Source organism: Paenibacillus sp. J31R30, assembly GCF_059692115.1.
Genome location: NZ_JCAUAV010000003.1, coordinates 1,093,273 through 1,150,943 on the forward strand (window position 1 = coordinate 1,093,273; position 57,671 = coordinate 1,150,943).

The window sequence follows — 57,671 nt, forward strand, 5'->3', positions numbered from 1 at the left end:
TCATTCTTATCTCAATACTTGCCCGCATTGACGAAGTTACTTCGTGAGAGAGGGCTGGAGCATCGGTGCTATTTCCATATTTCGGATGAGCCTCTCCTAGAGCATATGCCTTGGTATCGTAGCGCGAGCGAGCTGATGCAGACGCATTTGGGGAATTTCCCGATCATCGATGCATTGACCAATTATGAGTATTATGAACAAGGACTCGTGAAGAGGCCAATACCGGCAAACGACCACATCGAACCGTTCCTTGAGCGTCAAGTTCCAGAGCTGTGGACGTATTACTGCTGCGTGCAATATCGGCAAGTATCGAATCGTTTCTTCAACATGCCATCCGCCCGCAATCGCGTGATCGGCGTTCAGCTGTATAAGTTCCAGATTGCCGGCTTCTTGCATTGGGGCTACAACTTCTGGAATACGCAGTTTTCGCTTAAAGCGATCGATCCGTATCGCGTGACGGACGCTGGCCGCAGCTTCCCATCTGGCGATGCCTTTCTAGTCTATCCAGGGGAGGAAGGGCCGATAGAGTCCATCCGCATGGAAGTGTTCTATGAGGGCTTGCAGGACCTTCGAGCGCTGCAGCTGCTGGAAAGCTTGGTCGGGCGCGACCAGGTGCTAGCGTTAATTGAAGAGGGACTTACGGAGCCTTTGAGCTTTAGCCGTTATCCTTCAGATGCGGAATGGCTGCTCGGTCTTAGGGAAAGAGTCAACCAGGCGATAAGTGCTGCATCAGAGTCAAACCAAAAGGGGAGAGCGCTATGAAAGCTGAAAATAAACCGATAGAGGTCATCATTGTTGGAGCAGGCAGCCGCAGTATGAACTACGCGAGCTATGCACTGAAGCATCCAGATCAGATGCGGGTGGTCGGGGTGGTGGACCCAAATCCACTTCGGCGCGCGCATACAGCAGAGCGTTATGGATTAGCGGAGGACATGGTGTTCGCAGATGTGGCAGCGCTTGTGGCAAGACCGAAGCTGGCAGATGCGGCGATTAACGGGACGTTAGACGCGCAGCATGTGTCAACGAGTCTGCCTCTGCTTCAGAAAGGCTACGACCTGCTGCTGGAGAAGCCAATCGGGATTGCCGAGGATGAGGTGCTGGAGCTACATCGAACCGCCAAAGCGTACGATCGCAAGGTCATGATCTGCCATGTGCTGCGGTATGCCCCGTTCTACGTTGAGCTGAAGCGTGAGTTGGAGGCAGGCACAATCGGGGACATTCTCCATATTCAGACGGAGGAAAATGTGGACTTTCACCACATGGCCACTGCGTTCGTGCGTGGCAAGTTCGCCAATAAGGAGCGCGGAGGCTCGTCATTCCTCATGCAAAAATGCTGCCATGACCTCGATCTCATCACCTGGTTCCAATCAAAGGTGCGGCCGGTCAAGGTAAGCAGCTATGGCGGCCGCTCGTATTTTCGCGAGTCGCGGGCACCTGAAGGTTCAGGCAGCCGCTGCCTAACCAACTGCGCAATCGAAGAGCGCTGCGTATACTCGGCGAAAAAGCTGTATGTAGAGCAGCCGCTGTGGCCGGTATATGTGTGGCCACGTTATCTGGACGGCGTTCGGCTCAGCGACGAGGAGAAGCTTGAGAGCCTGCGCAAGGATAACCCATTCGGCCGCTGCGTATGGAGGTGCGATAATGACATTGTCGATCACCAGGCGGTAATCATGGAATTTGAGAACGGAAGCACAGCCGTTCACAATCTGGTAGGCGGGGCTGCAAAGGCTTGTCGCACCGTACATATTACGGGAACGAAAGGCGAGATCTACGGAGAGCTTGAAGAAGGTTCCTTCGTGGTACGTCACCCGCATCTGCGGGAAGGCGGCGTTTATAGCGAGCACCGCGTAGAAATTCCGGTTAGCCGGGATATGCATGGCGGCGGTGATCACAGACTCGTCGAAGATTTCGTTCGAGTGGTACGTGGAGACACTTCCGCCCAATTCTCGACGTCTTTGGAGCATAGCATCGTCGGTCACCTTGTCGGTTTTCGAGCAGATGCTTCCATGGAATCCGGGCATTCCTTGCAAATAGATTGGAACAGCTTGCTGCAAAAGTAAGACTGGATGAAAGCAAACACCCTCGTTCCGAAATCCGAAACGAGGGTGTTTCTTTGCCAATTTATTTCCCAACGGTGACAACGTTTGAAACTACAGTTTTATTTCCTGCGTTATCGGTAGCCGTATACGTAATCGTATAAATACGATCCTTTTCGGCACGCAGGCTGAATGATGTAGCGGGAGAACCGATTTCCGCTTGGATGTCGCTTACACTGCTAGTTGGATCATTGCTAGTAATAGAGCTCAAGATGACAGATGCAACGCCCGAATCTGAATCGCTTGCGTTCACGGTAGCCTGGATAGCAACCATCTTATGATTCGCTGGCCAAATCGAAGTTTTGCTTAGCGCCACGTTTAGTACCGGAGCTGTTCGGTCCATTAAGCCAACGACAATGGTTTTGGCTGCTTCTGTATTGCCCGCTTTGTCGACAGAACGATATTGAACCATGTGTGTGCCGATTTGGTCGAATAAAATTAGACCCGTATAAGTGCTCCATGTTCCGCTGTTATCGATTTGATATTCGGTTCTTGCGACACCTGATAAATTGTCGGTTGCCGAGAGGGCTACCACCATCGTCTGTGTCCCATATACAGCTTCAGCTACTGAAACTGGAGCTCTTAGATCAGATAAGAAGCCAATGCTCGCTTCCTTCGTTACAGGCCCTAAGGTAACAGATGTATGAATGGAAGTAATGCCTTCGCCAGTTGCTGATACAACACCATTGCTATCTACTGTTGCAACTGCGTTATTGTCGCTTCTGTACGTGATTGATGCCTGGCTTAAATCTGCAAGAGATCCATCGGATACATAGCCAGTCACCGCTATTGCGGCTGGGCTTGCAGCTCCTACAAACATTTTATCCGCTGACAGAGAAACGGAAGCAAGCACATCTTCAACTTGTATGTCTAACTGAGAAATGACAGCCTTCACAGGTGGCTTGCCGCTACCCGAGAACATCCCGATACCCGCGAGGAAGTCCGTTCCTTCAAACTCCACGGTAGTGGAACCGATAGAAAGCCATTGCGATTCTTTATAATAATAACCAGTTACTTTATTGCCTTCTTTGACCAATCTCATCTGGAACGGCGTATTGATGCTCTTGCCCGCATAGTCTAGCAGCAGGCCTGTCTGCGAACCCCAATATTTCTGCTGTGCAGGTGGATTTTGCGAGTCCAGTATACTCTCACTATTGCGGAATACATATCGGAGTACCTTACCGGTACCGTCCGTACGGAACTGAACATGCTTGGAATCCGCCGTGTCTTTGGCGCGGAACATCAAGCCCACTGTTGCCGGATCCGGGTAGTCGAAGGAGTCAATCGTTGCTGTAAACGTAACTTTTGCACTAGGGTCGGAGAGATGAACGTTTTTGCTTAGGTATACGAAATCATCCGTGGAACCCCATACATTGTCTCCAACACCTACAAGTGAATAGTTGTTATTGGAGTCTGTCGTTACAAAGCCTTTGCTGTGAGTGCCGTACGTCTTCAAATCCCAGCCTGCTGGCCCCGTATTTGATCCAGCTGTAGGGAAGATCGTCGAGATTTGAGTTGTTGCTTTCGTAATGCCGTCTTTGGTGACGGTTGCCGATACAGTGACTTGACCCGGTGCAAGAGCTGTCACAGAAGCAACGCCATTACTGACACTATTAATACGTAGTACTTGCGGGTCACTAGAAACCAACTGGATATCTGCAGTAGACAGATCTGCCGGCAAGCCATTTTGTTGAGTACCCGTCACATTTAAGATTCCTTGCTCTCCAGCAGTAAAGAGATTTACCGGTGTCGTGAATTGGACGTCTTTCAAGAAGGTTTGGGCTACACCTGCATTAAAAGGTGTGTTTTCAATCAAACCTGTATCATCCGCATAGGAGAGACCTACAGATGATCCTGGCTTATAGATACGCACTCGTGCATCTGTATTTGTTGGACCTGTTCGGAAAGTAATTTCTTTGCGAACAAATTGGTTATCTTTTATAACCGTATCGATAGCATTTCCGCCATAATTAAAAACGCCGAGAACGATGGATTCCCCAGGCTCGTTGTATACCCAAGATACAAATTTATATTCGGTGTCCGGTTTAAGACCCGTGATTTTTTGTTCTACACCAGCTCCGCCAGGCCCCAATTTCAAGCGGTATTGTCTACCACGTACTTGCCAGTCTGGAGTGGCCGGTACGGATTGAACATCCGTGGTGCCATTCGTCGTCCATTTTAGCCAGTTATCCGTAGTCCCGTTAAAGCCACTATTCTTAATCAAGTTCATATAAGGCGTATTGATCTCAGTGTAGGTTACGCTTGGAGGATTGGTGAAGTTCGGACCTGCTTTCCAATCAGTTCCACCGTACTCATAAGCACCTGCATCCGGGGTAATACCAACGAAACCGTCCGTGATTCCCTTAATCTCTGCACCTGTGTTAATGGCCGTAGAACCGGCATTTAAACGGTAATCGTTCGCAGCTGGATTCACAAAATTCAAGCCGACGCTCGAAGTCGTGTTATAGCCATTTGCAGTATCCGCCGTTAAGGAGACACCATTTGTAAAAATGTTGTTATACACCCTTGACCCAAATAACTCCTGGTTATACGGTGGAGATCCCCAGTAAGCTATGCTGTTGGTTCTAGAATTCACAACCGTGTTGTTATAAATGAGTCGGTAGTTGCCTGGCGTATTCATCTGGATTCCTACATCGTTGTTGTAGATGACGTTATGATGCGCCACCACATTGTTCGCGTAGTTGTCGAAGTAGAGGCCGACGCTCATATCGGTTCCTTTACTGTCGTGGATCAAATTGTGGTGGATATCGGAGTTGCCCATATCAAGTCCCCAGCTATAGATCAGGGCTCCGTCACGGGAAAGCCACATCCCATTAGAAATATCGTTGTATGAAATCTCCCCGCTGCCAGATCTCCAATAAAGGTTGAATCTTCCAGAGTCTCTGATTTCGTTGTAGCTGATCAAGTTGGCGGTCCCGCTAGTAAGCTTAACCAACGGATCGTAGGAGGCCATATAGCTACCGTTATGAATAACGTTATTCACAATACGGTTGCTGCTTCCATCAATATTGATCAGCGTTCCTGAGGAGTAACCAATCTTACTGTTTTTAATTTCGTTATTGTTTCCGACGATGTTAATTCCACCATTAAGTTGATCAGCATTCGTTGTATTCTGTGAATAGTTCGAGAAATATACGTAATCCGCCTGGATGCCGTCCAAAATGTTATTGTTCGAAGTGTTCATCGTGATGTTGGCGGCGAAAGTACGAATTCCTCTCAAATTAATGAAGTTTTTTCCATTCAAATTGAAAGCGGTGTTACGTTTTTTAACCTCAACATTGGAAGGAGTCCCACCATCAGGTGCCCACAAGTATACTTTTTGAGCAGTTTCATCTACATACCACTCGTTTGGAGCGTCTAATGCGCCTAACACCCCGCTAAGGAAGTATGTACTGCCTAGTCGAGGATACAGTTCCTGATAGTCACCAGCTATTGGTTCATAGGTCAAGGTGTGGGTCGCACTATTGTAGCCTGTTACCTTAGAGGTCATGCCTTGGTACGCATTCCCGCCTCGTTCCCAGACTAGAGCGCCCTTCCAAAAATCCGTAGGCTGCGTAATGCTGGAATCCACAATCGTTGTGGCCGATCCTGCATCTGCGGTTGCTGTACCTGCTTTTAAGCCAGGGAGCGAGTATTCGCTAATATTTGGCCAGCGCGCTTCCCAGAGCGGGGAGACGGCTGCGCCGTTATTCACGAATAACTGGTTTTCTTTGCCCAAGCTCCATGGCAGATCGGCTTTGTAGATGTTTCCTGCGTGTGGAGTCCAGCCGCTGATCGGCTCGGTACCGCTTACAATAACATTAGCACCTGAAGCTGGCTTGAAGGTGATCGGCAATCCGCTCGAGCCAGACGCTGCTGGAGTAACCGTCTCGCGGTACGTACCTGATGCGATGATGCAGGTGTCCCCGGCCAGCATAACTTGGGCGCATTTATTGATCGTTTTGAATGGTGTTGCCTCTGAATTCACTGCTACGGCGTCATTTCCGTTCGGAGCCACATAGTAGGTCGTTGCAGCAGCAAATGCGCTTGGTGCGGGCAGCAGCCCACCGATAAAGCCTAGCGTCAACGTTAACGCCAAGCCATACCCAAGCTTCGATTTTTTCCGCATTATACATTCCTCCTTGATAAATTGTTATGGATAATATCCATATAACTAACTTACCAATTGGCTAAATAATAAAAAGTCAAATATCCGTACTTTACTCTTGAATCACGCTGAAACATTTATATTTTAGTGAACCTCCGCTTTTAACAATAAGAAATTAAAACATACAGTTCCATAAGAGAGTAAAGTGCAGATCTTGCACTTTTCTTTTGTTTGCATTCCAGTTTATGTTGGATAGGTGCATGAATGGGGGGAAGGATTTGCAACAACTTAATCTATTTCAATTTAATCGAATTTCTGTGAGGGTCGTATGTTCCGATCGAACATTTACATGTGGCGACGCTCTTATTGAGGAAGATGTGGACAGTGGCCAACAGACTTGGCGATGGGATGTTTTGGCTGTCACTATGAGTTGTTGTCAAGATCAGGAAGTCAGAAGTATTACGGTTCAAAATATTGGCGTTCATGACATTCACTTGCGTTATATCAGTTTGGAGTGGAAACCCATGGATATCTCTCCATATTTGGATGCCAGAAGATATGTTCAACTCCATCATTCCCAATGTTTCGAAAAGATAGCGGGAGTTCGTCCAGTACATCGTCCCAACGATTGGTCGGATCCTAACGAAGCCTCTGCCATGGTAACGGTGATATCCAGCAGATTGCCTGGCGATGCATTGCTGCTAGGGGCTTTGCCTCCATTTGAAGATTGCTTCGTTAGCTTCCCGATTCTGCACGAAAGCGCGCATCGAGACGGAGCTTTCGGTATTAGCGTTCAATTAACAGCTCCTCGCCGAATTATTTCGAACGATGAGGTGGCGTTGGCTCACTTGATCATGCTTCACGGCAAGGACGGGAATAACTTGTTGGAACAGTATGCGGAGCTCATGCGAGATCGACTTCCTCAATCCCTGTTGAGTAAACAGCGGGTCACAGGCTGGAATTCATGGGATTATTACGCTGGCGCTGTTACACAACGAGATATCATTGAGAATACTAGTACCGCACAAGAACAATTTGCAGACTCCATTCGCTATATCGTCATCGACGAAGGATACGAATGCCAGTGGGGGATATGGGACGAGGGCTGGAAATTTCCTGACGGGCTGAAGAGTCTATGTGAAAAAATTCGTGAGTCCGGGTTCGAACCAGGGATTTGGACGGCTCCGCTCATGGTGAATGTATATACCCCCATATATCGGGAGCATCCGAATTGGTTTGTCGGTGACAAAGAAGGTAACCCCTATCTGGTAAGTTTGGGATATGGTTCCATGGCACAGCTAGACATCACACTGTCTGAGGTGCGAGAGCATTTAGGTGCTATATTTACCAATTTGCGGCAAGCAGGCTTTACTTACTTCAAATGCGATTTTACACAGCTGCTGCTAGGCGCTTCCCGCTTCTCGCGTGATGACATTACGCCTGCTGGCATGCTTCGCGAACTATTCCGTCTTATCCGCCAATCGATTGGGGAGGATGCCTACCTTCTTGCTTGCGGCGCCCCATTCGAGGCGGTTATCGGCATTGCCGATTCCCACAGAACGACTGGAGACATTCACCATTACTGGAGTCATATCCGGCAAAATATAAGGTCAATGTTTGCGCGTTGGTGGATGCAGGGAACGGTAGGGAACACTGATCCTGATTTCGCCATTGTCAGGTGCGATCGCACCACGGACGATGTACTTCTAAGTCGGCGCTTAGCCAAAAAGCCTTGGAATTCAGGTGCCAATTGGTATGCCGGGCGAGAGATGAATTTAGAGGAAGCGCAGACACTGCTGCTTGCTTGCTATTTGACTGGCGGGGATATGGTTCTCGGAGACGCGCTGAACCATTTAAATGAAGCAGGTTTGGCTCTTCTTTCCACGGTTCTTCAGGAACCGGTCAAAGGCGGAGTACCGATCAATCTTTTCGAATACGATGGAGATGATTTTCCAATCGTGGTTGCACAGGGGGACGGCCGCAAACTTCTGGCCATATTCAATCTTAGCGATGATTATGTACCAAGGAAGCTACCTCAGCCGTTTGCCGGAATGAAAGGATCGCATGAAGAATTTTGGAGCAGACAACCACTTGATGTTTTAGAAGCAGAAGAAATCATCATGGAACCTCATACGGCGAAGGCTTGGTGGGTATCCGAGACATAAATCGGCGAAAGTAAATTATCATGTTAGGAGGAGAGTTTCCTTGGCTAATTATGTAACGATCAGTTGTTTGGGTCCTAGACCTTTGGTTATTGAAGCAGATACTCCTGCCCGAGAGGCAGTGGAACTGATGATCCAACATTGGCAGAGTCAGCTAGACCAGGTGCTCCCGGATCGTCCGGATTTGATTATCCTGCATGAAGCTTGTGACAGGCCAGATCAAAGGAAGTACCCGCAGGATCAAAAATTAACTTATTATCGGTTTCGAAAAAATCAAATCCGCGATTTTCTGGCGGGCGTTGCCAAGCAGCATCGTTGTTATATTACGTATCCAGCACATATAGAAGCTGAGGACGGCAGTTGGCGCAATGCGATGCAATTGATTGATCGCGAGGGTCAAGTAATGGGAGCCTACCATAAAAACTATCTGGTTCCTGATGAATATAACAAGCATCATATTCTTTATGGGAAGGATGCCCCCATCTTTGAATGTGATTTTGGGAGAGTTGCAGCAGCGATCTGCTTTGATTTGAACTTTGACGAGCTTCGGCAGCAGTATGCGAAAGCAAAGCCAGATTTGATCGTGTTTCCTTCCATGTATCATGGTGGGCTCATGCAAAACTATTGGGCTTATTCCTGCAGATCTTATTTCGCTGGCTCGATATCGGGCTTGCCTTGCACCGTTATTACGCCATTGGGAGAGGTGGCGGCTCAGAGCACGAATTACTACTCATTTATTACAACCAAGGTTAACTTGGATTACGCTGTCATTCATATTGATGAGAATGGTGCACATTTTCTTAAGATCAAACAGAAATATGGGTCGAAAGTCAAGATTCATGATCCCGGATTTCTTGGCTGTGTTCTTTTAACTAGCGAATCTGAGGACTTGAATGTGAAAGATATTATTGCAGAGTTTGGGCTGGAGCTGATGGATGATTATTTCCGACGATCCGTAGATTCCCGTTGCATGCCTGGACGAATAGAGTTTTGAATTGATTTGGGAAGGAGTGGGGCAAATGATCGACTATCGAAGAACAATTCTGGATGGTGCTCATCAAGCGATAGGAAACACACCAATGGTTAGATTGAGCCGGTTAACCAAGGACTTAGACGGAGAAATTTATGCCAAGCTCGAATACCTCAATCCTGGTTTTAGCAAGAAAGATCGTATTGCGCTTCAAATCATAGAAGAAGCAGAGCTGGATGGCACGCTTACGCCAGGTCAGACCGTTGTGGAGCTGACTAGCGGCAATACCGGAACGGGGCTTGCTATCGTTTGCGCAGTGAAAGGGTACCCGTTTGTTGCTGTTATGTCGAAAGGGAATTCGATGGAGAGAGCGCGGATGATGCGTGCGCTAGGAGCTGAGGTTGTATTGGTTGAACAAGCTGCTGGCTCAGTGCCAGGACAAGTGTCTGGCGAGGATCTTGCGCTTGTAGATGCAGAAACGCTTCATATCGTTCAAAAACGTGGCGCATTTCGTGCGGATCAATTCCATCATCGAGGGAGTTTACTCGCTCATGAGTTACATACAGCAGAAGAGATATGGGAGCAAACGAGAGGCGAATTCGATGTGTTTCTTGACTTTGCAGGAAGCGGAGGAACGTTTGCTGGCTGTGCCAAAAGGTTGCATGCCTATAATCCTAACATTCGTAGTTACTTAGTAGAACCGGAAGGGGCACCATATCTGGCGGGTGGAACGCAAACCAATCCAAATCACAAACTGCAAGGCGGCGGTTATAGTATGGAGTTGCCATTGGTTGATCGCAACTTGATCTCTGATTTCTTGACGGTCACCGATGAGGAGGCGATTGAAGCTTGTCGGAGATTAGCGCGCGAAGAGGGAATTTTTGCGGGTTTTTCTTCCGGGGCCAACGTGGCTGCAGCACTGCAACTGCTGAAGTCGCGAGAGAAGGGCGCACGGATCGTATTGACCATTAACGATTCAGGTTTGAAATATTTAAGCACCGATCTATACCTGTAAAGGAATAACGCCGACACAAACACGGAGGAAACAATGAAAAAAATCACGGCAGCACTTATAGGGGCAGGTGGAAGAGGGCAGTATGCTTATGCGCCATATGCACTACAATACCCGAACGAATTGGAATTTGTTGCAGTTGCAGAAACCCGAGGGTTTTTAAGAGATGAATTTGAAAAAACGTATCACATAAAGCCTGAATATTCATTTCAGTCGTGGGAGGATCTGTTAAAACTTGACCCGATTGCAGATTGCGTAATCATCTGTACGCAAGACACCCAGCATGTTGAACCGGCTATTTTGGCAATAGAGAAAGGTTACAAACATATTTTGCTCGAAAAGCCAATTGATCCGAATATCGAGAATAGCTATAGACTTTTAAAAGCGGCCAAAGAAAATAATGTTAACATACAAGTATGCCATAGTTTACGATATACACCTTATTTCAGAAAGATGAAAGAACACTTGGATAATAAAATAATTGGGGATATTATCAACATTATTCATGTAGAAGGTGTGGGTTTTTATCATCATGCACACAGTTTTGTAAGAGGCGACTGGAGTGATACATCCGTTTCGAGTCCAATGATATTGGCTAAATGCTGTCATGACATGGACTTGATGGTCTATTTAACGGGCAAAACATGTAAAAGTATATCCTCTTATGGGGCGTTGACCCATTTTAGGCCTGAAAATGCGCCGGAAGGCAGTACGGATAGATGTACCGATGGTTGCAAGGTTCAGGATTCCTGTCCTTATAACGCAATTAAAATTTACAGCGAAATGGAAGATTTTCGTAAATTGGCTTGTGAAAAAGAAGGTTTCACTGATTTGACCGAAGCTTTGCAAAAGGGGCGTTATGGGAGATGTGTCTATCGTTGCGGAAATGACGCAGTTGACCATCAATCCGTAAATATTTTATTGGAAGACGATATCACCGTTATGTTAACCATGTCTGCCTTTTCACATAGAACCGGAAGAGATATTCGCATCATGGGAACCAGGGGGGAGATAACTGGAAGTATGGAAGATAATACGATTAAAATTCATCATTTTGCAAGCGGCGCTATCGACATGTATGAGGTGAGTCATCCGGAATCCGGGCATAGCGGGGCGGATGAGATTCTGATGAGGGATTTTGTAGGGATGGTTGCAGGCGGTAAACAAGGAAGTAGTGATATTGACCTCTCTATTCAAAGCCATTTGATGTGCCATCTCGCTGAAAAGTCAAGATTAGAGAACAAAAACTACGAAGTATCAAGTGTTGGATAAATCCCTTTGGAGAATCAACTGGAGCAGGTGCTGCCAGAGCTTTGAATAGGAGGCAATAGAATGCAAACGCTACGAATTGGAATTATAGATTTGGATACATCTCATCCCGACAATTGGGTGCCGATCATCAAGGAATTAGGCCATCAGGTGGTTGCCGTATTCGATGGAGGAACCGTTCATGAGAAAGGGTATGCCTCACAATTTGCCATGAAGCACGAAATAAATATTGTTTGTGAGTCGTTGGAAGAAATGGTGCAACACGTAGATGCGGTAATTATCCATAGTGTGAATTGGGACTTGCATGTTGAGCGTGCACGTCCTTTTGTCAATGCGGGTAAAGCTATATTGATTGATAAGCCCATGGCTGGGAACTTGCGCGACATCCAGCAGCTCCTGGACTGGGAACGCAGTGGTGTTCGTATTACAGGCGGTTCTTCGTTAAGCGTTTGTGCAGAGGCTAAAGATTGGCATCAGCAGCATGATCCAAACGACCAGATCGTGACTGTGCTGGCAGGCTGTTCTGTTGATGATTTTAATTACGGCATACATGCTTTCTATTTATTGCAAGCGATCATGGGACCGGGAATCGAAAGCGTTCGATCCACAGGTGTATCTATACAGCATCAAATTGAATTCATATGGCAGGATGGGCGCAAGGGATTCCTCAGCGTCGGGAATACAAAGGGATATTTGCCCTTCTATGCAACGATTGTCACCGAGCATACAGTTAAGCATCTGCAGGTGGATAGCAGCCGATTATATCGTTCTTTTTTGGAAGCAAGCTTGCCATATTTGGCTGGAGATGCGGAACCTTTCCTATCATTAAGTCAACTGCTAGAGGTGGAACTCGCTGCGATAGCCGTGAGAAGATCTCTCTTGTCGGGAGGGCAACAGGTAGCCTTAAAGCAATTATCAGAAGAAGATCAAGGTTATGAAGGGGCCGCTTTCGCTGTACAGTATCGAATGAAAGTGAAAGGACAATAGGATGATAACGATTAAGAAAACGAATCTGATTGTTGAACGTGAACCGTTACTTGCTCCATTTGGCTTCAAAGGCGGCTATGTAAGTGAGCTCTGGCAATCCCTCGTTTCCTTGGAGGATTCAGAGGGGGATATCGGTGTGGGGCTAGGAGTCCAAAGCATACTTTGGTCTGATCCACAGGTTTATACCGGGTGGGGCAATGAACGAGGTAATTTATTCATGAATGAGATTACCAAAAATGCGTTGTTAGCCGCTCAGAATACTTCATTCAAAACCCCTATGGACATTCTGGATCCTCTGGTGGTGCAGGCTTATGAATATGCCTCCCGCACTTGGGGTGGGAACCCGCTCAGGGTTACCTTTGCGCTCAACGCACTAGTTCCTATTGATCATGCAGCTTGGATGCTCCTGAGTCGTAAAACACCTGGCGCCCGCTTTACAGAACTGATCCCGGAAGAGTATAGAACCATACTGGTGGCTCGGCATGAACGGCTTGCCTGTACGCCGGTCGTTTCGTATGGGATGACAGAGGCGGATGTAGTGGCGTTGCTGGATGAGGGTTATTTTGTACTGAAAATTAAATTGGGCTCCGATCCGAATCAAGATGGAGATCCCGAGAAAATGCTGGAATGGGATATTCAAAGGTTGAAAGAGATTCACCGTATCGCAGGGAACCGGGACTGCCCTCATACCGCAAATGGAAAAATCGCCTATTATCTAGACATCAACGGGCGCTATGGCTCCAAAGAGCTTCTTTGGAGGCTTGTGGACGCTGCAGAGCGAATAGGAGCCATTGCGCACATTATATTGGTGGAAGAGCCGTTTCTGGAGCATGTCCACGTGGATGTTTCAGATATTCCGGTAAGGGTGACAGGTGATGAAAGTGTGCATAATGAAAAAGATGCATTGGAGCGAATCCAAATGGGGTACGGAGCCTTTGCCTTAAAGCCGGTTGCCAAGACGATGAGCATGAGCTTGCGAGTTGCGAAGCTAGCTAGTGAACATGGAATTCCTTGCTTCTGCGCTGACTTGACCGCAAATCCGATCATGGTTGATTGGAATAAGAATCTTGCAGCGCATTTACTACCTGTCCCCGGACTCTCTATGGGCTTGATCGAATCCAACGGCAGTCAAAACTATACCAACTGGGAAATAATGAAAGCAAATCATCCAATGCCCAATGGGAGCTGGATCCAGACAATTGATGGGCAATTCCAATTGTTTCCTGAATTTTACAAGCATAATGGAGGTGTATTCGGTCGGAGTGGTTATCATGAATCGTTATTACGTGCACATAAAATAGTATAGTTCCATAAAAGAGAAAAGTGCGAATCGTGCACGTTTTCAACCCGTAATTCGCGACATTTAGCACTGTACTTTTCATGAAGGGATGAAGATCCAAAATGGAATATACGATTTTAGGAAAAACAGGATTTCGAGTTTCAAAAATTGGTTTGGGCGGTGCACCGCTTGGTGGTGATTTTGGCGGGACAACGGATGAAGTTGTGACGAGTGTTATTAATGCTGCCTTGGAGTTGGGCATTAATTTTATCGATACAGCGCCGTTATATGGCAAGGGAGAAAGCGAACGAAGAATCGGACAGGCGCTGAAAGGGAAGCGCGATCAAGTCATTTTGGCCACGAAGGCCGTGATGAGAGGTACGCCATATTCGTATGAGAACACCATTCAATCGATAGATGAAAGCTTACAAAGATTGCAGACGGATTATCTCGATCTCATTCAATTGCATGAGTTGGAGCATACAAACTACGAGCAAGCTGTCAATGAGGTTTTGCCTGCATTTTTGAAGATGAAGGAACAAGGTAAGGTCAGAGCTATCGGCGTGAACGCTGGAAAACTTGAACTTCTAATGCCATTTCTCCAGGAGGATTTGGTCGATACGATTCAGACCTATGCGAAGTATACGTTGGTTGATTATACAGCCAAAGCTGAACTGCTTCCGCTAGCTAAGGCCAAAAATATAGGCGTCATTCATGGCAGTCCGTTATGCATGGGCATATTAGCGGAACAACCTGCACCTTTTTTAGAGCAAAATTATGTGTTGCTTGAAGAATCGAACAGAAGGATGGAGCAGCTTCAATTTCTGCGTAAAAGCGAACCGAAAGGCCTTGTAGAACCAGCGATGCGCTTTAGCTTAACTTGTCCGGATATTGCGATTACGTTAACGGGAACGACTTCGATTCGTTCGTTGCAGGCAAATGCAAATTATTGTGACGGTGTAGGATTATCGGATCAGGAACTTGAGAAGGTTTTTGCGTTGTTCCCTGGACAGCGATTGTTATAGCAGATTATGTGGGGGGAATGAACATGACAACAGGCGTCTCCACCAACCGATTCGGCTGACGGAACGCTCGGTCAAGGGATAAGGAAATAAGGAGGCAACGAATTGTTTGGGTATTTGGCCGTGCTTGGCGCGGTATTGATCTGGGGGTTGTCCTATATCGTTATGAAACACACGACCGCGGATTACCCCCAGCTTCTGTTTCAATTTTGGCGGTATGGTGCCGTGTCGTTGCTGTACATGGCTCTCTTTCACCGATCACTCCGGGCAATGCCGGGCCGGATCTGGATAATGGGCTTGGTCTGCCTCGGATCGGCCAATTTCGTGTTGGGTTTCTTCTCTATTTACGCGGTGCAGTATACGACCCCGACGCGAGTCGTGGTAATCAACAGCTTTATCATCGGCGTTGTACCGCTGCTGCGCTGGGTACATGACCAATGCAAGCCGACGAGGCAAGAAATAGGGGCTATCGCGATATCGATCGTCGCCATTGCTCTGTTGATCGGCCCACAGGACCAAGGCGTGAATCTTGGCGACGGCTTGGCCTTTGTCGGCATGGTTGGGTATGCCTACTCGATCGTCTTAACCGATCGATTGCTTGCGAAAGAGCGGGCGACGGTTTCGCAAGTTTCCTTTTTGGGCATCGCGGGCTGCGCTTTGTTCTTCGCAGCGGCGGCGGCCGTCTATGCTTCCATCAACAAGGAGGCGGCAACGCTATCGGTTTTGACATCCCAACCGGAGACACTCGCAGGCATCGCCTATATGGTCGTGTTTGTGTCGCTCGCGGCCAATCTCCTGCAGGTGCACGGTCAACGCCGGCTGCCGCCGGTCACCGTCTCGCTTCTGTTCTGCCTAGAGCCCGCCGTAACGGCGGTGCTCGATTATGCGCTGCTCGGCAACAAGCCGTCGATCCGCGTTCTGCTCTGCGGCATGCTGCTGATCGTGGCGACTGTGACTGCCGTTAGACCAACTAAATCCGGAAGACGCCCAAGAGAAGCCACTCTCAATCGTTAAATGTGGAGGAACCTGTATGCCGAGAATAGTTACGTATTGTCCTGGAGGACATCACAAAGCGCTAACTTAAGCTACGATGATGGTAAAATTACGGATAATCGGATTGTGGATATTTTCAATCGCCCGATGTCCGAACGATGATATAACGCCTCTTCCAACTGGGAGAGGTTAATTGTTTTTGTAGAATAAAAATGTAATTTGTATTTTCAAAAATAATTAAGATATTTACCAAAAACATCTTGACCGATAACATATAGAATGTTAATTTAAAGTTGTTTATTGGTATATCAAAATTATTTTTGTTATTACGAAATTATGTATAATTTGACTGTAGACAAGGAGGTGACGCGCCTCGGTGGGGCATACCATGATTCTGGACATTACTGGACCAATTCTGAACCGGATGTGGACATACGGCGACCCGCTTCCTTCGGTGGAGATCGAACAAGTGGCAACGCTCGATGGCGAAGGTTGGAAAGGCCATCGCTTACAGCTGCACACATTGGCCGGCACATACATCGAGTCGGCCGATCACCTGCTGCCGGGGAGGAAGACAATCGGCGAGCTTCCGATCGAGAGTTTCGTCCGCCGTGCGTGGATCGCGCAACTCTCGGATAAGCGGGAGCTGGAGCCGATTACGGTGATGGAGCTTGCGGCAGCTTGCGAGGGGCATGCCCACCGACCGGGGGATGCGCTCTTGATCGCGACCGGTTGGGATAGGCGATGGCAGGAGCCTGATTTCGTCACACATTGCCCGTTCTTTACGGAGGAAACGATGAAATGGGTGATTGAACGGGATGTAGGACTGCTGGGGGTGGATGTTCCTTGCATGCAGGATCCCCGCGCAGACGACGGGACGCTGGGCCGGCAGTTTTTCCAGCAGGAGAGGCTGCTGCTTGCGCCTCTAGTCGGCCTGCGGCAGGCGGCATCGGGGCCGTGGACACTGGCGGCGCTGCCGCTGTCCATCCCCGGCGTCTGCGGCGCGCCTTGCCGGGCGATCCTTATGCCAATCGCGGTAGGACGATGACCGGGCTCTATGAAGATGCAGGCAACTACAGAAGAGCTTGCGCAAAGGAAAGCGGCCTTGCTCGAAGCGATGGCCGAGCACGGATGGGATACAATTTGTCTCGCCGATCGGGCGAATCGGGATTATCTTATCGATACGATCGAGCCGGACGGACATCCGGCATATCTGCTGCTGGACCGATCTGGTGAGTACGTACTGATCGCCGGCGAAGGCGACGGGCTAACGGGTTGGCAGCGGGATGACGTGACCGTCCGACCCTATCCGGTCTATGACCCGAACGATGGACGGTTCCCGCTGACAATGCAGGATCAAGAGGCGACTTATTTGGTGCGAGAGGGCGAAGGCGTTCTCGAGGAAGGCATGGTCGTTTGCATCGAACCAGGCATTTATCTAGAAGGAGCCGGGGTGCGAATAGAAAATATGTACGTCGTTCGCGCCGACGGACCCGAGAATCTTACTCCGTTTGACGAAGGTTGGTAAACAAATATTTGGAGGGACGCGTCATGACATTGACAGGCAACATTCCTGTAATCCCAACTCCATTCCTGAATGGTGAAATTGAATACGCCGGATTGGATCGGCTAATGGAACGAACGATTGACCAGCTTGAAGGCTATGTCGTCTGCGGAAGCACGGGAGAAGCGCCGGCTTTGTCGATGCAGGAGCGGATCGACATCGTAAACTATATGGCCCCGAAGATGCCGGCGGGCAAAGAGCTCGTCATCGGTCTTGGCCACACGAATATGCAAGAAGCGATTCGAATCGGCTGTGCAGCCAAGGAGAGCGGGGTACGAGCTGCGCTTGTACCAAGTCCGTATTATTTTCCAAATTCGCCCGCCATGGTGACCGATTATATAGGGCGGCTAGCGGAAGGCACGCAGCTTGACCTCGTTTTCTACGACAATCCGGTGACGACGAAGACGCACTTTACGGCTGATGAGCTCCTCCAATTAGCGAGCGACATTCCCCAGATCAAAGCGATCAAAATGACCGACCACCACTTCGAAAAAATTCGTCAGCTCAAAGCCCGATCGAGCTTGACCGTGTTCGGCGGAGACGACATTATCTGCTTCCGTTCCTTCGAGGCGGGGGTGGACGGCAGCATGATCATTGCGCCGATCATTTATCCGGAAGAGTTCCGCGCATGCTGGCAAGCGTTCCAGGCTGGAAGACGCGAAGAGAGCTATCGCCTCTTCTCCGAAGTGATACTACCATTCATTCATATGTTCGGGCCAGGGGATGAAATTCCAACGACGAAGGCACTGTTCCACCAGCTGGGCATATTCTCCAGCAACGAGACAAGGTCTCCGCTGCTCCCGGTTACGGAGCACCGGCTGCAGGAAGTCATGCTCGGCTTTAAAGCGCGGCTTGGACATAAGGCTGTTTAGAGGGGATGGAGAAACCGATGAAAGCATTAGTGTATGAAGGGCCGCGAGAGATGCACCTCCGGCAGCTGGAAGCCCCTGAACCGCTGGAAGACGAGGTGCTGATTCGGGTCGCGTACTCTGGGATATGCGGCTCTGAGCTGAGCGGATTTTTGGGCCACAATGCGCTCCGTAAGCCGCCGATGGTATTCGGTCACGAGTTTTCGGGTACAATCGAAGCGCTGGGCGGGCGTGTGGTCCGTAACGGGCTGCACGTCGGCGCCCGCGTGACAGCGAACCCGCTCGTGACATGCGGAGAGTGCCGCTTCTGTTTGAGCGGCCGGCAGCAGCTGTGTCCCTCGCGACGATTGCTCAGCGCCGCGCTTCCCGGAAGCAACGCCGAGCTGGTCAAAATCTCGGCGCGCTTCGTCTACCCGCTGCCTAACGGGATGCCTCTAAGGCGCGGGGCACTCGTCGAACCGGTCGCCTGCGGCGTGCGGGTAGCGGAGCTGGCCGCTCCGAAGCCCGGCGAACGGGCGGTTGTGGCCGGCATGGGACCGATCGGCCTATTCGCGTTGCAGGCGCTAAAGCTGTATGGCGTCACGGATCTCTACGCGATCGACCTAAGTCCGGAGCGGCTCGAAATCGCCGAGTCGATTGGCGCGATACCCATCATGCCGAACCGCACCTCCGACGTGGCGGCTGAAGTGCGGCGCCTCACCGACGGCGGGGCAGACATTGCCGTGGACGCCGTCGGCGCAAGTGTTACGCGCCGGCAATGCATCGACTTTACCGCTCCTGGCGGCCGGGTCATCGTAACGGGGCTGCACGAAGCAGAATCGTCACTGCAGGTTAACATGATGATCCGCAGCGAAATCTCGTTGCTCGGCTCGTTCGCCTACTCAGCCGTTACCTTCGAGAAGGCGCTGGCTTACCTCGCAAACGGTTCGTTCAGACTGGACGAGTGGGTAGAGGAAGCTCCTCTGGAGACAGGTGCGGCTTGGTTCGACCGGCTCATCACGAAACCCGGGAAAACCGCGAAGGTGCTGCTCGTGCCTTAAACCGAGCACGGATCCGCCGGAATGCGCTCATTCCGGCTCTTTGCGATTGGACAGAACTGGAAGAAATAGTCTTGTCTCCGGAAAGAAGGCAGGTTATTATATTGGGATAAGAAGTCCGAGGGGAATCAACCCGGCTTTAAAAGTCAGACAATTCTGAATAGTCGTTAAATTAGTCGAAGAAAGTTTGTTCTCCTCGAAATATAACGAAATAGGGAGGGTGGCTTCGGTTGAATGGACTGCGAAAATCGAATCGAAGAAAAAGTATCCTGATTACGATACTGATCTCGTATATCGCCATCCTACTCTTTCCCGTCACGGCCGGTGTATATCTATACCAGCGGGTAGAGCGCATTATGGTGGACAATGCGAACCGAACAAATCTTGGCCTGCTCGAGCAGATCACGCTCGTCGCGGAGGATCGGTTTAAAGAGGTCGAGGGCATGGCCGTGCAGCTCGCCTTTAATCCGAAGCTTCAGTGGTCCCTCAGCAACCTGGAAACCGATTATACGAAGAACGAGTTCGATTTGGCCGACATCATGAAGGATTTCCGCAATGTCAATAAGGCCAGCAGCTTCATCTATGATTTTATGGTCTACTTCAAAAATTCGGATACGATTCTCACCTCATCCGGAAAAGCCAATTCCTCCTTCTATTTTGATAAAATCCTCAACTTTAACGAAAAAGGCGCTGGTTGGGTAAGGGATACGCTGTTAACTGGAGCTCATTACAAAACGTATTTGCCGGTCACTTCGATCAAAGAAGGCGAGCGGGTCACCAACGTCTTGACGTATGTCCAGTCCCTACCGATTGGAGAGACTGTGAATGTAAAGGGAAATCTGGTCATTCTCATCAATGAAGCCGAGTTCGACCGACTGATCAAGCAGATTGAAAAGGTGAACCAAAGCTCGATTTATATTCTCGACGAACACGGGCAGGTCATCATGACGACTGCAAAGCAGCCCCAATTAGAAAGCGGGTTGTTTGCACAGCTTGGAAACGACTCTGGGTACCAAACCTTTCAGCAAAACAGTCAATCGATGATGCTTTCCTACACGACAGGGCAGAACGGTTGGAAATTCGTCTCGGTCGTCCCGATGCATGTGGTGTTGAAGCAGGTGAACGCGGTGAAGGAAATCGCGATGCTACTGCTCTTACTGATTGTCGTTGCCGGGATTATGGCGTCTTATATCATGGCCTACCGTAATTACTCTCCGATTCGCGATGTCGTCCAAACCATTATGAAGGAGAACACCACGCATAAGCAGGATATTGACGAGAATGAGCTCGAGTACATTAAACATTCCTTCGTCCGCACGTTTAGCGAGAATAAGGAAATGGGCCAAACATTAAAGCGGCATGCACCCGTCATCCAGGCCAATTTCCTGTCCCGACTAATTAAGGGACACATTGACGAATCGTCGCTAAGCGACGACTCCCTTGCCTTCATGGACGTTCAATTTGAATACGATTATTTCGGTGTAATCGTGCTGGATATCGAGGATTGCCGCGACTTCATTAAGGATAATACGGAGCAGGAATGGGCGCACGTGCGATTTATACTGACCAATATAAGCAATGAGCTGTTAGGCAGCAGAGGTTTTATCGTAGAGATGGATCGCAGCCGAATGGCCATCCTATTTAATGTCAGCACCAATGCCGGACCGATGAAGCAGGAGGTGGCGGCGCTCATCAACCAGCTGCAGAAAACCGCGGCTAATCGGTTTCATTTGAAAATATCGATCGCCATCAGCCAGTTCCACAAGGGGCTTGAGGAAATCGGCCGATGCTACCGCGAGGCGTTGATCGCACTCGATTATCGAATGATAAAGGGCTCAAATGCGGTCATCTATCATGAAGAAATAGCGGGTTTCGAGCCTCGCTTTTACCATTATCAGCTGGAGGACGAAGTCCAGCTGATGAACTTTGCCAAGAGCGGCGATTACACGAGCGCGGAACGACTCCTCAATCAGATTTATACCGCAAATTTCCAATCGAACGTCCTGACTCCGGAGATGGGGAAGTTTCTTTTGATCGATCTGCTCAGCACGGTTGTGAAGGTAATGAACGGTCTGCAATTCGCCGACAAGCCGCCGTTCGAGGGCTCCTTCGATCCTGCGAAGGTCTTGGTTGAATGTACGACCGCCGAGGAAGCGATTCAGAGAACCAAAGACATTTACCAAACGATTTGCACGTTTACCCGGGAAGAAAAAACCGACCATGGAGATCGGTTGTATCGCCGTATATGTCAATACATCGATGAGCATTATTCGGAAAACGGCTTAAGCCTAGCTTCCATGGCTGATCATTTCCACATCAGCCTTCAATATTTGTCGACGTTCTTCAAGCGGCACAGCGGAGAAAATATTACAGACTATATCGCAACCGTACGAATTCGGCAGGCGAAAAGCATGTTATCCGATCCGAGTATCACCATTGCGGAAATCGCGATCAAGGTCGGCTATGCTAATGCGGTCGGCTTTGTCCGGTTTTTTAAGAAAGTGGAAGGCGTGCCGCCCGGCAAGTATCGCGAAATGCTTAGTCGATAGAGCGGAAGAGAGGGGATGAGCGCATGCTTCGATATCGAGGGAAGGAGTTTGCCTCGTTGCTAAAATCGGCATTGCTGGCTTGTGTGATGCTCAGCCTGGTCGCGGCCTGTAAAGATAGCGCTGAGCCGTCGGCCGGGCATTCCCCGCTTGAAGCGTCGAGTCCCTACCCGTCTACCCTTACATACTGGGTGACGATGGATACGGATGCGGCGGTGACGCTTAAAAACTATGGTGAAATGGGACTATACAAGCAGTTGACGAAGATCACGGGAACCCGGGTCAACTTCCTGCATCCGCCGGCCGGGGAAGAGCAGGCGCAGGATCAATTCCATTTGATGATGGCGTCTGGCGAGCTACCCGATGTCATCTATACGGACTGGTCAAAGAATAGCCCGGATAAAGCGATTCAAGACGGAAAGATACTACGGTTAAACGAGACAATTGAACGATACGCGCCGAACTTATCCAGACTTCTGGACGAGAAGCCATATCTTCGGAAAGAATTGACGAGCGACGAAGGGAATATTTACATGTTCCCCTTGATTGGCGACGATCCTCCGGTATTTGCGTACCACGGGTTAATGCTTCGCAAGGATTGGCTTGATAAACTGCATTTGAAGACGCCGGTTACGATCGACGACTGGGAAAAGGTGTTGACGGCTTTTCGCGATGGGGATCCGAACGGGAACGGACGGAAGGACGAAATTCCGTTTTTCTATCGTCAGACGGATATGGAGACGAGCTATCCCTTCATTGGAGCATTCGGCATTACAACCGGCTTCTATCAGGAATACGGAGTGGTCAAGTACGGTCCCGCCCAGCCTGCCTTCAAGACATTTCTGACCCTGATGAACAAATGGTATGCAGAGGGACTGATCGATCGCAATTATTTGACCTCCGACATCAAAATTCGGGATGGGCGGATGCTGGATAACCAGCTCGGCGCGGTGGCCGGTTGGGCTGGCAGCGGACTCGGTGCATATATGCAGGCCATGAAGGAGAAGTTGCCCGATTTTAACCTGATCGGAGTCCCATTCCCTGTGCTCAAAGCAGGAGGAACGGCCGTATCGATGGCAAGACCGCTCATCATTGGACACGGTGCAGCCATCTCGGCAAAAGCGAACCATCCGGAACGCATTGCGGCATGGCTCGATTACGGCTACGGTAAAGAGGGGGCGATCTTGTACAATTTCGGTGTGGAGGATCAAAGCTACACAATTGCGAACGGAAAGCCGCAGTATACCGATCTGATTCTTCACAATCCCATGGGATTGACTGTTTCTCAGGCTCTGTCGATCTACTCGCTACAATCGGGCAGCGGTCCGTTCGCTTCGGATCGCGATGCAGACAAACAATGGCATGCCGATCCCGAGCAGGCAGACGCGATGGTCAAGTGGACACAGGCTGATCATTCGAAAGCGCTGCCGAATGGGCTGCTGAACGCAGGAGAGCAGGAGCAATTTGCGTCGATCATGGCCGACCTACTAACCTATAAAGATGAAATGGTCAATAAATTCATTATGGGTGCGGAACCTTTATCAGGGTACGACGATTATGTCCGTAAGTTAACTAAACTCGGGTTGCATGAAGTTATTAGAATAAATCAGACCGCATACGACCGATATTCGAAGAAGTGAGGAAGAAGACGCTCTCAGGCGTCTTTTTTTTTGTTTTCGGAAGAAGTAAATTGGATAACTGATGTTTAATATGGACTATTTGGAGGGAAACGCCTCCGTTATATAGTCGTAGAGATGACCCGATCTCGATCAAGCCTTTAACCAAATTAGTGAGGAGTCGATGAGAGTATGGAAATGATGGAGCTTCTGCTGGGTACAGCGAAGGTGGATATTACGCCGCAGAGCCCGATGCCATTGGCCGGGTTCGGTCACCGGCACGGCGATTTCGAAGGCATTGCTCATCCGTTATATATGAAGGCTTGGTTTTTTGAACAAACGGAAGCCTCCGGCCTGACAAGAAAAGCACTGCTGGTGCAGGCGGATATTCTAGCGTGGAGCACGGAACGTACAGAAGCGGCCCAGCGCCTGTTATCCGAACAATATGGTCTGGAGCCTGCGGCGATTATCCTGCATGCGACCCATACACACTGCGGTCCGAGAACAATCGATATTCTCGATCCTATGAACACCGGCTATGTGGAGGCTTTGGAGTGCTGCCTGTTGGAAGCGGTCGAAGAGGCCTCCCGGAAGCGGGAGCCCGTCGTCGTCGAACGGGGAGCCGGCGAATGCCGGCTTGGCATTCACCGCCGTAGGCTCGTAGGCGGTGTGATGACCATGGCTCCGAACGAGGCGGGGCCGATCGATCCGGAGGTCAGCGTGATCCGATTCAGGAGCCGGCGAACGAACGAAACGACGGGCGTGTTGTTCCATTACGCCTGCCACCCGACACTACCGATCATAATCTCATAAGCTCGGAATTTCCAGGCATTGCAATGGAGCGCGTGGAGCATGCCATCGGAGGTGGGGCGATTGCCTCTTTCCTGCAGGGCTGCTGCGGCGACATCCGTCCCGCCTTGATCAATGGGGATGCCTTCTACCGTGGGGACGATGAGGACGTGCGGCGGCTCGGCACGCAGCTATCCGACGTTGTGTTGCAGGTGCTGCGACAGCCGATGCGGCAGCTGTCGCCCGGACGGATCGATGCGGAAGTTGTAGAGGTGCTGCTTCCGTTCGAGTCGGTGCCGGACGCCCTGCAGCTGCAGCAGACGGCGGGCAAGCCGGGCATGGCTGGGGCATGGGGCCGGCGAATGCTGGAGGATCCCAAACGACTCACATCGCATATTCCGCTTAAGTTGAATCGGGTTACGATCGCGGATGATCTCGTCTTCTTGGCGATGAACGGAGAGATAATGGTCGAGTACGGTCTGTTCATCAAGAATCTGCACCCTAGTGGCGTGCTTCCCCTTGCTTACAGCAACGGCATGGTGGGCTATATACCGACGGATCGACAGCTTGCCGAAGGAGGCTATGAACCAAAGGAGTCCATTTTATACTTTCTCTTGCCGGCACCGTTTCCCCTAGGAATCGAAAAAGCCATATGTGACGCGGCTTCCCAGCTTCTAAATCGCACGATGCTTAATCCAGATAACCCATATATAATTTAGGCTATTTGCTCATGACCATGCTCTTTATATAGTGAAATCGAGCCAACAGCTCACGATTTTCAGAATCTAAGGGAGGTTACGGTATGAAGTTTAAGCGTAAGAAACAGATTGCGGCAGTACTTTCGGTTTCCGTGCTTGGGGGGCTGGTGATCGCCTGCAGCAACGACAACAAACCGGCAGTGAACTCAGCGAGTCCGTCGAACGAAAGCCCGAAACCGACGGCAGCCCAAACGAGCACGGGTCCGAAGTATCCAGCTTCATTCTCGTATTGGGTCACCATGGATACGGATGCAGCGGTTTCGATCAAAAATTACAGCGAGATGGGCGTCTACAAACAGCTGGAGAAGATTACAGGGTCGAAGGTGGAGTTTCAGCATCCACCCGCAGGCGAGCAACAGGTTAAGGATCAATTTAATTTAATGATGGCGACTGGTAAGCTCCCCGATGTAATGGGGTATGCGTGGAAAGCGAATTCCCCGGACAAAGCGATCAAGGACGGCAAGATCCTCCGTCTGAATGAGATTATCGACAAATATGCCCCCAATTTATCGAAAATGCTTAAGGATAAGCCCGACTTGAAGCGCCAGCTGACCAGCGACGACGGCAATATTTATGCATTCCCGTTCGTGGGCGAAGACAACCCGGTATTTACATTTCACGGTTTGTTTCTGCGTAAGGATTGGCTCGATAAGCTCAAACTGCAGCCGCCAACGACAGTCGACGAATGGGAGAAGGTTCTGACGGCTTTCCGCGACGGTGACCCGAACGGCAACGGCAAAAAGGACGAAATCCCTTATTTCTACCGCCAGACGGATTACGAAACGAGCTATCCGTTCCTCGGCGCTTACGGCCTCAACGCCGCTTTCTATCAGGAGAACGGCGTGGTTAAATACGGCCCCTACCAACCGAAGTTCAAGGATTACTTGACGCTGATGAATCGCTGGTACAGTCAAGGCTTAATCGACAAAGATTATTTAACCTCGGACGTCAAGCTTAGAGACAGCAAGACACTGAATGATATGGTCGGTGCACAAGCCGGCTGGGGCGGTAGCGGATTAGGCGGCTATTTGCAGCTCAAGCGGCAGCAGGATCCGAACACGGGCTTCAAATTGGTCGGCGTTCCGGTCCCTTCTCTTAATAAGGGCGAGCTTGCAGTATCAGCCGGCGCACCGACCGCCCAATGGAGCGGTATCGGCGTAGCCATCACCACTTCGGCTAAGAATCCGGAACAGATTGCAGCATGGCTCGATTATGGCTACAGCAAGGAAGGCAAGACACTGTACAACTTCGGTGTAGAAGGTCAAAGCTATACACTTGATAACGGGAAGCCAAAATACACCGAGACGATTACGAAAAATCCGAACAAATTATCGATCACGCAGGCGCTCGGCATCTATACGATTGTCGCCTCCAGCGGTCCGTTCCAAGCGGATGAGGACGCCGATCTGCAGTGGCATCCCGACCCGGATACGCAAGATGCCATGAGATCGTGGACGAAGGCGGATCACTCGAAATACATGCCGTCCAACCTCAATTCGGATGAGCAGGCCAAAATCGCGTCCATTATGACGGATCTGCGGACTTACCAGTACGAAATGATCAACAAGTTCATTATGGGCCAAGAGCCCCTTTCCAAATTTGACGAGTTCATCGCCACGCTCAAAAAGCTGGGGATCGAAGACGCTACGAAAATTTATCAAACGCAGTATGAAAGATACTTGAAGAAATCGTAAGCATCATGCAGATGAAGGAGGAGGAGAGCCGTCATGTGATGCGGACATCCCTCCTCCCTTCGTACTAGGAGGAATCGTCTATGCAGCTTGGTTCGAAAGCGGTAGCGACGCTCCCGAAAGTAGACCGAACGAAATACGGCTATCGGTTGAAGCGGGATTTGAAAGTGAATCGTTATCTGTATCTCATGGTATTGCCGGTTGTCGTCTATTACTTATTGTTCCATTACGTTCCGATGTATGGCATCCAGATCGCGTTTAAAAACTACTCGCCTGGCACGGGCATCTGGCACAGCCAATGGGTAGGCTTTAAATATTTTAACGAGTTTTTCCATAGCTTTTATTTCGGAAGGCTGATTCGGAATACGCTGATCCTCAGCTTCTACGAACTCATTTTTCAATTCACGGCCCCAATTGTACTGGCGTTCCTGCTGAACGAGCTTCGCAGCGCCTTGTTTAAACGGATCGTGCAAACAATCGCTTACCTGCCTTACTTTATCTCAATCGTCGTCGTGGTTGGCTTTATTGTCGACTTCCTGGCGAGAGACGGGTTGCTTACCAACATGCTTAATTTCCTGTTTGGCATGGAGAAGGTGGCGTACCTGAGCAAGCCCGAATGGTTTCGGGCGATATTCGTCAGCTCAGGCGTCTGGCAAAACGTCGGATGGGGCACCATCATCTATTTGGCGGCGATGGCGAACATCGACCCTTCGCTCTACGAAGCGGCGAAAGTCGATGGGGCCAGCCGGCTGAAGATGAGCTACCATATCACGTTGCCCGGCATTATGCCGACTGTTATCATCCTTTTGATTCTGCAAATCGGCAGTCTGATGTCGGTAAATACCGATAAAATCCTGCTCTTGTATAATACCGCCACCTATGAATCGGCAGATGTGATTGGCACCTATGTTTACCGAAAGGGCATATTGGAGGCCAACTTCAGCTATAGCGCCGCAATCGGATTATTTAACTCCGTCATTAACTTTGTACTTCTCGTGATGGCCAATGCGCTCAGTAAACGCGTAACAGAAACAAAACTTTGGTAGAAGGGGGGAAACGCGATGATTAGGCGGTCCACGGGAGAACGAATTTTTGATATCGGCAATGTCCTTTTTATGCTGCTGCTCGTGTTTGTCACCTTGTATCCGTTCTGGTACGTGTTCGTCTCATCGATCAGCGACCCCGCATGGGTAGCGCGTACACGCGGGATGATCTGGCTTCCGCACGGCTTCAACCTTAGCTCGTATAAAGCGGTTTTTCAAAATCCAATTATTCGATCGGGTTATTTGAACACGCTGTTCATTGTGGTCGTTGGCACGACGATCAACATCTTCATGACCTCGCTGGGAGCCTATGTTCTTTCCAGACAGAAAGTCATGCTTAAAAACAGCATTATGTTTATGATCGTGTTTACGATGTTTTTTGGCGGCGGCTTGATTCCGAATTACATCCTTGTGACCAGCCTCGGTATGCTCGACACCTTGTGGGCGCTCATCATCCCGGTGGCCGTAGGCTCGTTCAATTTGATTATCATGCGAACCGCTTTTCAAGCGGTCCCCGTCAGCCTCGAGGAATCGGCGCGAATGGACGGAGCGAACGATTTCACGATTTTGTTCCGGATCGTGCTTCCATTGTCGCTGCCCGTCGTAGCCGTCATGATCTTGTTTTACGGCGTCGCCCATTGGAATTCCTGGTTCGGTGCGCTCATCTACCTGCGGGACCGCACGCATTATCCGCTGCAGCTGATCTTAAGGGAGATCCTCATCAGCAACAGCACAGACAGTATGACGGCGGATTCCAGCGGGGATAAGTTGCAGGTCGCGCTGACCATTAAGTATGCGACAATCATCGTGGCCACAGGACCGATACTCATTCTTTATCCTTACTTGCAAAAGTTCTTTGTGAAGGGCGTTATGATAGGCGCCATAAAAGAATGATGAGGAGAGTGAATTCAATCGCTGTAAATCTGACGGAGAAATCACGAAGTGAGTTTCAGAAGAGGGCAGGGCATCATCCTTTTGCTGCCTCCTTCTGTATCCCTATATAAAACTTATGTAAAGGGTGGATACGTATGAAGTTTGGCATGTCCAAAGCGGATATCACGCCGCAAACGCCTGTATTTATGTCAGGTTTCGGAGATCGGACGCACGAAAGCGAGGGGATCCACGATCCTGTTTATGCTAAGGCTGTGCTCCTGCAAGCAAACAAAACGCTTCTCATCATCACCTTGGATTTGTCGGGGGGCGATCGCAGCTTCATCGATGGGATCAAAAGCACACTAGAACAAACGTTCGAACTGAAGCATGACGAAGTACTCATCAATTTTTCTCATACGCACCATGCCATTGCCGCAAGAGGGGAAGGAAATGCGAGCACGAACAGCGTGGTATACCGAAGCGCGATTGATTACGACTTTATTCGTGATACGATCGTGGGCCTCGTGAACGAATGCTATTCTCATTTGGAGGAAGGTCAGCTTCAACTCGCGCGTGGAACCTCCGTATTCGGTGTCAGCCGCCGAAAGCTGACGGACAGAGGCGTCCTGTGGAAGCCAGCCTACGATGTGGAAATCGATCATGATCTTTTCGTGCTGAAGCTAGTCGATCAGACGAACGATCTCAAGGGCATTCTGTATAGCTACGGCTGTCATCCGACCTCGATGAGCTCGGACAATTATTTGATTTCGAACGATTATCCTGGAAAAACGAACAGCTATCTCGAAGAAACCTATCCGGGCACGACTGCAGTGTTTCTACAGGGCTGCGCCGCCGAAATTAAGCCGCTGAAATGCGCGGTCGGCGACGACTTTATTAGCTGCAACTTCGCGCAAATGGAGGAGGCAGGCGTCGATCTGGCCAAAGACATCATTCGCGTGCTGGAGGAGCAGACGTTCAGCCCGATCGAAGGCGTCTTCAAAACTATTTTGGTTGAAGCAAACCTACTTATGGAGCATACGCCCATCGAATTTTTCGAAAACATCGTGAGCAATCCCGCGATTGGCGAAGTTCGGAGAAGAGGGGCGAAGCGTAAAATCGAGTTCATAAAGGAAGGTCTCACGAAGGATCGGACGTCGATCTATATCAGTGTCTGGCAACTGGACGAGGAGACACGCCTGATTGCGATGGAAGGCGAAATATCGACCGAGTACTCGCTCATGCTCAAGAAACTGTTCCCTGGCGGGAAAACGATTGTTCTCGGTTATTCGAACGGAGTTACCTTCTATGTCCCTACCCGCAAAATGATCGGGGAAGGCGGCTATGAGGTCGACTATAACCATATCGGCGGTACGTTCAGCGGCATCTTTTTACCGGAAGTAGAAGATATCATCGTCGGACAAATTGCGAAGGCCGATTTAGCGCTTCGTCTGGCGGACGCGGCAAACTAGAGGGGATGGATATAGGATGCAGGTGGAAACCAATGCCGAGAAGTGGATGAAGCGACTGACGCTTGAGCAAAAGCTCGCGCAGATGATTGTGGTTAGAGGACATGATTACGCGCAAAAGGCGAAACAAATGAACGCGGAAGGCCGTTTAGGCGGCGTGGGGGCCGTCATGCTAACGATTAAGGGATCGCGCGAGCTGGAGGATATCGTCTCATGGGTCAATGAGTGCCACGCGCAATCCACCGCTCCGATTCTCTTTTATTTGGATGCGGAGCACGGCCTTGCCGACACGTTCAACTTCGGCACGCCGTTTCCGACCTTGATGGCGCTGGGCGCGACCCGCTCTAAAGAGCTGGCCTATCAAATGGGGCGCTGCATTGCGAGAGAAGCCCGTGCTATCGGCTTCGGTGTTGTGAGCAATCCGACGGTCGACGTCAACTCCAATCCCGACAATCCGATCATCAATACGCGGGCGATCAGCGACCGGACGGAGCTCGTTGCTACACTGGCCGCAGAAGTGGTCCGCGGTATGCAGGAGGAGGGAGTCGTTCCGACTGCCAAGCATTTTCCCGGGCATGGCGATACGCAGGAGGATTCCCATGTATCGATGCCCGTCGTGACGCGAGATAAATCTTCCCTGTTGGAGCTGGAGCTGGCACCTTACCGGGAGCTGATTGCCGAGGGACTGCTCGGCATCATGACCGCGCATATTCTGTATCCAGCGCTGCTCGGCCCGGATGAGGAGCGCGTACCCGCCACGCTGTCGAGGGCGATCATGACCGACCTGCTACGAGACGAACTCGGGTTCGAGGGGCTGCTCATCTCCGACAGCCTGACCATGCGCGGCATTAAGGTGCAATACGGTATCGAGCGGGCAGCTGTGTTAGCGGTGAAAGCCGGCCATGATATCATTCTGCAAGACTACGAGACAGATCCTGAAATTACGTTTCAAGCGCTTTACGCTGCGGTGCAGTCCGGAGAGATTAATATCGATCAGATCGATTTGTCCGTAAAACGCATATTAGAGATCAAAGAGAAGCTCCAGTTGCTCGAGCATCGCCCGATCTCGGCGGAGGAAGCGTCGCTCGTCGTCCGTTCCCCGGAGCATGCGGCCGTTTCGGCGGAAATCGCTGACAAGTCCGTTACGGTATTGGAGGCGACCTCGTTGCCGTTTTCCAGAAAATCAGCGCTGGTCATCGCTACGATCGGCGAAGAAGAAGGATTAGAGGCGGAGGACCTCGGGTATGTTGTCAAAGGCAAAACAGCCTACCTTCGCGAGCGCATGAAGGACTATGCAAGTGATTTCGACATGCTGCTTGTCCGAGAGCATCCGACTGAGGAGGACTTCAACGACGTTCGACAAGCACTTTTGGAGCGACCATACGAACACGTCGTGTATGCGACATTCGTCCGCGTGTTGTCCTACAAAGAAGGGAGCGGTACGGTTCCGGACTCCCAGCTTGCATTGATCGAATCGATCAAGCGCCATGCTCCCGAGGCGGCGCTGCTCATATTTGGAAGTCCCTATATTTTGCGGAAAATGACGCCGCCGGGAAATTGCATATGCACATACGGAGACTGTGAATATTCCATCGATGCAGCGCTTAAGGTTTTATATGGCCGGCTCCGGGCTGAAGGAAAGCTTCCGGTAACGGTGAACGAACGATATCCATTTGACTACGGCTTATGAAAGAAAGGGGAGCTGCCGCATGAGCTTGTCTCCGATGACGCGCTATTTGGCGCTTGTGACGGAGCATCTGTCCCGGCTGCATGAAGAAGAGAAAGAGGCGGTTCTGAAGGCCGCCCGTATGGTTGCGGATCACGTCAAGCAGGATAAAATCGTATACGCTTACGGACCAGGTGGACACTCCAACCTTGGATCACAGGAAATATTTTTCAGGGCTGGCGGCTTAATGCACGTCAGCGCAATCCTCGACGAAGGCACGCTGCTGAGCGGAGGCGCGCTCCGGTCGATGGCGATCGAACGTACGCCGGGCTATGGCCGTATCGTGGTCGAAGACTATGGACTGCAGGCTGGAGATCTTTTGATCATCATCAATGCATACGGGATCAATTCGGCTGTCATCGATACAGCGCTTGAAGCGAAGAAAAGAGGGGTAACGACGATTGGCGTCACCTCGGTTGGACACGCGAGTCAAACGCCGGCGGAACATCCCGCACGCCATCCGTCGAAGCAGAATTTACATGACCTCGTCGACGTCGTGCTGGATTGTAAAGTAGGCGTGGGTGACGCCGTATTGGAAATCGACGGCTTGGAGCAGCGGGTGGCCGCGATATCGACGTTCGCCAACGCGTTTCTACTAAATGCACTAGTTGCGGAGACCGTTAACTTGCTTGCGGCGGAAGGCGTTAAACCACCGATTTGGATGAGTGGCAACGCCTCTGGCGGCGACGAGTGGAACAGGCAGTTTATCGAACGCTTTAAAGGTCGGATCAAAAAGCTTTAGCTGGTAGGAGCTTGCCCTTCATAACCCAACTGTTCAGAAATCCGTAGCGCGGCATCCCGAACCTTCAGCCCGACTTCGTGATAAGTCATACTGGGCAACTCGCTTCGCAGTGCCGTTACGCTAATGGCGGCATAAATTTGGCCCAAATGATCGAAAATGGGCGCAGCCAAGCAGCGTATCCCGACTTCGCCTTCCTCATCCTCGATCGCATAGCCGACTTCACGGACGTTCGCGAGGAATCTGCGGAACGTGTCGAGGTTCGTGATCGTATGTTCCGTCATAGCAGGCAGGCCGTGCATCTCCACATATTGCGCCAGGGAGTCCTCCGGAACGTACGCGGCAAGCGCTTTGCCCACTCCGGAATTATGTAGATGGAAGGTTTGACCCACTTCAGTTGAGAATTGCACGAAGCCTGGACCTTTGACCTTCTCGATGTAGCTGGCTTTGCCGTTCTCCAACATCGCTAGATGCACCGTAAAGCGGAGCTCGGTGGCGAGCTTCTCCATGTAAGGGCGTGCGATATTGCGTATATCTAGCCTGGACAGCATTTCCATGCCGAAGTTGTATAGCCGGAGCGAAAGCCTATACTTACCGTCATTGGTCTTTTGCACGTACTTTAAGTCTTCCAGCGTCGTAAGAATCATAAAAATTGTAGATTTCGGGATCTTGTTCATCTCGTAAATATCGGTAACGCCGAGTGGGACCGGAGAACGGGCAAGCATCTCGATGATCGCAAGACCTTTCTCGAGCGCTGGGACTGTATATTTCCTTTTCATCATATCAATCGTCCTTTTGTAATTTTGAATAGATTCTACCTAATTATAAACCTGAGTTCCACTCTCTTACAACAACCCAATCATAAAGGAGAGGCTGTCTTTGGATTTCGATGTGATGAATGAGCCATACGCCTCCCGCCGTTCCCCTATATACGCTGGAAATGGGATGGTTGCGACTTCGCAGCCGCTTGCGGCCCAAGCAGGTCTTGACATCCTGAAAAAAGGCGGGAACGCCATTGATGCAGCGATTGCCGCAGCGGCGGCTCTGACCGTTGTGGAGCCTACCTCCAACGGGATTGGAGGAGATGCGTTCGCCTTGGTCTGGTTTCGAGGGAAGCTCCACGGCTTGAATGCCAGCGGTCCCGCTCCAAAGCGTATATCGATTGATTCGTTACGAGAAGCGGGATACGATCGAATGCCCATGTATGGTTTCAGCCCGGTTACCGTACCGGGTGCTCCTGCCGCTTGGGCGGAATTGGCTGCAGCATTCGGGAAGCTCCCCTTAACGGAAGTGATGCAGCCCGCCATTCGATATGCGGAAGAGGGATTTCCGCTTTCCCCAATTGTTGGGAGCTCCTGGAAAGGAGCGATCGGATATTTTCGCGAACGACTGCAAGGACCTGAATTTCAAGCTTTGTTTGATACGTTCGCACCGAAAGGCAACGTTCCGGGAATCGGAGAAATCTGGTCTTCTCCGGATCATGCCAAGACCCTTAGGATCATCGCGGAAACGAACGCCGACGCTTTCTACCGCGGTGAGTTAGCGGAAAAGCTCGACCGGTTCTCTAAGCAGTACGATGGGTATTTACGCATTGAGGATCTGGCGGCTTACAAGCCGGAATGGGTGGAGCCGATCAGCGTGAACTATCGCGGGTATGACGTATGGGAGCTTCCGCCTAATGGGAGCGGGTTGGTGACTTTGATGGCGCTCAATATTCTCAAAGGATTCGAGTTCACGCAGCGCGATACCGTCGATACGTACCATAAGCAGCTAGAAGCGATGAAGCTCGCGTATGCAGACGGAAAAGCGTACATATCCGATCCGCGGGCCATGTCCGTACGGCCGGAGGAGCTGCTTTCGGATGCGTATGCGAAGGAGCGCCGCCGCCTCATCGGATCGTCGGCGCTGCAACCGGCGCCCGGTCGACCGCCGCAAGGCGGGACCGTTTATTTATGCACGGCGGATCGGGATGGAAATATGGTTTCCTTCATTCAAAGCAATTACATGGGATTTGGGTCCGGCCTTGTCGTTCCGGGTACGGGAATCGCCCTGCACAACCGGGGGTACGGCTTTACGCTGGAGAAGAACCATTCCAACTGTCTTGCACCGGGCAAGAAGCCATATCACACCATCATACCCGGTTTTCTCAGCAAAAATGGCCGCGCAGTCGGACCGTTCGGCGTGATGGGTGGAGCGATGCAGCCCCAGGGCCATCTGCAGGTCCTGATGAATACCATCGATTTCCAACTCCATCCTCAGGCGGCATTAGACGCCCCGCGGTGGCAATGGGTAGAAGGGAAAACCGTAGAGTTTGAACTTACAACTCCCCGCAGCATCGTCGATAAGCTCGCCAGAATGGGCCACGATATAAGGTGGTCCCAAAGCTCCGGAAGCTTTGGCAGGGGCCAGATCATCTGGCGATTGGAGAACGGCACGTTGGTCGGAGGTACCGAGCCCCGGACGGACGGTCAAATTGCCGCTTGGTGAATTCTGACAATCCTTTCATTCAGGAGGCCTACATCATGCAAATTAAGGAACTGGACACCCCGTTCGTCTTGATCGATTTAGAACGCTTGGAAGTAAATATCCGCAACATGCAGCAGATCGCAGACTTGGGCAGGGTCCGGCTGCGGCCTCATGCCAAAACACATAAGCTGCCCGAGGTCGCCAGCCTGCAGATCGAGGCTGGAGCAGTGGGCGTAACCGTCGCGAAGCTAGGGGAGGCGGAGGTGATGGCGGACGGGGGTGTTCGCGATATCCTGATCGCCTATCCGATCATCGGACGCCGAAAGATAGAACGGCTGGCCGCGCTGCTGCCGCGGGCGGCGATTACCGTTGCGGTGGAAAGCGAGGAAGGCATTGAGGCGGCGGCTGAAGCCGGCCGGCTAGCGGGATGCCCGGTGGCGGTCCTGATCGAAGTGGACAGCGGCTTTGGGCGGGTAGGCGTAATGCCGGATTCAGGCCTCTTGCGCGCGATGGCAGCCCGCATCACGAAGGAGCCATCGCTTGAGCTGAAAGGGCTGCTGACGTTCGCCGGTCAGTCTTATGATACAGAAAGCGACGAGGAGCGTCGTCGGATTGCAGCGCTTGAGGCGGGGACCGTCGAACGGCTGGCCGCTTTACTGGAGGCGGACGGCTACCATATGGAGATTGTAAGCGCGGGCTCGACGCCTTCCAGTCGTTTCGTCGCCGGCTTACCCGGCGTCACGGAGCTTCGGCCGGGTACGTACGTGTTCGGTGATCTGATGCAAGTGAGGCTCGGCGCCCATGAGCTGGACCATTGCGCGCTTACCGTATATACCACGATTATCAGTCGGCCTGCGCCGGACCGTGCGGTTGTCGATGCCGGAACGAAGCTGTTCACGAGCGACGGAGAGGACTCGCCAATCGGGACGGGGCGCGGCTATGCGGTCGGTCATCCGGACGTGACGCTCGAATGGATGACAGAGGAGCACGGCATGCTGCGACTTGGAGAAGCCGCATGCGGGCTGCGCATCGGCGATCGACTGGCCTTCATCCCAGTCCATTGCTGCGGGGTTATCAATATGACTGACCGTGTTGCCGCCGTGCGTGGCGGCGAGGTCGAAGCATTCTGGAACGTCGCGGCAAGGGGGAAATTTCAATGACACAGTCCGAACACATCTTACCCGGGCTGGATGCGCGCATCGCCGAATGGGTGTCTTCGAACAAGGATGACCTGATCGAGCTGACATCCGCCCTTATCCGCCAATCGACGGTAAATCAGGTGTTCGACGGGACCGAGCGGGAGTGTCAGCTGTTGCTGCATGACGTGATGCAGCGATGGGGACTCGAGACGGAGCTGTATTCGCCGGAGGATGCGCCAGGTTTCCGGGAGCATCCCGCGTATTTCCCCGGCAAGGATTACCAGCACAGACCGAACGTGCACGGCAGGCACCGAGGGACGGGTGGCGGCCGTTCGCTTCTGTTCTCGAGCCACATCGATACGGCGGTCGTTGCTCCCGGATGGGCTGTTTCCCCGTGGGAGCCTTATGTACGCGAGGGGCGCCTGTACGGGCTGGGCTCATTCGACATGAAGGGGGGCTTGGCGGCTTCAATGATGGCCTTACGCTGCGTAAGGGAGCTCGGCGTGCCGCTGGCCGGCGACGTCATCGTGGAATCCGTCGTTGACGAGGAGTTCGGCGGAGCGAACGGTACGCTAGCCGGGCGCCTGAAGGACGTTCATGCCGATGCGGCTATCGTGCCGGAGCCGACGAATCTGGTCGTCTGTCCGGCTGCGCGCGGCGGAGCCTTGTGGCGTTTGACGTTTCGCGGGAATACCGGGCTTTCGTTCAATGGGGAAGCGATCCATAACCCGCTTTTCGACGTCGGTCGGTTTCTTGTCTTCTTGGAGCGGCATGAACGGGAACGGAGCGGGCTGCCCGGTCCTTCGCCGTGGTACGGGGAGCCAGCATCGCTGCCGATCATCCCCACCCGGCTGGAGGCGGGCGACTTGCGTGCTGCGCTGTGCGACGTGGGTCCCGAAGTCAGCCTTCTCGACATTTGGGTCGAGTGCTATCCGGGCGTGACCGAGGAGAAACTACGCAGTGAGCTGGTTGCCGGCTACCGGGAGATGTTCGGCGATACGGTATCGATTCCCGAATTTGCGAAGCTCATCCGTTTTCTGCCGGGCTCGGCGCTGCCGCCGGAGTCGCCGATTCTCGCAACCGCCATTAGGCAGACGCAGAAAGTTCTGAATGCCGCCCCGGTCGTGCGCGGGGCACCCTTCGCTTGCGACTCATTCATGTTCAACCTGCACAGCCCAACGCCGGCTCTCGTGCTCGGCCCAAGCGGTGCCAATGCGCATGCGGCGGATGAATATGTCGACCTGGAGTCCCTTTACCGTCTTACGGAGATTTACGCCCGCATCATCGTGGAGTGGTGTGGCCCTGGGCACGATTAATGAAATTCTGAGGAGGTACCCTACTATGAGAAAACCGGTTGTGACCGAGACCACTTCCAAGGGAGACGGCCCTTATTCGCAGGCCATCATATCAGGCGGTCATGTGTACGTATCCGGCCAAGGACCGCTTGATCTCGATGGCCGGATCATTGGTGTCTCGATCGAGGAACAGGCGGAGAAGACGCTGGAGAACGTGCGTCGCATTTTGGAGGCTGCAGGCAGTTCGCTGGACGACGTCGTGAAGGTGAACGTGATTTTGTCCGATATGGCCGACTTTGAGCGGTTTAATGCCGTGTATCGAAGCGTGTTCTCCGCGCCTTACCCGGCTCGCACCTGCTTCGGCGGTCAGTTAGACGGCATACTCGTCGAGATTGACGTCGTCGCCGAGCTTGCGGAAGGGAAGGGATGACGATGCGCAGATTTGAAGGAAAAGTCGTCCTTGTCACTGGGGCAGGGCGGGGTATCGGCAGGGCGGTGGCCGAGCGATTCGCCAGCGAAGGTGCGGCATTAGCCTTGGTCTCGAACGACGAAGCTAATTTAACGGAAGCTGTCAAAGAGCTGCAGGCGATCGCAGCGGACATTCTTGCGGTTATGGCTGACGTGTCCGATACCAGCCAAGTCCGTGACGCTGTGGAACGGACCGTTCGCCGCTTCGGTCGAATCGACATATTGGTCAACAATGCGGGAATTGCTTGGGAAGAGCCGATTCTGGACATTACTCCGGAGCACTGGCGCCGGATCATCGACGTGAATTTGAACGGCATGTTCTGGGTGGCTCAGGAGACGGCCAAAGTCATGGTTCGACAACGGGAGGGCGTTATCCTGAATATGGCCTCCACAAACGGTCTCGTTGGCGAGGCGAAGTACGCGCATTATAACGCATCCAAAGGCGGCGTCGTGTTGCTGACGAAAACGATGGCGATCGAGTTGGGCGCAAGTGGCATCCGCGTGAACGCGGTTTGCCCGGGCTACATTCAGACGCCGATGGCTGAAGCGATAGACGACGCGCAATTTGTCGAACAATACATTCGGGAAAAAATCCCGCTTGGACGTATCGGCAAACCAAGTGATGTGGCCGGCGTATTCGCGTTCCTCGCTTCGGAGGATGCGGCGTTCGTCACCGGCGAGTGCCTTGTGGTGGACGGCGGGCAACTCGCATTCTAGAGAGAGGGGGAGGACAAGTGAAACAGGTAGAAGAAAAGCTCGCTCTACTGGGCGGACCGAAGGCGGTTACCAGGGCGCACGAGGAGTTGTTTCGCTGGCCGATCATCACGGCGGAGGATGAAGAAGCGGTGCTGGAGGTGCTGCGGCGCGGCGGGATGTCGGGTACCGATGTCACCGAGCAGTTCGAACGGGAGATGGCCGATTGGCTCGGGGTCCCGTTTGCCCTTGGCTTCCATAACGGAACCGCGTCGCTGCAAGCGGCTATGTTCGGCTGCGGGGTCGGTGTCGGCGACGAAGTCATTGCTCCGGCGCTCACCTACTGGGCGACCGCGATGCCAGCGTTCTCGCTCGGCGCCTCCGTCGTATTTGCCGACATCGATCCCGTAACGCTGAGCCTCGATGCGACGGATATCGAGCGGAGGATCACGAGCCGCACGAAAGCGATCGTGGTGGTCCATTACTTGAGCCATCCAGCAGATATGGACCCGATTCTGAGCGTAGCGGCTAAGCACGGGGTGAAGGTGATTGAGGATGTCTCCCATGCGCTAGGTGGCCTCTATAAAGGACGTCCGCTCGGCACGATAGGGGACGTCGGCGCAATGTCCATGATGACCGGCAAAGCGTTCGCGATCGGCGAAGGCGGCATGCTGGTGACAAGGGACCGGACCGTGTACGAGCGGGCGATCGCCTTCGGCCATTACGAGCGCTATGGAACGAAGATCGAGACACCGGAGCTCCAGCCGTATATTGGGCTTCCGCTCGGCGGCATCAAGTACCGGATGCATCAGCTCAGCTCGGCAGTCGGCCGCGTGCAGCTGAAGTATTATGAAGAGCGCATCGCCGAGATCGAGCGGGCGATGTCTTACTTCTGGGAAGGGCTGAGCGGGCTGCCCGGAGTCAAGCCTCATCGTCCGGAATCAGGATCCGGCAGTCGCAACGGAGGGTGGTACGCCGCCCGCGGACGATACGAGCCGGAGGCGCTAGGCGGCTTGTCCGTGACCGGCTTTTGCGCCGCTCTGCGAGCAGAGGGAGTGCTAGGTGTAAGTCCGGGCTGCAATTTGCCTCTGCACCTGCATCCCTTTTTCCACGCTGCGGATGTTTACGGACACGGCAAACCGACGATTTTAGCCCATGCGAACCGCGACTTGAGGCAACCCGAGGGCAGTCTGCCGGTGACGGAGTCAATCTCGGCGCGACTGTTCGCGCTCCCTTGGTTCAAGCACGAGTGGCGCGAACAAATCGATGAATACGTGCTGGCCTTCCGCAAAGTGATCGCCCAACATCGGGAGCTGCTAGCCGTCGACACCGGCAACCCGCCAACTTTAGGTGGCTGGCACTTTTTTAATCACAGCTCGAAAAATTAACCCGGTTTCGCCTGAAGGGACCGATTAAAAAACTTGAGAAGTGGCGCGGTTGCGTATGGTATAGCAATAGATAGAGATGTTTCAAAAGCAGGGATAACCTTCTTTTGAGGCAGCTCTTTTCGTGTTGTAACGAGCAGTAGAGTGGAATAACCAAGATAGAAACACTGTAAAATCATGGAACTTTTATGGATGCTGAACGTCTAAATGATTAGTAGTTATGAAGGAAGAGGGGATTTCATGAGAAAATTTGTAATCGTTGCGATTTTAATCTTGTTTTTGCTTAGTGCATGTTCATCTCAACAAAAATATTCTAAACAAACTAAACCTATTCAATTAATTTCAATTACATTAACAGAAGCTTATCCTGGGAATTTAACAAATGTAAATAGAGTCGAATTGTTTGATGGTTCTACAGGGGAAAGAAAAATAGTAGCAGATCGGACAATAATTCAAAAATGGCTTAACGAAATTAAAGATATTAAATTAATCCCTGAAAAGGATCAAGGTGTAAGGGCTGGGGACGTATTTGGAATTACTTTATATGAAGGCGAAGTTAAAAAATTTGGGTTTCAATCTGGGAATGTAAACAATGTATATTACAAGACCAATAAAGATTTCGTAGAACCATTCAGAGCCTTATTTAAGGAACAGTTTGGAAGACAATTCTAGGCAGGCTTTTCGGTAAGAAATATCATTAAGCTCTAACAGAGAACAATAGTTACATATAGAACCAAGATGAGGCTGCCAGCATGATCGGCAGCCTTTGCTCAACTAAGGGAGGATAGTTGCAAGGGTATGGTATAATATTTGAATCAAAAAATGAAAGGATACAACTTTTATGAAGAATTTTATTATTATTGGCGCGAGCAAAGGATTAGGTGATGCCTTTGTTAAAAGTTTACCAGAAATCGGTGATAATGTATGGATAGTTTCTAGAAGTTATCCTACTAGTTTGAATCTTGACGATGGAGTCAATAAATATTGGATAGAAGCTGATTTATCGAAATCTGATGCATATAATCTGATTGCGAATACGACAAATGGACACATCATAGACGTATTAATATATAATGCAGGGATATGGGAGAGCAACGGATTTAGAGAAGACTATGATTTTGAGAAAGATGACCCCGATGAAATTTCTAGAATCATAAATGTGAATGTAATTTCCGCAATTACATGTATACAAAAGCTTATACCGAATTTAAAAAAGTCGGTTAACGCAAAAATAGTTCTAATTGGTTCTACGGCAGGTCTTGAGAATAATGATTTTACACAAGTTTCATTTGTGGCGTCAAAGTTCGCTTTGCGAGGTATTGCCAATTCCATAAGGGAACATGTAAAAAAGTTTGGAATCGGTGTAACTTGTATAAACCCAGGTGAAATTGCTACCCAAATTCCTTTGGAAGATGGAATTGAAAAAGTCTTGTCAACCTACAATTATACACAAATCCCTCTTCAAGATATCGTTTCATTAGTAAAATGCGTCATAAGCCTATCCAAAGCTTCTTGTGTAAAAGAAATAAATATCCCAACAATGTTTGATACAAGTGCATAGTCAACTATGATCCAAATGAAAAGAACTAGCCTCAAGCTATTACCTTGAAGGCTAGTTCTCTCTATAAGATCGTATTATTCCTTTACCGATCCAATAACCAATCCTTTGACAAAATAGCGCTGCATAAAAGGGTAAACAATAAGGATTGGCAGAATGGATATAAAGATTTGTGCAGCTTTGACGGAACGGTTAGAGATTTGATCCAAGGTGAAGTCATCAAAGCCGGTTTTATTGAAATCTTGTACAATGACAATCGTCTGAAGCAGCGTCGCTAGCGGCCATTTGGCTGGATCGTTCATATAGATCATGCCATCGAACCAAGAGTTCCAATGGCCAACCATTGAGAATAAAGAGAGCGTGACAATGGCGGGAAGGGAAATTGCCAAATAGATTCGAAATAGGATCGTGAAGTAGTGTGCGCCATCCATGGTTGCCGCTTCTTCAAGTTCACGGGGGACACCACGGAAAAAGTTCATCATCAGAATAAGGTTCCACACATTGAGCAGTCCAGGTAAAATGAGCACCCAGAAATTATTTAGTAAGCCGATTTTCTGAATGACCACATACGTAGGAACAATCCCTCCGTGGAACACCATAATAAATAGGAAGAACCACATATATGCATTGCGAAATCTGAATTTTTTGGAGTCAAAAGCGAGCGGGAAAGCAGCCATGATGGTGACTAGCATCCCTAGAACGGTGCCAATCACAGTTCGAAGTAAGGTTATTTGAAGTGAGTTGAAAAAGTTTTCATTGATGAATGATTTCTCATAAGCTGCAAGTGTGAAATGAACGGGCCAAAAATTGACCAAGTTCCCATCAGCCGCAGATTTATCACTAAGTGAGACGGCTAATATATGAATCATAGGCAGGATACATAGAATCGCTGTAACCGAAAGCAGCGCAACAATGAAGTAGTAGGAAAGCCGGTACGTAGGGTTTTTATAGTACATGTCGATACCTTCTTTTCATCATAGTAGTGTTAATCTAGAACACTCTGTACTTCGCTACTCGATAAGCAAAGTAGTAGGCACTTGTAATCAGAACGAAGCTGACTGCGGACTTAAATATGCCGACTGCGGACGCATAGCTGTAATTACCAGATCTGAATGCAGCGTAAACGTAAGTATCGATAATATCTCCCTTTCCAGCGACCAACGGATTGAGTAAGTTATATACCTGATCAAAATTGGCATTGAGCACGTTACCAAGCGAGAGCGTAAGAACAACGACAATAATAGGGAGCATAGAAGGAATCGTTACGTATAGTGTTTGCTTCCACCGTCCTGCGCCGTCAATTTCGGCAGCCTCGTAGAGAGCTGGGTTAATATTGGATAGCGCTGCGAGGAAGACGATCATAGAGAAACCGAATTCTTTCCAGATATCACTGACGACTAGAACAGCGCGAAACCAATTGCCATCGGCTAAAAACTGAATGGAAGGAAGTCCTATCAATTGCATGAGCCGGTTAACCATGCCTTGGAGGGAAAGCAGGTCTAGCAATATACCCGCAAGGATCACCCAAGACATAAAGTGCGGTAAATAGACAAGCGTTTGTACCCAGCGCTTTAAAGCCATCTGCCGGATCTCATTCAGCAGGAGTGCGAAGAAAACGGAAACAAACAGACTAATAGACAGTTTAAGTCCGGCGATGATGATGGTGTTCGAGATCACCTGCTTGGAGTCATGAAGGGAAAAAAATAGCTTAAAATTGTCCCAGGCTACCCATTTCGAGTGCATAAAACCGATCCATGGCTTGAAATCTTGAAAAGCAATAACAATGCCTGCTAACGGTATGTAATGAAATACGATAGCCAGGATAACGGCTGGGAGCAGCATCACGTGCAGCATCCACCTGTTACTTACAGAGACTCGCACAGACCGATTGTCAGTGCGAGTCCTTGGTGTTATATTTTGTCTTGAAATCATTTGTGCGAACACCCTCTCAGAATTAGTAATTTAATTCTATTCTGTACACGTTTGACTTCATAGTGATTGATTCTAAATATAACCACCATTTTCTTAAGGGGAATGATCCAATTGAAACTTCACCAATCGATTTTATTTAAGCTGAGCGGGGTCACCGTAGTACTCTTGATACCGGTTTTTTTATTGGTTTATTTATTTAATCAGACGAATGTCCGGATCATAAGCGAAGAAATTTCTTCCAATTCATCTAATCAACTGCTCCTGTTGAAGAGCCAGATCGAATCCGGACTAGAGAATATGATGCTGCTTCCAGGCGTTTTGGCCAGAGATTCTAAACTGGTCGCGTTAAGGAAAAGCATTGTGCTTAATGAATATTACAATATTACGCAGCAACAAATCGCGCTTCAGGAATCATTGGCGCTTCACACTTATTTGCTGAACTGGTCGCCTAGAATTGATATTTATCTCACAGAACCCAAACGCCGAATTTCGTCCTCTGGTGAGGAAATCTATAACGAAGATGTAGTGAATCAGGCCAAATACGGTCAGTGGATTTATAAGAAAGGTATCAATACACAGTCTTCATACTTCGACTTTTTCTTTACCGAATCTCTGCCAAATACTAATAACAGCACCGCAGGCAAAATGCTGGACAGCACCATTTTCTTGATTGAATTCAAAGCTTCAAGTATACAGAACTTACTAGAGCAATATGGGACTAAAAACCATAAAGCCCCTTTTCTATTGATCAATGATGATTCGATCGTAACGACCCAACAGGGGGACCATGAACTCATCGGCAAATTGACAAACCATTTGCGACTTGCGGATGAAACCGGTCATGCCCATATTACGCTTGATGACAAAAACTATTTTATGACGTATGTGTATGTGCCGCAGATTCGCTCCTATTTAGTCGACTATGTGCCTTTAAAAGAAATATTAGGACCGATCAATCACAATCAAACGATTTTTTACATCATCATGTTCCTATTGTTGTTTTTAGGATTAGCTTCGTCCTTCATGCTGTTCCGTCAAGTTCAGAAGCCGATCAGTGTGCTGACACAAGGTTTGAAAAGAGTACGGATGGGCGATTACTCCCACCGGATTGAAAGGAAATATCATAATGAGTTTGACTTTGTGACGGTAGGCTTCAATGAGATGGGTATACAGATCCAGCATCTCATTGAGAACGTGTATGAAGAAAAAAATCGCTCTCGACTTGCGAGCATGAAACAACTGCAATCTCAAATCAATCCTCATTTTCTCTATAACAGCCTTTCTTTTGTTTCGGCATGCGCAAAGCTGGGGGAGAACGATACCATCATTCAAATGTGCTATCATCTAGGGGATTACTATCGTTACTCAACCCGGGTAGAGAATCAGAATCCGAAGATCCTTGAAGAGATGGAATTTGTTCAAAATTATTTAGAAGTCATTCATATGAGGTTCGGAAGAATTAAGTATGATTTCGATGTCCCGCCTGAGTTAACACAGGAAGTGATTCCTCGTCTTCTCATACAACCTGTCGTAGAAAACGCCATTGAGCATGGACTCGAAGGAAAAGAGGGAGTTGGGCATATCCATATAACCGCTTCCAGACAAGCCGGGTGTATCGTCTTGGCGGTCGAAGACAACGGTACTGGAATGTCTGAGGAGCAAATGGAATCACTACGAAAGAAACTCATGCAACCGATTACAGAATCGACCGGATGCGGGTTGTGGAACGTTAACCAACGGTTATGTATCGCTTTTGGAGGTAGATCGGGTATTCGTCTTTCCCATTCCACCGATAGTTCAGGCGTCCGCGTAGAGCTAATTATCGATCAATCCGAAGATGAAAGCAGGGATGAACATGTATAAAATATTAATAGCAGACGATGAACCGATGCAGTTAAATAGCTTGGCAGCCTTGGAATGGGATCAGGTGGAGGTCACTCAAATCTATAAAGCATCATCAGGTAAAGAAGCGATAGAACTTCTAGAGAAGTACCCTGTCGACGTTGTGATTACGGATATACGTATGCCGGGCGTAGATGGGCTGGCACTTAGCAGGCACATTCATGAAAGGTATCGTCAGACCAAATGTATTATCGTCTCCGGATACGCCGACTTTGAGTATGCCCGCAAAGCTATTCAATACAGCACAATCTCCTATTTGCTGAAGCCTGTTAAAGATCAAGAGCTTATAGATGCCGTTCGCGAAGCGTTGGCAAGAATTAAAGAGGATTGGCAAATGATCAGTTCATACGATAATGCGATGTCCGTTTTGCGTCTAAATTTGCCGACGCTGCGCTCTGCCCTTTTATCGGACATTCTCGCTGGCAAAATAGATTTCACTTCGAAATTATCGAATAAGCTATCGTTGTACGAAGTCCCTTATGTGAAGGGTGACTCGTTTGCCATTGTAGTACTACGGTTGGAAGATTGGTTTCGTGAGTCCAAGGAGCAAGAGAGAGAGCTATATGTATATGCGATAACAAATATCGCTAATGAACTAATGCAGAGTGATTTTGAGTTATGGTCTTGTACAGATCATCTCGGATATATGGTTTTTTTCCTTAAGCCTTTATCTTCCGTAGATGAGCCCGAATCCTACGCAAGGCTGGCGGAGAAGTTAGCTGCGCAGCTTCAAACTAGTATTCAAAATTATTTGAATGGGAGAGCATCTGTACTTTTGAGTCCTTTTGGAACTTTCCCGGAAGATATTCCTGCTCTTTACCGCGGTTGTCTACAAAAGTATCGTCAATTACCTCTCAGATATCAGGATTATTTCATCCGGCTATCCGAAGAGAAAAAAAGCTACGACTTCCAGACGCTGCATACTTTGTATGCCCCGCCTACCATTATCCAATTGTTTGAGACAGGGCGTATGGACGACGTACGTACCAAATGCGCGGATATTCTGGCAGAAATGATGCACAAAAAAATGGATACCGAGGAATATATTCTCGAGGTGGTGCTTGCATTTCGCCACGCGTTTGTCTATAGCGCGCATTTGCAAGGCATGTCTCTGATTGAACTGGAATCGGAGGTTGGGGACATTTCTCGAAGGACACTTAGATCACTTGATCAGGTATCTGAATGGGTTCTTGGCATCGTTGACAAGCTCGAGCAAAAGACGATACAGCAGACTCGAAGTACGCATGAAAAGGTCATTCTGCGGATTCATCGGTATATAGAAAGCCATATATCAAACGACGTTTCCTTGCAAGCGCTTGCTGATGATGTCATGCTGCACCCCGTTTATTTATCTTCGATGTACAAGCAAGAAACGGGGGAGAACATCAGTGATTATATTTTTCGATTCCGAATGGAAAAGGCAAGTCATCTCTTGAGAAACTCCAGCATCAAAATATTTGAATTATCGCGGGAGCTTGGCTTTCAAAATCCTACTTATTTCAGTAAGCTGTTTAAAAATCATTTTGGCATGACACCTCAAGAATATAGGGGACTAAGTTAATGCAAGGAAATGATTATTTCCGGTTCGGCATACACGTGCTAAATTATATTCGGTGGGCATACCAAATGATATTGGGAGGTTGAGTGATCCAGTGAACAGTATGGAAATTGACCAATTACCGAGTATGAGTGACGAGTACACGTTGACAGAACAGCAAGTTTCCGAATATCAGAAAAATGGACACACGATGCTGAGGGCGGTTGCGTCAAAGGCTGAAATCGACGTATATGAGCCCGTCATCAGCGATAAAGTAAGGGAATTGAATTATTATCATGACAAACCATTATCAGAACGCAGTACGTATGGCAAAGCTTTTATTCAGGTTACGAATTTGAGGCTTCAGAGTGAAGCTGTCATGAAATTTACGTTAGCTAGACGATTCGCTAAAATCGCCGCTGATTTAATGGGCGTAACTGGAGTTCGCATCTATGCGGATCAAGCATTGTTTAAGGAGCCGGGCGGCGGCTATACGCCATGGCATCAGGACCAAATCTATTGGCCGCTTGATGCCCGCACGATTACGATGTGGATGCCTCTCGTTCATGTAGCTGAAGAGGTAGGCTCCATGACATTTGTATCCGGTTCACATGCATTCAATCATATTACAAGAATGGCCATCTCGGATGAATCCCATAAAACATTGGGTGATTTCATCGATAGCAAAGGTTTGGAAAAGGTGAACTATGGTGAACTTCAGGCAGGAGACGCTACCTTCCATGCAGGATGGACGCTCCATAGCGCGCCGGGGAATCCTACCGACAAGATGAGGGAAGTCATGACCGTTATCTATGTGGAGGACGGAGCTCGCCTACTGGAACCGGAAACCAATGTTAGAACACAGTGCTTACAGATGCATACACCAGGGTGCAAACCGGGTGATTTAGTGTCTAGCAACCTTAATCCACTTGTTTACCATCTTTTGTAAAAGAACAGAATCGCTATGTTTAAAGGAGAAACCGCACAGATATCCTTGACTGTTAATTCATAATCTAAATCAGGCTGCGCAGAGATGCGCAGCCTGATTTATGTAAAATGGAACAAGAAAATCCGATGACATTGCGTTAAAAATTTACTAGGTTATCTTTATTCTATATGACTACAGGAATCATTCAGACCGTTATATGATGAATTTGCTAGCAAATTGCAATCGTTATCATTATAGAATGGGGATGTGATACGTATCAGATTGAATGAGAACTTATGCAAAACTTCGAGTGATATTATGAAAATGATACACGAAGAATACGACACGGATTTAACAATTGAAGTCTGTGCGGAAAGGCTTCATTTCCACCCCAGCAACATATGGCGTTTGCTTCGGAAGGAAGCAGGGATTAACTTCAGCGATTATTTGGCGCAATATCGACTGAAAATTGCAAAGATGTGGCTTGTTGAGACAGAGATGACGATTAAGGAGATGGCCGATAAACTAAGATATACGAACGCGCAAAACTTTATCCGGTACTTTAAGAAGCGTGAAGGGGTGTCGCCGGGAAAGTTCAGGTATTTACGCAAGAGTATGTAAAAGTTAAGAATTTACTATACTATCTTTATTCATTATTACTACTATGAATCTGAAGTCCGTTATAAGATGAATTTACAGCAGCTCAACATTTTGTTTAGGGGGAAAAATATGAAAAAACCAAAGCTTTTTGTCGTCTTAGTTTCCGCGCTCGTATTCACAAGCAGTTTTTTGGCAGCCTGTTCGCAATCAAGTAATCCAGGCAACACGGCGGGTCCGAGCAGTACGGCAAAGCAAGATGCGGCAACAAGTGCCAAAAACATCGCAAGTGAAATACAAGCAGGCACGTATAAGTTCGAGCAACCTATAACGATCACGACTGTCAGATCAACTTCGTCCTCGCATGTATACAAAGCCGGTGAAGGTCCGACGGACAACGCTTCAACGAAGTGGGCAAAAGATAAACTTGGCATTGACATTAAGTATCAGTGGGTATCGCCACTCGATCAATACAGCAATAAAATTCGGTTGATGTTAAGCTCGGGTGAAAAATTGCCAGATGTTATCCGGGTAGGTGATGCAAGGTTAATTAATGACTTGGTTGAATCAGGCAGGTTTAAAGACATTTCAGCTGATTTTGAAAAGTACGCTTCCACGGAACTTAAAAACTCATTAAATAACAATCCAAAGTTGATGTGGTCATCTGTCAGCTTTGATGGGAAAAAGATGGGAATCCCGATCTTGACTCAAACGGCACTTAACAACTCGCTGCTTTGGGTGCGCCAGGATTGGCTTGATAAACTTAATTTGAAAGCGCCAACAACGCTTGACGAAATGGCTGCCGTCTTGAAAGCGTTTAAAGACAATGCGGATAAGCTTGGCGTTGGCGCAAAAGATATGGTTCCGCTCGGATTGAGCTTGAAGTCCGGATTCAAGGGATGGATTGCTGAATCAACGCCTATTTTCGGAATGTTCGGCACCGTGCCAGATCAATGGATTAAAGGTTCCGATGGCAAACTGGAATATGGTACCTTCAAGCCGGAAATCAAAGAAGGATTAACCGTGCTCGCCGATTGGTATAAAAAGGGATTCATAAGCCCAGAAGTCGGACTTCATAACGAAGGAAAGATTGCGGAGTTAGTCGCTGCCGGGAAAGTCGGCATGATGTTCGCTCCATACTGGATCCCGGCCTATCCATTACCTGATATGTTGAAAAACAACCCAAATGCCTCGTTTAAACCCTATGCGCTCCCAGTAGGACCTAGTGGAAAAGTTATGGGATACGATTACAACATTAATGGCGGGGCGCTGCTCGTCAATAAAGATTTTGAGCATACCGACGCGCTATTCTTATACTTAAACCGACTCTTTACAGCGAATAATCCAAAACAAGGCAGTGAATTCGAGAACGGCTGGTTTGAGGGTTACGATTATGTGATGAAAGACGGAAAAGTATCGATTAATCCGAAGGACTTCCCGGACGGGAAATGGATCAACAGTGTTAAGCATGATTTCCTTATGGAACCGATTGATCCCAATATCTTCAATGATACGGCGAAATTGCTTGCCAAAGGTAAAAAACCTGAAACGCCTATTGAAAAGAAGATTGCAGATAATAACACTTCTGATGCGATCTATGCAGCGGGTTTAGTATCAGATCGTGCCCAGAGTTACGTAGTCGACTCCTATCTCGGCGGCCCAACGCCTACATTGTTATCCAAAGGACCTGTTATCGACAAGATTAAAGCAGAGGGAATGCTGAAAATTATATACGGTCAAGCGCCTATTTCAAGCTTTGACGATGTGGCTAAACAATGGCAAACGGCTGGAGGGAATGAACTGACCTCTGAAGTGAATAAAGCTGCAGCGAGCAACAAATAGCTGCAATTTGAGATGATATCAATACCAACTCCTTCGGTTTCTATGTGATGGAGTTGGTATTGATTTATAAAGAGTTACGGAGGTATTCACATTGGATAAACAGACTGCAGAGATGACTGCGAGAATGAAATTAGGCTGCCAAATTTGGTTAGAGCCTACTGACTCGTCTGAACGAGTGGACCATTTATTCTCAGCCGCTGAGCGGAGCGGGTTGGGTTGGGTTCGGATCTTCCTTATGTGGCCATGGATAGAGCCGACACCCGGTCAATGGATTTTTGATACATTTGATTATGCATTCGATGCTGCCCACAAATATGGGCTTAAAATCAAAGCTACGCTGACAGCAAACTCGGGACCTTGGCATATTGGCACACCGTCTATGCTCCATTCCCATACAGGGTTTCTATCTCCCGAACAACGTGAGCCCATGTCCAACTATATTCAACAATGTGTATCCAGATATAAGGATCATCCAGCTTTAGGACAATGGATTTTATGGAACGAGCCGGTAGGAGGAAGAGAAAGGACGGAAGAGGTTCTCGTTCATTGGCGGAAATGGCTTCGGGAGCAGTATACGGAGGGGATTCAACTGTTGAATGAAAGATGGCGGACCGGATACGCTTCCTTTGAAGAGGTACCCTTTCCTGAAGATGTTCCCCATGCCAATCATAAAGGAGAAGCCTGGAATAGTTACAGGCCTTGGATTGATGACTGGCAGAGCAGAGCAGGGTGGCTCGTTAGTGAACTGGAATGGATATCGTCTATATTGAAACAAGTAGATCCCTTTACGGAGACCTGTGTAAATCCAATTCCTTTACTCGATAATCAGGCCGTATCCGGTATGGATATGAACCGAATGGGCCGAATTGTGGATGTCATTGGCGCCAGTTACCACCCTGCATGGATGTTTACGTATGCAAAGAGATCGAACTTTCCCCTATTAATGGCCGCCGGGGTCAAAAAACAATTTGCTTGTCCAGATGTGCGGCAAGTTGAGGTTACTGAAGTTCAAACAGGAAACACATTAAACTCATCTCAAAAACCAAGCGAAGCTTCTGCGGAAGAAATTAGCAAGTTCTTCCTCGCCAGTCTGGCGGCGGGAGCCCATTCCGTAACTGGATGGTGCTTAAATGTAAGAAGCTATGATTTTGAAGCGGGCGATTGGGGACTATTGAGTGATAATGATGAACCTACTTCACGCAGTCGAGCCTTAGCGTTGTTGCAAAACAAGCTCGCCACTCTACTTGAAGAGCTAGGCGATTGGACCATTCCTGAACCGAATGCCTGGGTCGGGTACGATCCACGCTCACAAGCGATAGAATGGGTGGATAACAATAAACGGTTAAAAGATGTCCCCGGACGTATGGTCCAAGATGGCGCCCACGGAGCTTCCCTTTCCACGATTGCCCTTATGCAGGCAGGGTGGAATGTTTCCATGACACGCATGAATGATATGCCTACGAATGGCGAAGGCGGTAAACTTGTGTGGCTTTCCCATGTTGTGGCTTGGGAGGAGCAGAACCTGCAAGCGGTTTTATCTTTTGCTAAAACAGGTGGCACAGTCGTTGTGGATGCTACATGCGGGAGAAAGGATTTTGATGCCAGATTGCATCGTCCATGGCCTGGCGGTATTGCGAGTGGAATTGGATTGAAGTCGAATGGTTTACTTTCCAATCCTGATGGATATGAAGTCTCTTTCCAAGGTGTTCCCATGGGTAAACTTTGTTTGGCTAGAATTGATCCTGTCTTTCAAGATGAGGGCGGATGGTTTCCATGGGAGGATCTTCGGTTTTCCAATGACGGTCAACCCCTTGTGTGGGAGAGAGGATACGGAAAAGGCAAAATTGTATTTGTCAACGGTATATTGGGGCCTTCCCTCGTACATACCGGAATAGCCAAAGGCGCAGATCGAATTGTAACCTATGTGATTTCGCAGCTATCTCATCCTATTTTAAACCAAATTAGACCTGTGTTTTCTTCAAATTCAACGGTGATTCTGCCTGTAGATACAGACAAGGGAAGGCTATCCATCTTAATTAGCGAAAACATACTCGAAAGATCGGGTCAGCCGATTGGACTTAAGGCACCGCAAGGCACTTATAAGGATTATTGGAACGATTGCGTGTACACGGTGGATGCTTCTGCTGAGTTATGGTTGCGTTCAAATGATGGCATTGCGATTCTTAAAGAAGTACATGATTAATGGACTGTGAGGTTGCTTATGAACCATCTAACAGCGTTAACAGCGATTGAAGCTATATTTCAGAAAATTGCCAATCAAACTTCGGATGCTTGGAATCTTAATATTCATCGATGGGATTGGTCTTGCGGTGTAGGTTTATATGGATTAGTTAGAGCCATAGAGGCAACGAACAATCCGGACTATTCTTCCTTTCTTCGTGGCTGGTTCGAAACGAGTTACACAGGCAGAGCATTTGGCTCTGTCAATCACGTGATTCCTGCGGTCGGAGTACTCCATCTCTTGAAGGAGCGGGAAGACTCCCGATACAGAGAAGTGTGCGAAGCGTATGCACATTGGTGTCTACATCAAGCGCTTCGCACAAATAATCGAGGATGGGCCCACGTTTGGGAGGGAGGCGATCCTGACTATAAGAATCAGTTATGGATCGACTCGATGTTTATGGCGGGCATATTTATGGTCAAATATGGACGGTTTGCGGATCGGAAGGACATCATGGAGGAAGCGTGGCTACAATTTAACATTCATATGGAGTGTTTGATTGACCCTAATGAAATGCTCTTTTACCACGGTTATCATTGCGTGAAACGCACTTGCCTTGGGGAGCACTGGGGAAGGGGAAACGGCTGGATGGTCGCGAGCCTGATCGACATACTTGAACAGCTAAGGGAAACGGGAGATAGTCCAAAGTATGATCTGTCAAAGAATCAACAACTATTTCAAAATGTTATGGAACGAGCCCGCGCATTGAGAACATCGAAAGGCATGTTACGTACGCTTCCTCTTGTTGAGAATTCGTATCCGGAAACAACGGCGACGGCATTGTTTGGATATGCTGCCCTGAAGGGATATCGAATGGGAGTGCTGTCGCATCCTTTTCGATTGTGGGGGGAGCAGATTGTTCAAACGGTATCTGGCTTCGTTTCCAAAAGCGGTATGATTGACCATTGCTCCTACGGTACGAATCCTGAAAGTAAAGAAGTGTATATGACTAGGCCATGTGATCAATCGCTGTATGCGGACGGCATTGTCATGATGCTCATGAGCGAGTATCTACTCTTACATAGGGTGCTTTAATAACCAAACAATGTTCAATAAACGAGGGGGGTGTTAAGGTTTTAAATTAAACAGTCATTTTCCGTTTCCCATAACCGCAATAAAAGGAGGATGAAAATGTCAATGAAATCAAGCAAATGGATAAGTATCGTACTTTCATTCCTAGTGATCGTAAGCACTTTGGGTTCCTTCAGTTTTGGATTACCGAATGTGGCACGAGCCGCAACATTATTTTCCGATGATTTTGAAGACGGGAACGCGGATGGCTGGTCTGTAACGAAAGGAGGCAGCTTTTCCGTAGTTACGGAGGGTACGAATGAAGTATACAAATTATCTTATATAACGAACGGTTCTAGTACACATATTTCAACTGCAGGTAATTCAACATGGACGAATTATTCGTTGGAAGCCGAAGTGAAAAATTATACGAACGATAATGTAGTCGGGATTCTGGCAAGATTCCAGAACAATAACAACTATTACAGCTTAAAAATTCTTACAGCGAGCGATACGATCATTCTGGCAAAAACACTAAACGGCGTAGAAACCGAATTGAATTCGGCCGTTTCAACACTCGATCCGAATATTTCGTATACTTTGAGATTACAAATTGACGGCAATCAATTGACCGGATTTCTGGATGGCGTTCAAATCGTATCCGCTACAGATTCGGCATTCTCTTCTGGAGGCATCGCATTCGGAGGTTATAGCAAGGGCAGCTTCAGTATAGACGATGTCATCGTTTCAGATATTGCGGCTCCGACACCGACACCAACTCCTACACCACCTCCTTCCTCGAATACCTATACTTCCAAGAAAACGTTAAGTCCTATTAATGTCGACGGTGTTTTAAACGAAAGCGTATGGACAATCGATCAAAACATTACCAAATCGACAAGTGGAACACCAAATAATACCGTTACATACGGAGCGCTTTGGGACAGCAAATACTTGTATGTAGGCGTTAAGGTGCTCGATTCAAATCTTAATAATGATTCGACGCAGTCTTTCGACGATGATTCTATTGAGCTCTTCATTGATGCGGACCACAATCACGGAACAAGTTATGACCTTAAGGATTGGCAGTTCCGTAAGGGGTATAATGATACTGCTATATTTGAAATATTGAATGAAACAGTCGGCGTGCTTCACGGCTGGTCAGCGATATCTGGCGGATATGCCGTGGAAATGGCAATCCCCTGGATAAATCTCGGTATAACCCCGACAGCTTCAGTGACGGTCGGCTTTGACATCGGGGTTAACGACGACGATAATGGGACGACACGTGACAGCCAGCTAGTATGGGCAGGCTCGGCGAACAATTGGCAAGACACTTCTGCATTCGGTGATCTCATTCTTTCCAGCGTTACGGTAGGTACGGCACCTACTCCGACTCCACCGCCACAACCCGTTCATCGATACGTGACTCCACAAGGTGCAGGAACAATGGATGGAAGCAGCTGGGCAAACGCCTTTCGCGGCGATCAAGCAGGTGGGCTCCAGGCAGCATGGAATGCGACAGGCGTTACCAATACGTTGTATGTCGGCAGCGGGACGTACACGGTTCCCCAAACCTTGACCTTGTCAAGCGCCGGAACTGGCGTCCAAAACATGAAAAAGCTGGTCGGGTTCAATTCCGGCGGCGGACTGCCAGTATTTCAAGGCGACTTTACACTTTCGAGTCAGGGGTCGCGCAAATTTATTGATGTACCGCTGGGTGTCAGCTATTGGTGGATTCAAGACATTGTTATTAATAATTATTTCTATGGTATCTATGGGGCAGGCCAGCATGAAGGTATCCGCATCCTCAATGTTGATGTTAACAATATGAGCGATGGGGTTTATATGTGGGGTAGCGCGACTAGATCCAATGCGAATGCAGGCTCACATGACATCTTGATTAAGAACGGGGAATATTCGAATTACACGAAAAGTGCCGTACGTTTCCGCAATGGAACTTATTTGGCCAGCGTCATCGGCGTTTCGGCGGATGCCGGGGGGCAGGCTAATTGGGCGGCAGGCAACTTCCCTATGGGCTTCAGGGTCGGAAATTCTCCTGCAGAATCACCGCATATATTCAATCATGACATCGTGTTTCAGGATGTTACTGCCCGAAACGCGTGGCATCAAGACGGTACTAATTATTGGAACGGTGACGGATACTCTGTTGAACGCGATTCCTACAATATTACTTACGTTCGTTCAAAAGCGTTTAATAATACAGACGGCGGTTGGGACGACAAATCTAGCAATCCTGCGTTGATTGATACAGTGGCATTCGGGAATAAACGGAATTATCGCTTTTGGTCATTGGAGAACGCTGTTCTGATACGTGCGATCGGAGCTTATTCGTTGAGACGCGGCGGCAGCGGCGGCTCAAACGGGTTATGGGCAGGCGGCGGCGGAACGGTGAATGCGTATTATAGTACTTTCTATAACAATCAGGATCAGGAAATTTCCCTCGAGGATGCCGTAGCCGTAAACATTCATCATTCGATCATCGGCCAAACGAGCGGAACAACGCTTTATGATACGGATCCAGTACCATTAACCGTAACCGATTCCGATGAGTACATCCAAGGAATTCAAGGGACCAATCCGCAGTTTGTGAATGGAGCGAATTCGAATTGGGAAGGCGGTAGCAACGATTTCAACAGTCAACTATATGGAACGACGAAAGGCTACCAATATCCTGGTCCAAATAACACGCCATATACGATTCAAATCAGTGTCGCAAGTTTGACGCTGGGAAGCTACGGAAGTCAAACGATTAGTGCTCAAGTATTGGATCAGAATAACAACCCGGTAAGCGATCCTGGGAATATCGTGTGGTACAGCAACAACGGTGATATTACCAGATTGCTGCAGTCGCGAGGGGCTAGTGCAACTGTGCAAGGTCTCACAAATGGCACGACAAGTATCGTTGCGGCATATAAGGGAGAAGCGGCGCAAATATCCGTAACTGTTAATTAATTCACTAAGCAATCAGGCTGTGCAGATATGTGCAGCCTGATTTTTTGGCATGGATAATGGACGGACGAATCGAAAAAATAAGTAGGAGGAGGGCACTTGAAGCTACCAGTACTATCATATCGGAAATAGAAAATTGAACGGAAACTGGCCATGGTCCTGCTACCGCTCATGTCTGCTCTACCGAGTTGAAGATCATGCGAGGGATTCAAGAAAAAATGTGAGCGACATATAGTCTTATGGGTTCGTTCAATTTTTGTTTCTAAAGGTAAGACGAGTCATTGAACTAACTTTGAACGATTGTTCCATACTGAAAGGGCTGCCGGTTGGCAGTCCTTCGTTTCGTTAATAGGAGCTTAGTTCAGTGAGATACAGTGTATAATAAGGGGCTAAAAAAAAGCGTGGATTTATTTATATTTATTACATGAAGCAGTAGTAAAATGCACCAGCATTATTCAAAATCTATTCTGATGCTGATGTAACGAAAGATATGGGCGAAGATCCTTTTAAAAGTATTGAACAAGCTGAGGCTTTAATTGAATTTATGAACAACCTTTTTAATAAAAATATGGCTATCCGTTGGGGGATTATTAGTAAAGAGGATAATAGCTTAATAGGTACATGTGGATACAATGGTTTGGAGATTCATCGAGGTTCTCGTGGAGAAATCGCTTATGATTTTGGTAAAAAACATTGGCGAAAAGGTTACATGACTGAAATAGTGAAATGCTTAATTACTTTTGGATTTGATACAATGGGACTATATCGAATAGAAGCATTTACGAATGTCGATGCTATTCCATCCATAAATTTATTGAAGAAAATTGGTTTTAATGAAGACGGCGTACTCAGAGGTTATTCTTCTTCTCATGGAGTTTACGTCGATAACCGTTGTTTTTCTATGTTAAAAAATGAATGGAATTAACGTGTTTTAGAAATCGTCTCTACATCTATAAAGAAACTATGACTAATTCAAAATATTGAACTACTTAGTATAAGTTCCAATATGTGGTGTTATTTCTGCTAACTAGATGAGTATAGGGAGAGTAAGTATAAGTCTGATTACTATGGAGAACTTTGCACAAAAT

Annotated in this window: 44 protein-coding genes and 2 pseudogenes (2 of these 46 only partly in view); 42 read left to right on the forward strand and 4 right to left on the reverse strand. The window is 49.0% G+C overall.

Annotation, left to right across the window (positions count from 1 at the left end):
- Both AC58QO_RS16715 and AC58QO_RS16720 read left to right on the forward strand, forming a co-directional pair.
- Positions 1 to 762, forward strand: partial view of a DUF4091 domain-containing protein gene (locus tag AC58QO_RS16715; protein ID WP_497267372.1) — the final stretch only. Its footprint begins 918 nt before the window's first position; 762 of the gene's 1,680 nt are visible here — the last part of the coding sequence; its start codon lies off the left edge, out of view; it ends in the stop codon at positions 760 to 762.
- Complete coding sequence (locus AC58QO_RS16720) at positions 759 to 2,060, forward strand: Gfo/Idh/MocA family protein (protein ID WP_497267374.1); 1,302 nt, start codon at positions 759 to 761, stop codon at positions 2,058 to 2,060. Before AC58QO_RS16715 ends, AC58QO_RS16720 begins: the two co-directional genes overlap by 4 nt.
- Positions 2,061 to 2,121: 61 nt before the next feature.
- Here AC58QO_RS16720 and AC58QO_RS16725 read toward each other — a convergent pair whose 3' ends face one another.
- Positions 2,122 to 6,225 carry an OmpL47-type beta-barrel domain-containing protein gene (locus AC58QO_RS16725; protein ID WP_497267376.1) on the reverse strand — a complete coding sequence of 1,368 codons (4,104 nt, stop codon included), beginning with the start codon at positions 6,223 to 6,225 and terminating at the stop codon, positions 2,122 to 2,124.
- 257 nt (positions 6,226 to 6,482) lie between these two features.
- On the opposite strand from AC58QO_RS16725, the gene AC58QO_RS16730 reads away from it, so the two are divergent.
- The 22 genes from AC58QO_RS16730 (at position 6,483) to AC58QO_RS16835 (ending at position 32,618) form a co-directional block, all read left to right on the forward strand.
- Entirely contained in the window at positions 6,483 to 8,369 is a 1,887-nt protein-coding gene (locus tag AC58QO_RS16730; protein ID WP_497267378.1) for a glycoside hydrolase family 36 protein, read from the forward strand.
- A gap of 40 nt (positions 8,370 to 8,409) precedes the next feature.
- On the forward strand, positions 8,410 to 9,360 hold the full coding sequence (locus AC58QO_RS16735) for a carbon-nitrogen hydrolase family protein (protein WP_497267380.1): 951 nt from the start codon (positions 8,410 to 8,412) through the stop codon (positions 9,358 to 9,360).
- A gap of 25 nt (positions 9,361 to 9,385) precedes the next feature.
- Positions 9,386 to 10,351 carry a PLP-dependent cysteine synthase family protein gene (locus AC58QO_RS16740; RefSeq protein WP_497267382.1) on the forward strand — a complete coding sequence of 322 codons (966 nt, stop codon included), beginning with the start codon at positions 9,386 to 9,388 and terminating at the stop codon, positions 10,349 to 10,351.
- Positions 10,352 to 10,384: 33 nt separating this feature from the next.
- Entirely contained in the window at positions 10,385 to 11,620 is a 1,236-nt protein-coding gene (locus tag AC58QO_RS16745) for a Gfo/Idh/MocA family protein (protein WP_497267384.1), read from the forward strand.
- Positions 11,621 to 11,680: 60 nt separating this feature from the next.
- On the forward strand, positions 11,681 to 12,604 hold the full coding sequence (locus tag AC58QO_RS16750) for a Gfo/Idh/MocA family protein (RefSeq protein WP_497267386.1): 924 nt from the start codon (positions 11,681 to 11,683) through the stop codon (positions 12,602 to 12,604).
- Position 12,605: 1 nt separating this feature from the next.
- Positions 12,606 to 13,910 carry an enolase C-terminal domain-like protein gene (locus tag AC58QO_RS16755; RefSeq protein ID WP_497267388.1) on the forward strand — a complete coding sequence of 435 codons (1,305 nt, stop codon included), beginning with the start codon at positions 12,606 to 12,608 and terminating at the stop codon, positions 13,908 to 13,910.
- A gap of 95 nt (positions 13,911 to 14,005) precedes the next feature.
- The gene (locus AC58QO_RS16760) at positions 14,006 to 14,908 is read left to right on the forward strand and encodes an aldo/keto reductase (RefSeq protein WP_497267390.1); all 903 of its coding nucleotides are present in this window, start codon (positions 14,006 to 14,008) and stop codon (positions 14,906 to 14,908) included.
- Between the two features lie 102 nt (positions 14,909 to 15,010).
- Positions 15,011 to 15,919: a DMT family transporter gene (locus AC58QO_RS16765; protein WP_497267392.1), complete on the forward strand. Its 909-nt coding sequence runs from the start codon at positions 15,011 to 15,013 to the stop codon at positions 15,917 to 15,919.
- A gap of 367 nt (positions 15,920 to 16,286) precedes the next feature.
- Positions 16,287 to 16,946, forward strand: coding sequence for a cyclase family protein (locus tag AC58QO_RS16770; protein ID WP_497267394.1), 660 nt, complete (start codon positions 16,287 to 16,289; stop codon positions 16,944 to 16,946).
- A gap of 9 nt (positions 16,947 to 16,955) precedes the next feature.
- Positions 16,956 to 17,426 carry a M24 family metallopeptidase gene (locus AC58QO_RS16775; RefSeq protein ID WP_497267396.1) on the forward strand — a complete coding sequence of 157 codons (471 nt, stop codon included), beginning with the start codon at positions 16,956 to 16,958 and terminating at the stop codon, positions 17,424 to 17,426.
- A 23-nt stretch (positions 17,427 to 17,449) separates the two neighbouring features.
- Positions 17,450 to 18,334, forward strand: coding sequence for a dihydrodipicolinate synthase family protein (locus AC58QO_RS16780; RefSeq protein WP_497267398.1), 885 nt, complete (start codon positions 17,450 to 17,452; stop codon positions 18,332 to 18,334).
- Between the two features lie 17 nt (positions 18,335 to 18,351).
- Positions 18,352 to 19,371 (forward strand): zinc-dependent alcohol dehydrogenase, encoded by a 1,020-nt coding sequence (locus AC58QO_RS16785; protein WP_497267400.1) that lies wholly within the window; start codon positions 18,352 to 18,354, stop codon positions 19,369 to 19,371.
- A gap of 227 nt (positions 19,372 to 19,598) precedes the next feature.
- Complete coding sequence (locus AC58QO_RS16790; RefSeq protein WP_497267402.1) at positions 19,599 to 21,917, forward strand: helix-turn-helix domain-containing protein; 2,319 nt, start codon at positions 19,599 to 19,601, stop codon at positions 21,915 to 21,917.
- A gap of 23 nt (positions 21,918 to 21,940) precedes the next feature.
- A complete protein-coding gene (locus AC58QO_RS16795; RefSeq protein ID WP_497267404.1) occupies positions 21,941 to 23,554 on the forward strand; it encodes an extracellular solute-binding protein in 1,614 nt (537 codons plus the stop codon).
- Positions 23,555 to 23,722: 168 nt separating this feature from the next.
- Positions 23,723 to 24,343, forward strand: a complete 621-nt coding sequence (locus tag AC58QO_RS16800) for a neutral/alkaline non-lysosomal ceramidase N-terminal domain-containing protein (protein WP_497267406.1) — start codon at positions 23,723 to 23,725, stop codon at positions 24,341 to 24,343.
- Positions 24,344 to 24,546: 203 nt separating this feature from the next.
- On the forward strand, positions 24,547 to 25,038 hold the full coding sequence (locus AC58QO_RS16805) for a hypothetical protein (protein WP_497267407.1): 492 nt from the start codon (positions 24,547 to 24,549) through the stop codon (positions 25,036 to 25,038).
- An 83-nt stretch (positions 25,039 to 25,121) separates the two neighbouring features.
- On the forward strand, positions 25,122 to 26,771 hold the full coding sequence (locus AC58QO_RS16810; protein WP_497267409.1) for a type 2 periplasmic-binding domain-containing protein: 1,650 nt from the start codon (positions 25,122 to 25,124) through the stop codon (positions 26,769 to 26,771).
- A gap of 80 nt (positions 26,772 to 26,851) precedes the next feature.
- Positions 26,852 to 27,814, forward strand: a complete 963-nt coding sequence (locus AC58QO_RS16815; RefSeq protein ID WP_497267411.1) for an ABC transporter permease — start codon at positions 26,852 to 26,854, stop codon at positions 27,812 to 27,814.
- A gap of 15 nt (positions 27,815 to 27,829) precedes the next feature.
- Complete coding sequence (locus AC58QO_RS16820) at positions 27,830 to 28,705, forward strand: carbohydrate ABC transporter permease (protein WP_497267413.1); 876 nt, start codon at positions 27,830 to 27,832, stop codon at positions 28,703 to 28,705.
- 134 nt (positions 28,706 to 28,839) lie between these two features.
- Positions 28,840 to 30,153 (forward strand): neutral/alkaline non-lysosomal ceramidase N-terminal domain-containing protein, encoded by a 1,314-nt coding sequence (locus AC58QO_RS16825; protein ID WP_497267415.1) that lies wholly within the window; start codon positions 28,840 to 28,842, stop codon positions 30,151 to 30,153.
- 16 nt (positions 30,154 to 30,169) lie between these two features.
- The gene (locus AC58QO_RS16830; protein WP_497267417.1) at positions 30,170 to 31,840 is read left to right on the forward strand and encodes a glycoside hydrolase family 3 protein; all 1,671 of its coding nucleotides are present in this window, start codon (positions 30,170 to 30,172) and stop codon (positions 31,838 to 31,840) included.
- Between the two features lie 34 nt (positions 31,841 to 31,874).
- A complete protein-coding gene (locus AC58QO_RS16835; protein ID WP_497267517.1) occupies positions 31,875 to 32,618 on the forward strand; it encodes a sugar isomerase domain-containing protein in 744 nt (247 codons plus the stop codon).
- On the opposite strand, the gene AC58QO_RS16840 is transcribed toward AC58QO_RS16835, so the two are convergent.
- Complete coding sequence (locus tag AC58QO_RS16840) at positions 32,615 to 33,397, reverse strand: IclR family transcriptional regulator (protein WP_497267418.1); 783 nt, start codon at positions 33,395 to 33,397, stop codon at positions 32,615 to 32,617. The two genes, AC58QO_RS16835 and AC58QO_RS16840, sit on opposite strands and share 4 nt — an antisense overlap.
- Positions 33,398 to 33,509: 112 nt before the next feature.
- On the opposite strand from AC58QO_RS16840, the gene AC58QO_RS16845 reads away from it, so the two are divergent.
- From AC58QO_RS16845 to AC58QO_RS16880, 8 genes are all read left to right on the forward strand, one after another.
- Positions 33,510 to 35,102 carry a gamma-glutamyltransferase family protein gene (locus tag AC58QO_RS16845; protein ID WP_497267519.1) on the forward strand — a complete coding sequence of 531 codons (1,593 nt, stop codon included), beginning with the start codon at positions 33,510 to 33,512 and terminating at the stop codon, positions 35,100 to 35,102.
- 35 nt (positions 35,103 to 35,137) lie between these two features.
- A complete protein-coding gene (locus AC58QO_RS16850) occupies positions 35,138 to 36,241 on the forward strand; it encodes an alanine racemase (RefSeq protein ID WP_497267420.1) in 1,104 nt (367 codons plus the stop codon).
- Complete coding sequence (locus AC58QO_RS16855; RefSeq protein ID WP_497267422.1) at positions 36,238 to 37,536, forward strand: M20 family metallopeptidase; 1,299 nt, start codon at positions 36,238 to 36,240, stop codon at positions 37,534 to 37,536. Before AC58QO_RS16850 ends, AC58QO_RS16855 begins: the two co-directional genes overlap by 4 nt.
- A 25-nt stretch (positions 37,537 to 37,561) precedes the next feature.
- Positions 37,562 to 37,945, forward strand: coding sequence for a RidA family protein (locus AC58QO_RS16860; RefSeq protein WP_497267424.1), 384 nt, complete (start codon positions 37,562 to 37,564; stop codon positions 37,943 to 37,945).
- Positions 37,946 to 37,947: 2 nt separating this feature from the next.
- Positions 37,948 to 38,700, forward strand: coding sequence for a meso-2,3-butanediol dehydrogenase (budC, locus tag AC58QO_RS16865; RefSeq protein WP_497267425.1), 753 nt, complete (start codon positions 37,948 to 37,950; stop codon positions 38,698 to 38,700).
- 17 nt (positions 38,701 to 38,717) lie between these two features.
- Positions 38,718 to 40,064, forward strand: a complete 1,347-nt coding sequence (locus AC58QO_RS16870; protein WP_497267427.1) for a DegT/DnrJ/EryC1/StrS family aminotransferase — start codon at positions 38,718 to 38,720, stop codon at positions 40,062 to 40,064.
- A gap of 237 nt (positions 40,065 to 40,301) precedes the next feature.
- Positions 40,302 to 40,733: a hypothetical protein gene (locus tag AC58QO_RS16875; RefSeq protein ID WP_497267429.1), complete on the forward strand. Its 432-nt coding sequence runs from the start codon at positions 40,302 to 40,304 to the stop codon at positions 40,731 to 40,733.
- Between the two features lie 169 nt (positions 40,734 to 40,902).
- Positions 40,903 to 41,622 carry an SDR family NAD(P)-dependent oxidoreductase gene (locus tag AC58QO_RS16880; protein WP_497267431.1) on the forward strand — a complete coding sequence of 240 codons (720 nt, stop codon included), beginning with the start codon at positions 40,903 to 40,905 and terminating at the stop codon, positions 41,620 to 41,622.
- A 74-nt stretch (positions 41,623 to 41,696) separates the two neighbouring features.
- Here AC58QO_RS16880 and AC58QO_RS16885 read toward each other — a convergent pair whose 3' ends face one another.
- The gene (locus AC58QO_RS16885; RefSeq protein ID WP_497267433.1) at positions 41,697 to 42,575 is read right to left on the reverse strand and encodes a carbohydrate ABC transporter permease; all 879 of its coding nucleotides are present in this window, start codon (positions 42,573 to 42,575) and stop codon (positions 41,697 to 41,699) included.
- A gap of 34 nt (positions 42,576 to 42,609) precedes the next feature.
- Positions 42,610 to 43,551 (reverse strand): ABC transporter permease, encoded by a 942-nt coding sequence (locus tag AC58QO_RS16890; RefSeq protein WP_497267434.1) that lies wholly within the window; start codon positions 43,549 to 43,551, stop codon positions 42,610 to 42,612.
- A gap of 111 nt (positions 43,552 to 43,662) precedes the next feature.
- Between AC58QO_RS16890 and AC58QO_RS16895 the strand changes: the two genes are divergently transcribed.
- From AC58QO_RS16895 to AC58QO_RS16940, 10 genes and pseudogenes are all read left to right on the forward strand, one after another.
- Positions 43,663 to 45,414: a sensor histidine kinase gene (locus AC58QO_RS16895; RefSeq protein WP_497267435.1), complete on the forward strand. Its 1,752-nt coding sequence runs from the start codon at positions 43,663 to 43,665 to the stop codon at positions 45,412 to 45,414.
- Positions 45,407 to 47,014 carry a response regulator gene (locus AC58QO_RS16900; protein WP_497267437.1) on the forward strand — a complete coding sequence of 536 codons (1,608 nt, stop codon included), beginning with the start codon at positions 45,407 to 45,409 and terminating at the stop codon, positions 47,012 to 47,014. The genes AC58QO_RS16895 and AC58QO_RS16900 overlap by 8 nt, the downstream gene beginning before the upstream one ends.
- Before the next feature lie 100 nt (positions 47,015 to 47,114).
- Positions 47,115 to 47,939 (forward strand): phytanoyl-CoA dioxygenase family protein, encoded by an 825-nt coding sequence (locus tag AC58QO_RS16905; protein ID WP_497267521.1) that lies wholly within the window; start codon positions 47,115 to 47,117, stop codon positions 47,937 to 47,939.
- Positions 47,940 to 48,236: 297 nt separating this feature from the next.
- Positions 48,237 to 48,539, forward strand: a complete 303-nt coding sequence (locus AC58QO_RS16910) for a helix-turn-helix transcriptional regulator (protein ID WP_497267439.1) — start codon at positions 48,237 to 48,239, stop codon at positions 48,537 to 48,539.
- 108 nt (positions 48,540 to 48,647) lie between these two features.
- On the forward strand, positions 48,648 to 50,357 hold the full coding sequence (locus AC58QO_RS16915; RefSeq protein WP_497267441.1) for an extracellular solute-binding protein: 1,710 nt from the start codon (positions 48,648 to 48,650) through the stop codon (positions 50,355 to 50,357).
- 91 nt (positions 50,358 to 50,448) lie between these two features.
- Positions 50,449 to 52,560, forward strand: coding sequence for a beta-galactosidase (locus tag AC58QO_RS16920; protein WP_497267443.1), 2,112 nt, complete (start codon positions 50,449 to 50,451; stop codon positions 52,558 to 52,560).
- 18 nt (positions 52,561 to 52,578) lie between these two features.
- Positions 52,579 to 53,634 carry a glycoside hydrolase family 88 protein gene (locus AC58QO_RS16925; protein ID WP_497267445.1) on the forward strand — a complete coding sequence of 352 codons (1,056 nt, stop codon included), beginning with the start codon at positions 52,579 to 52,581 and terminating at the stop codon, positions 53,632 to 53,634.
- Positions 53,635 to 53,730: 96 nt separating this feature from the next.
- Entirely contained in the window at positions 53,731 to 56,586 is a 2,856-nt protein-coding gene (locus AC58QO_RS16930) for a sugar-binding protein (RefSeq protein WP_497267446.1), read from the forward strand.
- Between the two features lie 451 nt (positions 56,587 to 57,037).
- Positions 57,038 to 57,508 (forward strand): annotated as a pseudogene (locus tag AC58QO_RS16935) (GNAT family N-acetyltransferase); the annotation flags it as partial.
- Between the two features lie 162 nt (positions 57,509 to 57,670).
- Position 57,671, forward strand: a pseudogene (locus AC58QO_RS16940) (SAM-dependent methyltransferase) (it continues 595 nt past the right edge of the window).

Coding starts and splice junctions, on each gene's coding strand:
- AC58QO_RS16780 (WP_497267398.1), top strand. CDS start 17,450: ATGACATTGACAGGCAACATTCCTGTAATCCCAACTCCATTCCTGAAT.
- AC58QO_RS16820 (WP_497267413.1), top strand. CDS start 27,830: ATGATTAGGCGGTCCACGGGAGAACGAATTTTTGATATCGGCAATGTC.
- AC58QO_RS16840 (WP_497267418.1), bottom strand. CDS start 33,397: ATGATGAAAAGGAAATATACAGTCCCAGCGCTCGAGAAAGGTCTTGCG.
- AC58QO_RS16930 (WP_497267446.1), top strand. CDS start 53,731: ATGTCAATGAAATCAAGCAAATGGATAAGTATCGTACTTTCATTCCTA.
- AC58QO_RS16785 (WP_497267400.1), top strand. CDS start 18,352: ATGAAAGCATTAGTGTATGAAGGGCCGCGAGAGATGCACCTCCGGCAG.
- AC58QO_RS16880 (WP_497267431.1), top strand. CDS start 40,903: ATGAAGAATTTTATTATTATTGGCGCGAGCAAAGGATTAGGTGATGCC.
- AC58QO_RS16825 (WP_497267415.1), top strand. CDS start 28,840: ATGAAGTTTGGCATGTCCAAAGCGGATATCACGCCGCAAACGCCTGTA.
- AC58QO_RS16890 (WP_497267434.1), bottom strand. CDS start 43,551: ATGATTTCAAGACAAAATATAACACCAAGGACTCGCACTGACAATCGG.
- AC58QO_RS16845 (WP_497267519.1), top strand. CDS start 33,510: ATGAATGAGCCATACGCCTCCCGCCGTTCCCCTATATACGCTGGAAAT.
- AC58QO_RS16810 (WP_497267409.1), top strand. CDS start 25,122: ATGAAGTTTAAGCGTAAGAAACAGATTGCGGCAGTACTTTCGGTTTCC.
- AC58QO_RS16805 (WP_497267407.1), top strand. CDS start 24,547: ATGCGGCAGCTGTCGCCCGGACGGATCGATGCGGAAGTTGTAGAGGTG.
- AC58QO_RS16925 (WP_497267445.1), top strand. CDS start 52,579: ATGAACCATCTAACAGCGTTAACAGCGATTGAAGCTATATTTCAGAAA.
- AC58QO_RS16915 (WP_497267441.1), top strand. CDS start 48,648: ATGAAAAAACCAAAGCTTTTTGTCGTCTTAGTTTCCGCGCTCGTATTC.
- budC (WP_497267425.1), top strand. CDS start 37,948: ATGCGCAGATTTGAAGGAAAAGTCGTCCTTGTCACTGGGGCAGGGCGG.
- AC58QO_RS16835 (WP_497267517.1), top strand. CDS start 31,875: ATGACGCGCTATTTGGCGCTTGTGACGGAGCATCTGTCCCGGCTGCAT.
- AC58QO_RS16795 (WP_497267404.1), top strand. CDS start 21,941: ATGCTTCGATATCGAGGGAAGGAGTTTGCCTCGTTGCTAAAATCGGCA.
- AC58QO_RS16775 (WP_497267396.1), top strand. CDS start 16,956: ATGAAGATGCAGGCAACTACAGAAGAGCTTGCGCAAAGGAAAGCGGCC.
- AC58QO_RS16900 (WP_497267437.1), top strand. CDS start 45,407: ATGTATAAAATATTAATAGCAGACGATGAACCGATGCAGTTAAATAGC.
- AC58QO_RS16740 (WP_497267382.1), top strand. CDS start 9,386: ATGATCGACTATCGAAGAACAATTCTGGATGGTGCTCATCAAGCGATA.
- AC58QO_RS16770 (WP_497267394.1), top strand. CDS start 16,287: ATGATTCTGGACATTACTGGACCAATTCTGAACCGGATGTGGACATAC.
- AC58QO_RS16750 (WP_497267386.1), top strand. CDS start 11,681: ATGCAAACGCTACGAATTGGAATTATAGATTTGGATACATCTCATCCC.
- AC58QO_RS16830 (WP_497267417.1), top strand. CDS start 30,170: ATGCAGGTGGAAACCAATGCCGAGAAGTGGATGAAGCGACTGACGCTT.
- AC58QO_RS16725 (WP_497267376.1), bottom strand. CDS start 6,225: ATGCGGAAAAAATCGAAGCTTGGGTATGGCTTGGCGTTAACGTTGACG.
- AC58QO_RS16755 (WP_497267388.1), top strand. CDS start 12,606: ATGATAACGATTAAGAAAACGAATCTGATTGTTGAACGTGAACCGTTA.
- AC58QO_RS16745 (WP_497267384.1), top strand. CDS start 10,385: ATGAAAAAAATCACGGCAGCACTTATAGGGGCAGGTGGAAGAGGGCAG.
- AC58QO_RS16905 (WP_497267521.1), top strand. CDS start 47,115: ATGGAAATTGACCAATTACCGAGTATGAGTGACGAGTACACGTTGACA.
- AC58QO_RS16885 (WP_497267433.1), bottom strand. CDS start 42,575: ATGTACTATAAAAACCCTACGTACCGGCTTTCCTACTACTTCATTGTT.
- AC58QO_RS16815 (WP_497267411.1), top strand. CDS start 26,852: ATGCAGCTTGGTTCGAAAGCGGTAGCGACGCTCCCGAAAGTAGACCGA.
- AC58QO_RS16855 (WP_497267422.1), top strand. CDS start 36,238: ATGACACAGTCCGAACACATCTTACCCGGGCTGGATGCGCGCATCGCC.
- AC58QO_RS16850 (WP_497267420.1), top strand. CDS start 35,138: ATGCAAATTAAGGAACTGGACACCCCGTTCGTCTTGATCGATTTAGAA.
- AC58QO_RS16875 (WP_497267429.1), top strand. CDS start 40,302: ATGAGAAAATTTGTAATCGTTGCGATTTTAATCTTGTTTTTGCTTAGT.
- AC58QO_RS16910 (WP_497267439.1), top strand. CDS start 48,237: ATGAAAATGATACACGAAGAATACGACACGGATTTAACAATTGAAGTC.
- AC58QO_RS16860 (WP_497267424.1), top strand. CDS start 37,562: ATGAGAAAACCGGTTGTGACCGAGACCACTTCCAAGGGAGACGGCCCT.
- AC58QO_RS16800 (WP_497267406.1), top strand. CDS start 23,723: ATGGAAATGATGGAGCTTCTGCTGGGTACAGCGAAGGTGGATATTACG.
- AC58QO_RS16720 (WP_497267374.1), top strand. CDS start 759: ATGAAAGCTGAAAATAAACCGATAGAGGTCATCATTGTTGGAGCAGGC.
- AC58QO_RS16760 (WP_497267390.1), top strand. CDS start 14,006: ATGGAATATACGATTTTAGGAAAAACAGGATTTCGAGTTTCAAAAATT.